We start from the raw sequence: 42970 nt of genomic DNA on the forward strand, positions 1-42970 counted from the left end.
GCGACCCCGAGGGCTCCGTCGACCGAGGCGAGCAGGGTCTTGAACACGAGGTCGGGATCGACGCCGAGCTTCTCGGCGGCCTCGAGCCCGTACGCGGCCGCGCGAGGGCCTGCTCGTAGCCGTGCGCACGGAAGGCGATGCCCGCCCGGGTCAGCGCGACGGTCGCGGGCGTGCCCGCCGAGTCATGGGATCGCCGCGCCATCAGAGGCGTCCGCTGACCGGCTCGGGGGCGTTGCCGGTGGCGTCGCCGAGGGCTCGGTAGAGCAGCATCGCCTGGGCGGGAACCACGATTCGCTCGCCGGGCAGGTGCTCGCTGGACTCGGTGACCGGATGCTCGTCGGACGAGTCCCAGAGCAGCATGTACCCCGTGACCCCGTCGTGCGCGGGCAGCACGATCTCGGTGGGCGCCTCGTGCGCGTGCACGACGAGCAGGATGCGGTTGAACTCCTCGACCTCGGGGGTGGAGGCCGCGAGGTACTGCAGGGTGCGCTCCGCCGGGTCGTTCCAGTCCTCGATGGTCATCGTCTCGCCGTCGGCGGTGTACCAGTCCATCTGCGACGCACTCGGCGTGGTCTCGCCGAAGACGCCGAACCGCACGGGCCGGATGGCCGGATTGTCCCGCCGCAGGTGCACGAGGCGCCTGGTCGTCGCCTCGAGTCCGGGGTCGCGCTCGTCCGCATCCCACGAGAGCCAGGTCAGCTCGGAGTCCTGGCAGTACGCGTTGTTGTTGCCCCGCTGCGTGCGCCCGTATTCGTCGCCGGCGGTGAGCATCGGCACGCCGGCCGAGAGCAGCAGCGTGCCGAGCAGGTTCCGGATGCTGCGCCGACGCGCCGTGAGCACCGCGTCGTCGTCGGTCTCGCCCTCGACGCCGTGGTTGTAGGAGTTGTTGTTGTCGGTGCCGTCGCGGTTGGACTCGCCGTTGCCGAGGTTGTGCTTGACGTCGTACGCGGTCAGGTCGGCGAGCGTGAACCCGTCGTGCGCGGTGATGAAGTTGAGGCTGGCGAGCGGTCCGCGTTCGTGGGAGAACGTGTTCGACGAACCCGCGAGACGCGTCGCGAACCGGCCGATGCCGCTGCCGGCATCGCCCGTCTCGCGCTCGCGTCGCTGGTCGCCCAGCCAGAAGTCGCGCATGCGGTCGCGGTAGCGGTCGTTCCACTCGATGAAGCCGCGCGGGAAGTTGCCGGTCTGCCAGCCGCCCGGGCCGACGTCCCACGGCTCGGCGATGAGCTTGGACTCGGCGAGCACGGGGTCGGCGAGCATCGCCTGGAGCAGGGGGTGCTCGGGCGTGTACGCGCCGTGGTCGTCGCGGCCGAGCGTGGCGGCGAGGTCGAGTCGGAACCCGTCGACCTGCAGTTCGTCGGCGAAGTACCGCATCGAGTCGAGCACGAGGCGCTGCGGCTCGTCGCGCCCGAAGTCGAGGGTGTTGCCGCATCCGGTCGTGTCGACGTAGCGGCCGTGCGCGTCGTGGCGGTAGTACGCGGCGTTGTCGATGCCGCGGAACGAGTACGTGGGGCCCTGCCGGCCCTCCTCGGCGGTGTGGTTGTAGACGACGTCGAGCACGACCTCGAGGCCCGCGCCGTGCAGGCGGCGCACCATGTCGGCGAATTCGCGGCGCACCGCACCGGCGCCCTTCGCGCGAGCCTCGGCGGTCGCGTACGGCGCGTGGGGTGCGAAGAACGCGAGGGTGTTGTAGCCCCAGTAGTTTGCGCGGCCCTGGCGCTTCAGCCGGTGCTCCGAGACGAACGCCTGCACGGGGAGCAGCTCCACGGTCGTGACGCCGAGTCCGGTCAGGTACTCGAGCGAGGCGTCGTGCCCCAGTCCGGCGTAGGTGCCGCGCATCGCCTCCGGCACCGCCGGGTTGAGCTTGGAGAAGCCGCGCACGTGGGCCTCGTAGACGACCGTGTGATCCAACGGCACGCGAGGCTTGACCGCACCGCCCCAGTCGAAGGCCTCGGGTCCCATGCCCCGGGCCCCCGCGAGCCGGTCGAGCGCGACGCCGCGCCAGGACCCGTCGCCGACCGCGGCGAGACCGCGTGCGTACGGGTCGAGCAGCGTCTGCGCCGGGTTGAAGGCGTGCTCGACGCCCGTCGGGCCGTCGACGCGGAGCCCGTAGCGGGCCCCGTCGACCAGCGCCGCGGTCGACCCCTGCCAGACGCCGTGCTCGTCGCGCTCGAGGGCGACGCGATCGCTCGCCCATCCGGCGTCGGCACCGTCGAAGACCTCGAGCTCGACGGAGGTCGCGTGCTCGGACCAGACGCGCACCGTGCCCCCGTCGGGACCCGTGCGGACGCCGAGGTCGTGGAGGGGATCGCTCGAAGACATGCGATCTAGAGTAGTTCGAGGCGAGCGAAGGGAATGCGCATGGCGGTCTACCTCGACCACGCGGCGACCACGCCCATGCGGGCGGAGGCCGTCGAGGCCATGGTCCACGCCATGCGGCTCGTCGGCAATCCCGCGTCGATCCACAGCGCCGGGCAGAACGCCAAGCGCGTCCTCGAGGAGTCCCGCGAACGCATCGCCGCGACGCTCGGCGTCGACGGCATCGAGGTGATCCTCACCGGCAACGGCACCGAGGCGGTGAACCTCGCGATCAAGGGCCTCTGGTGGAGCAGGCAGGCGAGCGCACCCGGCGGTGCCCGCCCGCGCATCCTCGTTCCGGCGGGGGAGCACCACGCGACCGTCGACACCGTCGAGTGGCTCGCCGTGCACGAGGGCGCCGTCGTCGAGGAGGTGCCGCTCGACGCGGTCGGACGTGTGCGGGTCGACGAGTTCGAGCGGATGCTCCGCCGCGACGCGGCATCCGTCGCCCTCGTCACGATGCTCTGGGCCAACAACGAGGTCGGCACGATCCAGCCCGTCGAGGAGATCGCCCGGCTCACCGCCGCCGCGGGCGTGCCGCTGCACGTGGACGCGATCGCGGCCTACGGTCAGGTGCCCATCGACGTGCGCGCCATCCGCCGTGCGACCGCCGCACCTCACGGGGCCGGACTCGTCGCCCTCAGCGTCTCGGCGCACAAGATCGGCGGCCCGGCCGGCATCGGCGCACTCGTGCTCGACCGCTCCGCCGCACTCGAACCCCTCATCCACGGCGGCGGACAGCAGCGCAAGGTGCGCTCCGGCACGCAGGACGTGGCGGCCGCCGCAGCCTTCGCCGCTGCTGCCGACGCCGTGCACGCGGGCCTCGAAGCCGATGCCGCGCGCATGGCGAGCCTCCGCGACCGGCTCATCGCGGGCGCGCTCGCCGCAGTCGACGGGGTGCGGCTCTCGGGCGACCCCGACCCCGCCGGCCGACTGCCCGGCAACGTGCACTTCTCGTTCGACGGTTGCGAAGGCGACTCGCTGCTGTTCCTGCTCGATGCCGCGGGCGTCGCCGTCTCGACGGGCTCGGCGTGCCAGGCCGGCGTGCCCGAACCCTCGCACGTGCTCATGGCCATGGGCCGCAGCGAGGCCGACGCGCGCGGGGCGCTGCGCATCACGCTCGGCCACGACTCCACCGAGGCCGACGTCGACGCATTCCTCACGGCACTCCCGGCCGCGCACGCCCAGGCGTTGAAGGCCGGGCTCGCGGCCCGCGCGACCTCGTTCGACCGCTGACGCGCTCGCCGCGGGGCATCCGCTCAGGTGGTCTGCCTACACTGGAACGGTGAAGGTCCTTGCAGCGATGAGTGGTGGCGTCGACAGCGCCGTCGCGGCCGCGCGCGCGGTCGAGGCCGGGCACGAGGTCGTCGGCGTGCACCTGGCGCTCAGCCGCATGCCCGGCACCCTGCGCACCGGCAGCCGCGGCTGCTGCACCATCGAGGACTCGATGGACGCCCAGCGCGCCGCGAACATGCTCGGCATCCCGTATTACGTGTGGGACTTCTCCGAGCGCTTCAAGGCCGACGTCGTCGACGACTTCGTCGCCGAGTACTCGGCCGGGCGCACCCCGAACCCGTGCATGCGCTGCAACGAGCGCATCAAGTTCGCCGCGCTCCTCGAGAAGGCGCTCGCGCTCGGCTTCGACGCCGTCGCCACGGGCCACTACGCCAAGATCACGACGGATGCCGCGGGCAACCGCGAGTTGCACCGGGCGAGCGCCGAGGCCAAGGACCAGAGCTACGTGCTCGGCGTCCTCACGGCCGAGCAGCTCGCGCACGCCTACTTCCCCCTCGGCGACACGCCCTCCAAGGCGCTCGTGCGCGCCGAGGCCGCCGAGCGCGGGCTGTCGGTCGCGCAGAAGCCCGACTCGTACGACATCTGCTTCATCCCCGACGGCGACACGAAGGGCTGGCTCGCCGAGCGCGTCGGCACCGAGACGGGCGACATCGTCGACCGCACGGGCGCCGTCGTCGGATCGCACGAGGGAGCGCACGCGTTCACGGTCGGCCAGCGCCGCGGCATGCGGCTCGGCACGCCCGCGGCCGACGGCAAGCCGCGCTTCGTGCTCGAGGTGCGCCCCAAGGAGAACACGGTCGTCGTCGGACCCAAGGAGGCGCTCGCGATCGGCGTCATCGCCGGGTCGAGGTTCTCGTGGGCCGGGCTCGCGCCTGCCGACCCGTCGACCGAGTTCGCGTGCGAGGTGCAGATCCGCGCGCACGCCGACCCCGTGCCGGCCGTCGCCGTGCTCGTCGACGACGAGCTCGTCGTGACCCCCGAGACCCCGCTCGACGGGGTCGCCCCCGGGCAGACCGCCGTGATCTACGTCGGCACGCGTGTGCTCGGGCAGTTCACGATCGACCGCACGGTCAGTGCGGTGCCGGTCGACGCCGTGCCCGTTCGGGCCTGACGACCGCTCCGCGATGGTCCGAGGCGCGAACCGCGTCGTCGCACCGGCATCCGATCACCTCGGTTCGCGCGTGAAATACCGGTGCGGCGAGGGTGGTGTCAAGGCCCAGTCCGGAGGTCATCGGGTCCAATAGATTGGCGCGGACGCCGGCACCCGGCCGGCGCCCACCCGAGGAGGACCCCGTGAGCACCCCCCGAGTTCCCGAAGGCCGAGACGCGGAACGTCCGGCATCGACCACCGCCGTCATCGACCACCGCGCAGACGGGCGAAACGACGCGACGACCGACCAGCAGGACACCGTCGTGGTGCCGGCCGTCGAGTCCGACCCGAGCGCACCGGCGCCGGCGACCGAGTCGCGCGACCCCGGTACCGAGGCGCACGCCGGCTCGGCGGAATCCGGCGCACTCGTCGCCGCCGATGACGACGCCCTGCGCGGCGCCGCCGCCCGGCGGATCGTGGTCGGCCGGCAGCGGGAGGCGTTCGGCGGGGTGAAGCTCGGCTCGGCGCTCTTCGGCTGGCTGACCGCGACCGGCACGGCCGCGATCCTCACGGGTGCGGTCGCCGGCATCGGCGCCGTGCTCGGCTTCGACGCGCCCGACCGGGCCGTGGTGGTCACCGGGGTCGCCTCCGAGAGCCTCGGCTGGTTCGCCGTGGCGGTGTTCGCCGTGATCCTGCTCGTGTCGTACTGGTGCGGCGGCTACGTCGCCGCGCGCATGGCGCGCTTCAACGGCGCCGTCCAGGGGCTCGCCGTCTGGGTCTGGGCGCTCGTCATCGCGATCGTCGTCTCGCTCGTGAGCGTGATCATCGGCAGCCAGGTCGACGTGCTCTCGAACGCCGACCTCTACCCGCGCATCAGCATGAGCGCCGAGGAGTTCACGGTCGTCGGACTGATCACCTCGGCCATCGTGCTGGTCTCCAGCCTCGCCGGGGCGGTGCTCGGCGGGATGTCGGGCACCCGCTACCACCGCCGCGTGGACCGGGCCGGGTTCGACGATCGGTCGTGACCGCGCGGCCTGCGATGCGGGAACGGGCGGCGGGTCGTGCCGCCCGTTCCCACGGGCGCGTCCGCGAGCCGCGAGGGTTCCCTCGCGACGTCGGGGGTGCCTCCTAGGATTGCGGTGTGAGCGAGATCCCCGTTGAGTCAGACCTGCCCACCGAGTTCGAGACGGCCCGCGCCGAGGCCGAGGCGCTCACGGCGCGCATCGAGGGGGCCCGGCTCGCCTACTACGGCGACGGCGATTCACCGCTCTCCGACGCCGAGTACGACGAGGCCTTCCACCGCCTCGAGGCGATCGAACGGGCCTTCCCCGAACTCGCCGGGCAGGACAGCCCGACGCAGCAGGTCGGGGCTGCCGTCGTCGCCTCGGGCTTCCCCGAGCACGAGCACGCCGAGCGCATGCTCAGTCTCGACAACGTGTTCTCCATCGACGAGTTCCGCGACTGGGCCGCGAAGGCCGAGGCGTCCGCCGGTCGGCGGGTGCACTGGCTCAGCGAACTGAAGATCGACGGGCTCGCGATCAGCCTCGCGTACCGAGACGGCGTGCTCGAGACGGCGACCACGCGCGGCGACGGTCGCGTCGGCGAGGACATCACCGAGAACGTCGACCTGATCCCGGTGATCCCGCGACGGCTCGAGGGCTCGGGGTACCCCGACTTCTTCGAGGTGCGCGGCGAGGTGTTCCTCCGCACGACCGATTTCGAGGCCCTCAACGTGCGTCAGCATGAACTCCAGGCGGCCTTCGAGACCGAATGGGTCGCGAAGGGGCGCCCGGCCGACGCGATCCCCACGAGGTACGCCGAGTTCGCCAACGCTCGCAACACGGCGGCCGGCAGCCTCCGGCAACGCCGCGAGAACAAGAGCGACGCCGACCTCGCGCTCATGCGCGAACGTCTGGGGCGACTCTCGATGTACCTGCACGGCATCGGCGCATGGGCGCATCCCGACGTGGCGGCGCAGTCCGAGATCTACGCGCTGCTCGCGTCCTGGGGCCTGCCCGTCTCGCCGCACTCCCGCGTCTTCGCGAGCGTCGACGAGGTCGCCGGGTACATCGCCGAGCGCGGCGAGCACCGGCACGACGTCGAGCACGAGATCGACGGCATCGTCGTGAAGATCGACGAACTGGCGCTGCACGACGAGCTCGGTGCCACCAGTCGTGCGCCCCGGTGGGCGATCGCGTACAAGTACCCGCCCGAAGAGGTGCACACCCGGTTGCTCGACATCATCGTCGGGGTCGGGCGCACCGGGCGGGCGACCCCGTACGCGGTCATGGAGCCGGTGAAGGTCGCGGGCAGCACCGTGCGCCAGGCCACCCTGCACAACCAGCAGGTCGTCCGGGCCAAGGGCGTGCTCATCGGCGACACGGTCGTGCTGCGCAAGGCCGGCGACGTCATCCCCGAGATCCTGGGCGCGGTCGAGCAGCTCCGCGACGGCACCGAGGTCGAGTGGCACATGCCCGAGCTCTGCCCCGAGTGCGGCACGGAGCTCCGCGCCATGAAGGAGGGCGACATCGACCTCCGGTGCCCGAACGCCCGTGCCTGCCCGGCCCAGGTGCGGGGCCGCGTCGAGCACATCGGGTCGCGAGGGGCGCTCGACATCGAGGCGCTCGGCGAGGTCACGGCCGCCGCCCTGACGCAGCCGGCCGTACCCGAGCTGCCGCCGTTGGCGACCGAGGCGCGATTGTTCGAGCTGAGCCTCGACGAGCTCGTGCCCATCGAGGTGGTCGTCCGCGATGCCGAGACCGGTGAGCCCAAGATCGACGAGGAGTCCGGACTCCCGGTGCGGCGCGCGCCGTTCCAGAAGCTCGGTCCGGCGACCTACCCGCCGGGCACCGAAGACCTCTCGCCGGCCGAACGGCGGGCGGCCGGCGTTCGGAAGGACTTCCGCGAGGTGCGCCCGTCCGAGGCGGCGACCAAGCTCCTCGCCGAGCTCGAGAAGGCCAAGACCAAGCCCCTGTGGCGGCTCCTGGTCTCGCTGAACATCCGGCACGTCGGGCCGGTCGCCGCGAGGGCGCTGGCCGACTGGTTCGGCTCGCTCGACGCCGTGCGCGCGGCATCCCGCGACGAGCTCGCCGAGGTCGACGGCGTCGGCGGCATCATCGCCGACTCGCTCGTCGAATGGTTCGACGTCGAATGGCACCGTGACATCGTCGAGCGGTGGAGTGCGGCCGGCGTGCAGTTCTCGACCCCGGGGCATCCGGGGCCCGGAGCCGCTGCGGAGGCGGGTGGCGTCCTGGCAGGCCTCACGATCGTCGCGACCGGGTCGCTCGAGGGGTTCACCCGCGAGGGCGCACAGGAGGCCATCATCGCCGCCGGCGGAAAGGCCGCCTCGAGCGTGTCGAAGAAGACCGATTTCGTCGCGGCCGGGCCCGGGGCAGGGTCCAAGCTCGCGAAGGCCGAAGAGCTCGGCGTGCGCGTGCTCGACGCCGCGCAGTTCGCGGTGCTCGTCACCGAGGGGCCGGCAGCGCTCGACGGCTGACCGGGCGAGCACGACCGAACGAGGCGAAGGGGGCGATCGTGGGGGACGATGTGCGCGGGCGATCGGAGACCGGCAGGGGCGGCCGGCAGCCGACGAACGGCGATGACGGCACCTCCCGTCGCGACTTCCTGAAGATCGGGAGCGCCGCGGCCGCGGGCGCGGTGGTCGGCGCCGGCGGAGGTGCGGCGGCCGGACTCGCGGTCGGGCAGGCACGCGGCTTCGCGCAGGGCGCCGACGACTTCGCGGCCCTCGCGCCTCGCGAGAAGGCGGGATTCGACCACGTCGTCGTCGTCATGGGCGAGAACCGTTCCTTCGACAACCTCCTCGGCTGGCTGTACTCGCCCGACGACGTGCCCGAGGGGCAGCGATTCGACGGACTCGCCTTCGGCCACTACGCGAACACCGGCCCCGACGGCACCGCGGTGCCCGTGCACGTGTACGCCGGGACGACCGACGAGATCATGGGCAAGCCGAACCCCGATCCGGGCGAGGAGTACCCGCACGTCAACACCCAGCTCTTCGGCATCGTCGACCCCGCGTCGAACTCCGAGATCGAGGTCGGCGACATGGAGGCGCCGTACAACGCGCCTCCGCCCGGCCGGACGCCCACCATGGAGGGGTTCCTCACCGACTACGTCATCAACTACGAGCGCCTGAAGAAGGGCGCCGAGCCCACCGCCGGCGAGGCGGGCCAGATCATGGGCTCGTTCTCGCCCGAGATGCTCCCGGTGCTGTCCACCCTCGCGAAGAACTTCGCCGTCTACGACGCGTGGCACTGCGGCGTCCCGTCGCAGACCTTCTGCAACCGTTCGTTCTTCCATGCGTCGACGTCGCACGGCTTCGTCACGAACAAGCACGGCGGAGGCTACGAGAAGTGGATCGACGCCGACCCGGCGCCGACCGTCTTCAACCGCCTCGAGGACGCGGGCCTCGACTGGCGCATCTACTTCGACGAGCTCCAGCTCGTCTCGTTCACGGGAGTGCTGCACGCCCCGGTGCTCGAGAAGTACTGGCGTACCGACCACTTCGCCACGATGGACCGGTTCTACGAGGATGTGCGCACGGGCGCCCTCCCCGTCTACGCGTTCATCGAGCCGCGCATGGTCTACAACCACAACGACTTCCATCCGCCGTTCGGCAAGCTGCGGGAATCCGAGGTCGACGGCACCGAGATCGTCGACAGTGCGGTGTCCGACGTGCGCGCGGGGGAGCTGCTCGTCCACCGCATCTACGACGCCGTCAAGTCCAGTGCGAGTCCCACCGGTTCCAACGCGCTGAACACCCTCCTGCTCATCACGTTCGACGAGCACGGCGGCACGTACGACCACGTGCCGCCGCCGGCCGCGATCCCGCCCCACGAGGACGCGGATCCAGGCGAGATGGGCTTCGAGTTCGACCGCCTCGGATGCCGCGTGCCCGCCATCGCGGTCTCGGCCTACACCCGGGCGGGCACGATCGTGCACGACGAGATGCACCACGCCGCGGTGATCGCCACGCTCTCGCGCCTGCACGGACTGAAGCCGCTCACGCGACGCGACGCGGGAGCCAACAACCTGTTCAGCGCGGTCAACCTCGACACGCCGCGGCATCCGTCGACCTGGCCGTCGACCACGCCGCAGTTCCTGCCGCCGAACCCGCAGGCCGAGGCGCCGCACCCCGCCCACGCCCACAAGGACAAGCCGTTGAGCCCGCCGGCGCGGGGCCTGCTCGGCATGCTGCTGGCGCGATTCGGCCAGGCTGACGAGCCCGAGCCCGAGACCTACGCGGACGCGTACCGGCTGCTGCACAAGTACGGTGAGGGGCTCTTCGGCGTGCAGGGATAGGCCGACGCGCTGCACGGCCCGCCGCCGATAGAATCGAACCATCCCCATCACGAGACGACGGAGCAGCATGTCCGAAATCACGGCGGAGCAGGTCGCGCATCTCGCGAACCTCGCACGCATCGCGCTCACCGAAGAAGAGATCGCGCACCTCACGACGGAGCTCGGCCAGATCATGCAGGCGGTCGAGACGGTCGGCGAAGTGGCGACGCCCGACGTGCCGCCCACGAGCCACCCGATCCCGATGCAGAACGTGTTCCGCGCCGACGTGCTCGGCGACGACGTGCTGACGGCCGAGCAGGCCGTCGCCGGAGCGCCCGAGGCCGATGGCTCGCGCTTCGTCGTGTCGGCGATCCTGGGGGAGGAGCAGTGAGCGAGATCATCCGCCTGACCGCCGCCGAACTCGGCCGCAAGATCGCCGCGGGCGAGGTCTCGTCGGTCGAGGCCACCCGTGCTCACCTCGATCGCATCGCCGCGGTCGACGGCGCCGTGCACGCCTTCCTGCACGTGAACGAGGGTGCGCTCGAGGCTGCGGCCGAGGTCGACCGCCGCCGTGCCGCGGGCGAGTCCCTCGGACCGCTCGCGGGCGTTCCGATCGCCATCAAGGACGTGCTCGTCACCGAGGGCATGCCCTCGACGGCCGGCTCGCGCATCCTCGAGGGCTGGATCCCGCCGTACGACGCCACGCCGGTGCGCCTCGTGCGCGAGGCGGGCATGATCCCGCTCGGCAAGACCAACATGGACGAGTTCGCGATGGGCTCCTCCACCGAGCACTCGGCCTACGGACCGACCCACAACCCGTGGGACCTCGAGCGCATCCCCGGTGGTTCGGGCGGCGGCTCGGCGGCATCCGTCGCCGCGTTCGAGGCGCCGCTGGCGCTCGGCAGCGACACGGGCGGTTCGATCCGCCAGCCCGCCCACGTCACCGGCACCGTCGGCGTCAAGCCCACCTACGGTGCGGTGAGCCGGTACGGTTCCATCGCGCTCGCCTCGTCGCTCGACCAGATCGGCCCGGTCACCCGCACGGTGCTCGATGCCGCCCTGCTGCAGGACGTCATCGCCGGGCACGACCCGCACGACTCCACCTCGATCCCCGAGACCTGGCCGTCGATGGCCGACGCGGTGCGCCGAGCGGATGTCTCGGGCGTGCGCATCGGCGTCGTCAAGCAGCTCGACTCCGACGGCGTGCAGGCGGGTGTTCGCTCGCGCTTCCACGAGTCGCTCGCGCTGCTCGAGCGCAACGGCGCCGAGATCGTCGAGATCGACGCCCCGAACTTCGAGTACGCGATCGCGGCGTACTACCTGATCCTCCCCGCCGAGGCGTCCTCGAACCTCGCGAAGTTCGACTCCGTGCGCTTCGGCCTGCGGGTCACGCCCGAGGGCGGCGGCACGGTCGAGCAGGTCATGGCCGCGACGCGTGAGGCGGGCTTCGGCCCCGAGGTGAAGCGACGCATCATCCTCGGCACGTACGCCCTGTCCGCCGGGTACTACGACGCCTACTACGGCAGCGCGCAGAAGGTGCGCACGCTCGTGCAGCGCGACTTCGAGAACGCCTTCGCGAAGGTCGACGTGCTCGCCACGCCCACGGCGCCGACCACGGCGTTCAGGCTCGGCGAGAAGCTCGACGACCCGCTGGCGATGTACCTCAACGACGTCGCCACCATTCCGGCGAACCTCGCCGGCGTCCCGGGCATCTCGCTGCCGTCGGGTCTCGCGCCCGAAGACGGCCTGCCCGTCGGCATCCAGTTCCTCGCGCCCGCGCGGCAGGATGCGCGTCTCTACAACGTCGGCGGTGCACTCGAGCGACTGCTCGAGGCCGAGTGGGGCGGGCCGCTGCTGAACCGCGCTCCCGACCTGTCTTCGCATGAGATGGCTGCGGCCGAGGAAGGTGTGATCTGATGGCCCGCGCGGCACTCATGGACTTCGACAAGGCGCTCGAGCTCTTCGAACCGGTCATCGGGCTCGAGGTGCACGTCGAGCTGAACACCATGACGAAGATGTTCTCGTCGGCGCCGAACCCCGCCAACCCGGCGTTCCACGACGCCGAGCCGAACACGTTGATCACGCCGGTGTGCCTGGGCCTGCCCGGGTCGCTGCCCGTCGTGAACGGCGACGCCGTGCGGTCCTCGATCTCGCTGGGCCTCGCGCTCGGCTGCGAGATCGCGCCCTCGAGCCGGTTCGCCCGCAAGAACTACTTCTACCCCGACCTCGCCAAGAACTACCAGATCTCGCAGTACGACGAGCCGATCGCGTTCGACGGCGAGGTCGAGGTCGAGCTCGAGAACGGCCGGGTCTTCCAGATCCCGATCGAGCGCGCGCACATGGAGGAGGACGCGGGCAAGCTCACCCACATGGGCGGCTCGACCGGCCGCATCCAGGGCGCCGAGTACTCGCTCGTCGACTACAACCGCGCCGGCGTGCCGCTCGTCGAGATCGTCACGCGCCCGATCTTCGGGGCCGAGGCGGATGCGCCCGCGCTCGCGCGCGCCTATGTGTCGACGATCCGGGACATCGCCCTCTCGCTCGGCATCTCCGAGGCCCGCCTCGAGCGCGGCAACCTGCGCTGCGATGCCAACGTGTCGCTCCGTCCGCGCGGCCAGGAGAAGCTCGGCACGCGCACCGAGACGAAGAACGTGAACTCGTTCCGCTCGATCGAGCGGGCCGTGCGCTACGAGATCCAGCGGCAGGCCGCGATCCTCGCCGACGGCGGAACGATCACGCAGGAGACCCGGCACTGGCACGAGGACACGGGGGCCACGAGCGCCGGTCGTCCGAAGTCCGACGCCGACGACTACCGGTACTTCCCCGAGCCCGACCTGCTGCCGGTCGTGCCGTCGGCCGAACTCATCGCGGAGCTGCGTGCGGCGCTGCCCGAGGCACCCGCGGCGCGCCGCCGGCGCCTGAAGGCCGAGTGGGGCTTCAGCGACGACGAGTTCCAGATCGTGGCGAACTCGGGCATGTTGAACGAGCTGGCCGAGACCGTCGCGGCCGGCGCCACGCCCGCCGCCGCGCGCAAGTGGTGGACGGGTGAGATCGCCCGTCTCGCGAACGCCGCAGACCGCGATGCCACGAGCATGGTGTCGCCGGTCCACGTCGCCGAGCTCGCGGCCCTCGTCGAGGCCGGCACGCTCACCGACCGCCTCGCCCGTCAGGTGCTCGAGGGCGTCGTCGCCGGCGAGGGCTCGCCGCAGGAGATCGTCGACGCCCGCGGGCTCGCGGTCGTCTCCGACGACGGGGCGCTCATCGCCGCGATCGACCAGGCGCTGGCCTCGCAGCCCGACGTGCTGGAGAAGATCCGCGACGGCAAGGTGCAGGCCGCCGGTGCTGTCATCGGTGCGGTCATGAAGGCCATGCAGGGCAAGGCGGATGCCGCGCGCGTGCGCGAACTCGTGCTGGAGCGCGCCACGGCCGAGTGAGTCCAGACCACCGCTGAGGGGCGATGTCCGACCGTAGGGTCGGGCATCGCCCCGGTCGTCTCCGGGGTGCCGACCGCGTCGTCGCCGTGGGCGGTTGAACTGGGGGAGTCCGTCGAGCTCCCAGCAGGTTCCGGGCTTGCGACCCTAAGCTGTTGGTCCCCTGAGCGATTGACGAGGCCATCATGGGTTTCCTTGACCGACTGTTCGGCGCACCCGCACCCGCACCCAGCGCGGCTCGGCCCGTGCCGCCGCCGGCTCGTCCGCAGTCCGAGGACGAGCGCGCGATCGAGCGCTACCGCTACCTGCTCCGCACGGCGCCGCCCGAGACGATCGAGGCCGTGCACGCCGAGGCCTTCGCCAAGCTCACTCCCGCGCAGCGCGCGCAGGTGTTCAGCACCCTCGCGGCGCAGGCGCCCGTGGGCGAGCGGCTCGTGTCGGATGAGCCTTCGGCGCTCGCGAGGGCCGCCACTCGCGCCGAGCTGCGCGCCCCGGGCACCATGGAGCGCACGTTCAGGTCGACGGATGCCGCGAACGGACGCGGCGTGCCGTCGTACGGATCCATGATGGGCAGCTCGATGCTCGGCACCATCATCGGCGTCGTGGTCGGCTCGATGCTCGTCCAGGAGTTCCTGCCCGACTTCGGCGGCGACGTCGCCGGCGGTACCGGGGAGACATCCGCGGATGCCTCCGGCGATGCCGGTGCATCCGGTGACTTCGGCGGAGATTTCGGCGGGGACTTCGGGTTCTGAACGCCTCCGGTCTGCGATGACGGTGGCCTGGCGTAGGGTCGCACCGTGAGCAAGCAGGACGGCTCGTCGAGGCAGGTCACCACGGGGCCCGTGGACGATTCGGCGACCCCGATCCTGCACGTCGACATGGACGCCTTCTTCGTGTCCGTCGAGCTGCTCTCTCGCCCCGAGCTCCGCGGCAGGCCCGTCCTCGTCGGCGGAACGGCGGGTCGCGGCGTCGTGGCGGCCGCGAGCTACGAGGCGCGCCGGTACGGGGTCAACTCGGCGATGCCGATGTCCGTCGCCCTGCAGCGCTGTCCGAACGCCGTCGTGCTGCGCGGCAACTACCCGGCGTACTCCGAGTACTCCAAGCGGGTCATGGAGATCTTCGGACAGATCACGCCGCTCGTCGAGCCGCTCTCCATCGACGAGGCATTCCTCGACGTCTCGGGTGCTCGACGCCTGCACGGCACGCCCGCCGAGATCGCCTGGACCATCCGCCAGCGGGTGCAGGCCGAGACGGGACTCACCTGCTCGATCGGGGTCGCGGCGACGAAGTACGTCGCCAAGGTCGCCTCGAGCAGGTCCAAGCCAGACGGGATGCTCGTGGTGCCGGCGCACGAGACGGTCGCGTTCCTGCATCCACTGCCGGTGTCGGCGCTCTGGGGCGTGGGCAAGGTCACCGAGGAGACCCTCGCGCGCATCGGGCTCCGCACGGTCGGCGACGTGGCCGCGATGCCGGCCGACGCGCTCGTGAGGGCCGTCGGCCCCGCGCTCGCGGGGCGCCTCGCGCGACTCGCGGTCGGCGACGACCCGCGCGAGGTGCACACCACCCGCACCGAGCGCAGCATCGGGCACGAGCAGACATTCGGCCACGACCTCACCGACCCGGTCGCGATCCGCCGCGAGCTCCTGCAGCTCTCGGGCAACGTCGCCGTGCGGCTCCGCAAGGCGGGCCTCGTCGCCCGCACCGTGTCGCTGAAGCTCCGCTACGGCGACTTCCGCACGCTCACGCGGTCGCGAACCCTCGCCGAGCCCACCGACGTCGCGCGCCGCATCTACGACGAGGCGTCCGAGGCGCTCGAGGGCCTCGTGGGCGACGGCGCGCGCGTGCGACTCATCGGCGTGCGTGCTGAGAACCTCCGCGAATCGGGCACCGGCGCCATGCTCTGGGATCCCGATGAGGAGTGGCGCGATGCCGAGCGCACGATCGACCAGGTCACCGCCCGGTTCGGCAAGGGCGCGGTGCGGCCCGCCGCGCTCGTGCAACGTGAGCAGGAGCGCGAGCAGCGCCGCGCGGCCAGAGGCGACGAGCCGTTCGACCCGAATGCCGCGGCGTGGGGCTGGTAGGCATGACCGCGCGCCGGTAGCGTGGCCACATGGCTGAACTCGTGCTGGACCTTGCAGAGACCGTCGCCGGCGTCGGCGTGAAGACCGCGTACGGCGAGACGATCGACATCGACGGCGTGAAGGTCGTCCCGGTGGCGCTCGGCTACTACGGCTTCGGCGCCGGCAGTGGCGGAGCGATCGACAACGTGCAGGGCAGCGGTGGTGGCGGCGGGGGGCTCTCCATTCCGCTCGGCGCCTACGTGGGCGAAGAGGGGCGCGTGCGGTTCGAGCCGAACATCATCGGCCTCGTCCTGGTCGCGACGCCGTTCATCTTCGTGGTCGGCCACGCCCTGAAGTCGGTCATCCGCGCACTCAAGCGCTGAGCCGCCCAGCTCGCCGCCCTGCGTTCGGTGAACGTGAGGGATCGTCTGCGTGTACGCTGATCTCGAACACGGGAGTCCGGTGAGCCGGGCTGAGAGGAAGGTTCTCAACCTTCGACCGTCGAACCTGATCTGGGTCATGCCAGCGCAGGGAGGCATTCGCATCTCATTACCCGTGCCGCTTTCATCGAGGGAGAGGGCACGACAGTGCACGCATCATCAACATCATCCGCCGCGACCGCGGCATCCGGTTCCTCCGCACGCCCCGAGCGTCCCAACCTCCGCTGGCGCGTGGTCGACATCGTCGTGGCGAGCGTCGTCGGCGTGGCCGTCGGCGTCGTCTTCTGGGCGTGGGGCGTCGTGTGGGGCCCGATCTCCGCGCCCATCGAAGCCCTGCTGCCCGGCCTGCAGGCCGCGCCGGCGGCGTTGTGGGTGGTCGCCGGCGTGCTCGGCGGGCTGATCATCCGCAAGCCCGGAGCCGCACTCTACACCGAGCTCGTCGCGGCGATCGTCTCCGCCCTCATCGGCAGCCAGTGGGGCGGCCTGCTCACGATCGAGGCCGGCCTCGTCCAGGGCATCGGCGCAGAACTGGTCTTCGCGATCTTCCTGTACCGGTACTGGCGCTTCCCCGTGGCCCTGCTGGCCGGCGCGGCCGCCGGACTCGCCATGGCGATCAACGACCTCGTGCTCTACTACGCCGGCGCAGCTTCGTTGTTCGCCACGATCTACGCGGCGTCGGCGGTCGTCGGAGGGGCGGCGATCGCCGGAGGTCTCTCCTGGCTCGCCGTGCGCGGTCTCGCGCGCGCGGGCGCGCTCGACCGCTTCGCAGCCGGGCGCGAGCTCCGGGCGGTCTGACGTGACGGGCGTCCGCACGCCCGCCGCCCCGGCCTCGGTCACGGCCCGTGGTTGGGGGTGGCGGCATGCCGGTCGGCGGTCGCCGGCGGTGCAGCACCTGGATCTCGACATCCGGCCCGGCGAACGGGTGCTCCTGCTCGGGGCATCCGGGGCCGGCAAGTCGACGCTGCTCCACGGCATCGCCGGTGTGCTCGGCGGCGACGAGGACGGCGAGAACCTCGGCGAGCTGCTCGTCGACGGTCGGCGTCCCTCGGCGGCGCGCGGCCGGTCAGGCCTCGTGCTGCAGGATCCCGATGCCCAGGTCGTCATGGCCCGGGTCGGCGACGACGTCGCGTTCGGGTTGGAGAACCTCGGCGTACCCCGCGAGGAGATCTGGTCGCGCGTCGGCCAGGCGCTCTCCGCGGTCGGACTCGACCTGCCATTCGAGCACTCCACCGCGGAGCTGTCGGGAGGCCAGCGCCAGCGACTCGCCCTCGCGGGCGTGCTCGCGATGCGTCCGGGCCTCATCCTGCTCGACGAGCCGACCGCGAACCTCGACCCCGAGGGCGTCCGCGACGTGCGCGACGCGGTCGCTCGCGTGGCCGAGGAGACCGGCGCGACGCTCATCGTCATCGAGCACCGAGTGCCCGTCTGGCTGCCGATCGTCGATCGGGTGATCGTGCTCGGCGGTGGGAGCGCAGGTGGTGTGCTCGCCGACGGCGTTCCCGACGTCGTGCTCGCCTCGCAGCGTTCCACGCTCCGCGACGGCGGCGTCTGGCTTCCCGACGAACGACCCTGGCTGGCACCCGGGCCGACGCTCCCGGCATCCGGACTGCTGGCCGGAGAGGCACTCGCGATCGGGCGCAGGCCGGATGCCGTGGTTCGCGAGGGCCTCGACGTCCACGTCGACGCAGGCCGGATCCTCGCGATCTCCGGACCGAACGGCGTCGGGAAGTCGACCCTGGCACTGACCCTGGCGGGGCTCCTGCGGCCGCTCGACGGACGGCTCACGGCATCCGGCACGCTGGCGACCGGGCTGCGCGGCGAGCCGTGGCGCTGGCGCTCCCGCGACCTGCTCGCCCGCATCAGCACCGTGTTCCAGAGTCCCGAGCATCAGTTCCTCACCGGTTCGGTGCGGGCCGAGCTCGAGGTCGGCCCTCGCGCGCTCAAGCTCCCCGAGACCGAGCGTCGCACCCGGATCGACGAACTGCTGTCGGTGCTCAGGCTCGAGCACCTCGCGGGCGCGAACCCGTTCACGCTGTCCGGAGGGGAGAAGCGGCGGCTGTCGGTCGCCACGGCCATCGCGACGCGGCCACGCCTGCTCGTGCTGGACGAGCCGACCTTCGGGCAGGACGCCACCACCTGGCGGGAGCTCGCGAAGCTGCTCGTCGGGCTTCGTGACGACGGCGTCGGCATCGTCGCGGTCACGCACGACGACGCGTTCATCGAGGCCGTCGCCGACCGTCGACTCGACCTCGGGCCCGCTGCGCCTGCCGTCTCCGAGGCGACCGGCCGCGGGAGGAACTCATGAGTATCGCGAGCGTCCGTCCCGGACTGCCCCTGGCCGAGGTGAATCCCGTCGCGAAGGTCGCGGCGACGGTGCCGCTCAGCATCGTGCTCATCCTCACGCTCGACATCGTCTCGGCCACCGTCGCGATCGTCTGCGAACTCCTCGTGTTCACGCTCGTCGGGCTGGGCAGCGTGCTCTGGTCGCCGCGCACCCTCCCGGTCTGGATCGCCGCACCGCTCACGGGCATCAGCATGGTGCTCTACGGCGCCCCATCGGGCGAGACGCTCTGGGACTTCGGGGTCATCCACGTGACCGAGGGCTCCGTGCAGATCGGCGTCGCGACGACCGTGCGCGTCATCGCGATCGCCCTCCCGGCGGTCGTGCTCTTCCTCACGATCGACCCCACCGACCTGGCCGACGGGCTCGCGCAGACCCTGAAGCTGCCGTCGAGGTTCGTCCTCGGAGCCCTGGCGGCGTTGCGGCTCGTGGGGTCCGCGATCGACGACTGGCGCACCCTGAACCTCGCCCGTCGAGCCCGCGGCGTCGGCGATTCCGGGGCGATCCGGCGCACCATCGGGCAGGCCTTCTCGCTGCTCGTGCTCTCCATCCGCCGAGGCGGCATCCTCGCCACCGCGATGGAGGCGCGCGGGTTCGGCGCGGAGGTCGAGCGCACCTGGGCGAGGCAAGCCCACTTCGGCCGTGTCGAGTGGCTGGTCATCGTCGTCGGATGCCTCGTGGCGATCGCATCCGCGAGCGTGGCCATCCTCGTCGGGAGCTGGAATGTCATCTGGTCCTGAGGAGTCCGGGGAGCGACGGGCGCGCGTCGCCGGCTTCGACGCGCCGGCTCGGCGGGTGCTCGCCGCGATGCGCGGCATCCGCCGGCCGCTCGTGCTGGTCGACGGTCCCAGCGGCTCCGGCAAGTCGACCTTCGCCGACGTGCTGACGCGCGCGTGGCCGGGTCGCGCCCCCGCTCTGGTGCGGCTCGACGACGTGTACCCGGGCTGGAACGGGCTCGACGCGGCTCGCCACGATCTCTCGCGCACCCTCGTCGCCCCGTGGCGACGTGGTGCTCCCGCTCGGTACGGGCGTTGGGACTGGGTCGCCGACGCCCGCGGCGCGACGGGGTCGGTCGCCCCGGCAACGGGGCTGCTCGTCGAGGGTTGCGGGGCGTTCGGGGTCGCGGACACGGGGCACTCCGCCGTGCGCATCTGGATCGAGGCGCGCGAGGACGTCCGACGCCCTCGGGCCCTCACTCGCGACGCCGGGGCCTTCGACCCGTTCTGGGAGCTCTGGGACGGCCAGTGGCGCGCCTACTTGCGGCGGTGCGATCCGAAACGTCACGCGACCATCAGGGTGCGCTCGAACTGAACGCGCCGCGTCGCACCCGTGCGGAGTCCGGCTCCGACGGATAGCGTTGGTGCATGGCAGCCGAAGAATCCTCAACCGAGTACCTCGTCGAGTACCTCGATGGTCCGCTCGAAGGCCAAGTCGAGCATCGCTCGCTCGTCGATGGCGGGCCCGAGGCCCGGCTGGCCGCCATCGCGGCGATCGACGGCGTCGAATCGGTGTTCTGGTACGACCTGGTCGGGCAGCGCGAGCTCGACGGCGAAGTGCGGGCGAGGTTCGCGTTCGACGCGGGCGACTCGGACCCGGTCGCGTTCGATGAGGACGACAACGACTGACCGACGTCGGTGCGCTGTCGCCGGCGAGCGAGGCCTCAGCCGCCCTGCGCCTGGATGAACGCGCCGATGACCGGGAACGGATGCGTCAGGCGCCAGATCGGGCCGGGGTCGCTGATCGCCTTCGTGAGCCGCAGCGGCGATGAGACCTCGTCGTCGCCGGCCGACACGGTGACGCGACCGACGTCGCGCGAGTCGGACGACGTGCTGAAGGGCTCCACCTTCACCTCGGCCTTGCCCAGTTCGGCGCCCCACGGGGCGTCCTCACGACTGACCGTCGCGATGACGTCCGACGTCTCGCCCCACGCCGCTTCGGCCTCGGCGTAGGCCGTGCCCTCGGCGATGACCGTCACGGGCGCCGACGCGGCCGAAGCGGACGCGACCGTGGCCTCGACCGCCGGGTCGAGGGTCTCGTAGTCGGGCATGGTCAGCATGGCGCCGACGACCCGCTGGGCATCGCCCGACGTGCCGTCGGCCGGCAGTTCGGTCGTGAAGACCAGTGAGAGACCGGCCTCATCGGTGTACCCGCGGGTCATCTCGCGGACGCCGTCGTCGGAGACGCGATCGACGAGGTCGGGGGCGGCGTGCGCACCGAGCGACGCCTGCCCGGGGTTCTCGAGGATCGCGGCGAGGCTCGGGTCGGCAAGGGCCAGTGACGCCAGCGCCGCCACCTCGCTCGCGGTGCTGACGTTCTCGCCCGAGAGACCGGTCGCGTCGGCGACATGCGTCGCGGTGAAGCCGTGCTCCTCGAGCCAGGCGTTGGCGGCGTCGGCGTACGGTGCGACGCCGCCGAACGCCCACCGGGCGAGCGTGTCGGCGTGGTTGTTGCTCGACGTGAGCAGGATGGCGCGGACCACGTCGCGCTCCGACCACGAGTCGCCGGGGGAGACCTGCAGGGTGCGCGTGTCCTCGGCCAGGTACTTCAGGTAGTTGGTGTAGTCCGCGGGCCCGATCTTGATCTTCGGGCCCTCGCCGTCGGCCGCGTCGGGCAGCGGCAGTGAATCGAGCGTCACCAGCAGCGTGACGAGCTTGGCGGCCCCGCCCATGGGCACGACGTCGGTGGCGCCGGACGTCGCGAGCGGCGTGCTGGTGCCATCGGCCGCGGCGAGCACGAGGGCGCTCGCGCCCTGCTCGGGCAGGGTGATCGGCGCGGATTCGGGAAGCGCCGCCGCATCGGGGTCGGTTCGCACCGAGACCGCGGGCAGGGGGCCGAGCAGCATGGCGGGGGCATAGAGGCCGAGGCCGAGGATCACGAAGGAACCGACGATGATGCCGATCATACGGGCGGGGGAACGCATGGGATCAGCGTAACCGCGAGCGCGTCACGCCCAGCCCAACTCGTGGAGTCGGTCGTCGTCGATGCCGTAGAAGTGGGCGATCTCGTGCACGAGCGTCACGTGGATCTCATCCCGGAGCTCGTCCTCGTCTTCGCAGATCGCCAGCAGCGCCTCGCGGTACAGGATGATGCGGTCGGGCATCTCGCCCATGCCGTAGCGGTCGCGCTCGGTGAGCGCGAACCCGTCGTAGAGACCGAGAAGGTCGAGCGAGCCGTCTTCGGCGCGGTCCTCGACGACGAACACGATGTTCTCGAGGCCGTCGATCATCTCGTCGGGCAGTTGGTCGAGTTCGTCCACCACGAGGGCTTCGAAGGCTTCGGCATCGAGTTGCACGGATGACCCCGATCGATGAGCGGACCTTCGTATCGAACTGTCTTGGGGTGAGTAACGGGGCTTGAACCCGCGACCTCCTGGACCACAACCAGGCGCTCTACCAACTGAGCTATACCCACCATGCGCCTGACAACCGTGGTGATCAGGCAACTTGAAGAGCTTACTACACCTTCGCCTCGAACTCGTTCACGACGGTCGCCGCGATCTCCTGGAGTTCGGCGCTCGTGGGTCCGGGGTCGGCCACGAAGACCGCCCGGCGGTAGTACTGCAGCTCTCGGATCGACTCGAGGATGTCGGCGAGGGCCCGGTGTCCGCCGTTCTTGGCGGGCGACTGGAAGTACGCGCGCGGGTACCAGCGACGGGCGAGCTCCTTGATGGAGGACACGTCGACGTTGCGGTAGTGCAGGTGCCCGTCGAGGCGCGGCATGTACTTGGCCAGGAACGCGCGATCGGTTCCGATGGAATTGCCGGCGAGCGGCGCCTTCTGCTCGTCGGGAACGTGCTTCAGCACGTATTCGAGCACCTGGTACTCGGCGTCGGCGACGCTCACGCCGTTGGGGATCTCCTCGATCAGCCCGGACGTCGTGTGCATGCCGCGCACGAACTCGCCCATGTTCTCCAGCGCGCTGGCATCGGGACGAATCACGATGTCCAGACCCTCGTCGATCGGGTTGAGGTCGTAGTCGGTGATCACGACGGCGATCTCCACGAGTTCGTCGACCTCGAGGTCGAGGCCGGTCATCTCACAGTCGATCCAGACCAGTCGGTCGCTCGCGGTTGCCATGCCCGCGAGTCTACCGGTGCGCTCCGACATGGCCTCGATGCCGCGACGCCCGGCACGGGGCATCCGATGCGCTCCGGAGCCGAGGCGGCCCGGGTCGAGCGGTGTCCTGCGATGGTGCCCCCGGCAGGAATCGAACCTGCGACCGTCAGATTAGAAGGCTGCTGCTCTATCCGCTGAGCTACGGGGGCCGGTCCGCCAAGCTTACCGGTTCGCGGCGTCACCCCTCGATCGGGACGTCGGTGGTGTCATCGTGACGCCGGCCCGCGGCATCCGCCCCGCCCTTGCGGATCGCGAGCGCCACCAGCGGGAAGACGAGCACGGTGATCATGCCGGCGCCCACGAGTGCGGCCGCCACTCCGGTGCCGAGCGCGCCGTCGTCGACGCCGATCGCCGTCACCGCGACGATCACCGGCAGGCCCGTGGCGCCGAAGAGTGCGATGGCGAGCTTGGTCCGCCGATCGGCGCCGACCGGTGCGGACAAGAGTGACGGAACGCCGCGCACGAGCAGGAGGAGCAGCACGAACAGCGGAACGAGCGAGAGCGTGGCCGGATCCGCGAGCGCCTTCAGGTCGAACTCGACACCGGTGGTGATGAAGAAGATCGGCACGAGGAATCCGTAGCCGAGGCCCTCGACCTTCGTCTCGAGCATCTCCACGTCCTGCTTCGGTGCACCCGTGAGGATCACCTTGAGCAGCACGCCCGCGGTGAAGGCGCCGAGCAGCATATCGAGGTCGAGCACGAGGCTCAGCGCCACGAGCGAGACGAGCGCGAGCACGACGAGGCGGACGCCGAACTGCCCGCTGGTGTGCATCGTCGCCGTGATCACGACGTGCAGGCGTTTGCCGTGGCCCTTCGCGGCGAGGTAGATGGCGACGCCGGCGATCACGACGAACGCGATCAGCACCACCGCCGCGAGACTCGGATTCCGCCCGCTCAGGAACAGGGAGATCGCGACCAGCGGGCCGAACTCGCCGACGGCGCCGAGGGCGACGACGGCGAGGCCGAACGGCGTTTTGAGGTCGCCGGAGTCGCGGAGGATCGGCATGATGGTCCCGAGCGCGGTCGAGGTCAGCGCGATGCCGATGATCGCCGCAGCGGGGATGTCGGGCGCGAAGACGACGGCGATGCCGAATCCGGCGGCGAGCGAGATCAGCCAGCCGATCACGGCGCGGTTCATCGGGCGCCCGCGGATGGCGCGGAAGTCGACCTCGTTGCCGGCCAGGAAGAAGAGCATCGCGAGGCCGAGCTCGGACAACAGGTCGACGAACGCGTCCGGTGCGATCCAGCCCAGCACATCGGGCCCGAGAAGGATGCCGAGGAGGATCTCGAACACCACCAGCGGCACGGCGACCCAATGTCCGATTCCGCGGACCAGGAGCGGGGCCGCCACCGCGATCAGGGGGATGAGCACCATCGTGCCGATCGAGATCTCCACGTCAACTCCAGACCGTGCGCGTGCGGCGCGCCTGCCCGATGCTATCCAAGGGCGGCAACGGTCGGTCGGTCGACGCGTAGCCGCGACGAAACACGCGAGCGGTATCGTCGTGGCATGCGAGACCTGCAGGCGAGCATCATCGCCGAACTCAACGTCACGTCGGCCATCGATCCCGCCGCCGAGGTGCGATCGCGCGTCGACTTCCTGAAGGACTACCTCCTCGCCACCGGTGCCGCCGGCCTCGTGCTCGGCATCTCCGGCGGACAGGACTCGTCCCTCGCCGGGCGCCTCTGCCGGCTGGCCGTCGCCGAGCTCGAGTCCGAGGGGCATCCGTCGCGGTTCATCGCGGTCCGGTTGCCGTACGGGGTGCAGCACGACGCCGACGACGCCGACCTCGCGCTGGGATTCATCGATCCGCAGGAGCGGGTCGAGTTCAACATCAAGCGCGGCGTCGACGGCCTCAGCGAGGAGTTCGCGGATGCCGCCGGGGTGCCGATCAGCGACTTCGGCAAGGGCAACGTCAAGGCGCGCATGCGCATGGTCGCGCAGTACGCCCTGGCCGGCGAGCACGGCCTGCTCGTGGTCGGCACCGACCACGCCGCCGAGGCGGTGACCGGGTTCTTCACGAAGTTCGGCGACGGCGGCGCCGACGTGCTGCCGTTGACCGGCCTCACGAAGCGCCAGGGCCGGGCGCTGCTGCAGCACCTGGGCGCCCCCGAGCGCCTCTCCCTCAAGGTCCCGACCGCCGACCTGCTCGACGGCGACCCCGGCCAGGCGGACGAGGCGAACCTCGGGCTCTCGTACGCCGACATCGACGCGTTCCTCGAGGGGGAGTCGATCGACGACGCCATCGCGGAGCGCATCGAGGCGAGGTTCCTGCAGACGCGGCACAAGCGCGCGGTGCCCGTGTCGATGTTCGACGACTGGTGGCGCTGACGCGCGTCGCCCCACCCCGCGCACCGAACGTCGAAGCCCCCGTCCGATCGGACGGGGGCTTCGACGTTCGAGGGGTCTCAGCTCAAGCGCGGGCCTCGTCGGACTGCGCGAGGGGCTCGGTGTAGGCCTGCGTGGGCGTCGGCGCGGTGGTCGGCGTCGCGTTCGGTGCGATCTCGGTCGCCGAGCGGTAGCGCTCGTGGTGCTGTTCGGCCACCCAGGCGTCCTGCTCCTCGATGGCGGCCTGCTCGGGCTCCTGGCGCTGGGTGCGCCACCGCACCAGGTCGTTCTGGAACTGCTTGCGCGCCCGCGACGGGTGCCGCTGCCAGTCCAGCATGCGATCGCGGAACTCGACGACGGCCGGGTCGAGCTGGTAGCCGAAGGTGGCCGACGCCCGCTTGAGCTCGTGCAGCTGGTGCGCCGCCCAGTTCGCCGCGACATCCGAACCGCGGATGGGCAGCAGCCGCACCTGGATGTCCGCCTGGCCGACGGTGCGGTCGGCGAGCACCTGCTCCTGCGGCGTGAGGGAATTCCAGACGGATGCCTCGGTCGCGGCGTCGATGAGCGCTGCGATCGCGGCCGTCTTGACCTCGCGGTCGCGCTGGTCGACGACCCGTCGCACGGCGGCGCTCGCGATCCACGCGGCGAGCAATCCCGCGGCGAGCACCGCGACGAAGAGCACCGCGCCCGTGAAGAGGGTCGACTGCGCCTCGTCGGAGGTCAGCCAGGAGATGAGATCGTTCCACCACTGCATGACCCGCACAGTACCCTCCGGATCGCACGCCGCGAGCCAACCCTCGCGGCGTGCCCGAAGACTCAGCCGAGGACGGTGCCGTGCGCGGCGAAGGGCTCGATGCGGGCGATCTCGTCGGTGCTCAGCGGCTCCGCATCGAGTGCGGCGACGTTCTGCTCGAGCTGGGCGACGCTCGACGCGCCGATGATCGCGCTGGCGACGAGGCGCTCTCGGAGCACCCACGACAGCGCGAGCTGGGCGATGCTCTGCCCGCGCGACTCGGCGATCTCGGCGAGCCCGCGGATGCGCGTGAGGTACTCGTCGCTGATGCGGTCGGGGGAGAGGAAGCGGCTGGTCGCCGCCCGGGAGTCGGACGGGATCTCGCCGGTGAGGTAGCGATCGGTGAGCAGGCCCTGCGCGAGCGGGGAGAAGACGATGCTCGCGGCGCCGACCTCCTCGAGTGCCGGGAACAGCCCGTCCTCGATGTGCCGATCGAACATGGAGTACCGGGGCTGGTGGATCAGCAGCGGCACGCCCTCGGCGGCCAGTGCGGCCGCGGCGGCGATCGTCTGCTCGGGCGTGTAGTTGGAGATGCCGACGTAGAGCGCCTTGCCCTGTCGGACGGCGCTCGCCAGCGCGCCCATGGTCTCCTCGATGGGTGTCTCGGGGTCGGGCCGGTGCGAGTAGAAGATGTCGACGTACTCGAGTCCGAGTCGGCCGAGGCTCTGGTCGAGCGACGACAGCAGGTACTTGCGCGAACCGAAGTCGCCGTAGGGGCCCGGCCACATGTCGTATCCGGCCTTGGAGGAGACGATGATCTCGTCGCGGTACGGACGGAGGTCGGCCTCGAGGATGCGCCCGAAGTTCTCCTCGGCGCTGCCGTAGGGCGGACCGTAGTTGTTGGCCAGGTCGAAGTGGGTGATGCCGAGGTCGAAGGCCCGCCGCACGATGGCGCGCTGGGTCTCCCACGGCCGGTCGTGGCCGAAGTTGTGCCAGAGCCCGAGCGAGAGGGCGGGGAGCTTGAGCCCGCTCCGGCCCACTCGGTTGTAACGCATCGTGTCGTATCGTGCCGGGTTCGCCTCGTAGCTCATGCGATCACTCTAGGGCGGTGCGCCGACGCGGTGCATGCCGCGACCGCCGGTGCCACCCGTCCTCAACCGGTGTCGGGCGCGGTCGCGGTTCCACGGATCCCGCCACGACGGTCCGGGCCGGATCCGATCCGACGAGGCTTGGCACACGCGGCATCCGGGCCCGATTCGGCACGACGGTTCCGGATGCCGCGGCCGCCGGGTCTCGGCGGCGATCACACCGAGCATTGGAGTAGACATGACCGACAACATCACGGTGATCGGCGTCGTCGGAGGCGACCCGCGCGTGCACGTGACCAACCAGGGCCTGCCGATCACCTCGTTCCGGCTGGCCTCGACGCGGCGGTTCTTCGACCGGGCGAAGGGCACCTGGGAGAACGGCGAGACCAACTGGTACACCGTCTCGACGTTCCGCCAGCTCGCGAAGAACGCCGCGGTGTCGATCAGGCGCGGCGACCGCGTCGTCGTGCACGGGCGACTTCGCCTTCGCGCGTGGGAGAGCGGTGAGAAGAGCGGCACCGCCATCGAGATCGACGCCGACTCGGTCGGGCACGACCTGAACTGGGCCACGACCTCGCTGACGAAGAACGGTCCGAGCACCCCGGTCGAGGGGCCGTCGGAAGCCACGACGGGCCCGGTCACCGCGGACGCCGTCCCGATGGCATGGGCGACGGCGCTCGGCGTCGACGGCGCGTCCTCCTCGCTCCCGCCGTTCGGCGAGGTCGAGGGCGAGCCGGTCGACGGCTCGACGGGCACCGACCCCGACGACGGCTTCGACCACGACGATTCCGACGCCGAGGCCGAGTTCGGGCGCGAACCCGCCCACGTCCCGTTCTGATCCTCGAGGTCCGCCGGCCTGCGCCTAGACTCGCTTCGAAGCGCATCCGGAGCGCTCGGGCGGGGGTCTCATGGCACGACACAGCTGCACTTCCGCGGCCCTGGCGATCGCCGGGGCCGCGCTGTCCGTCGTGCTGCTGGGCGGTTGCTCGCTGCTGAATCCGTCGCCCGACCCGACGACGCCGGCGACCTCGTCGCGGCCGAAACCGAGCGATCAGGCGACGACCGCCCCGGTGGGCCTGCACCCCGACCTGCCCGCCGCCGACAACCTGGCCTACTTCGACCAGGTCGGCCAGGGCGTCGTCGCGGCGAACGCGAGTGCCGGCGGGCGCGACTTCGTCGATGCGCTCGTCGCTGCCGGATTCGACAAGGCGGCGATGCAGGTCACCGCCGACGAGACGACTCAGGGCGAGCCCGCGGACTCCGTGCAGTTCGCCGTGCTGTTCAACCACGAGTGCCTCGTCGGGCAGTACGGACCGAAGTCCGGGGGCTATCACGGCGAGGTCCAGCCCGCACTCGGAACCGGGGGCTGTCTTCTCGGGCAGACCCGACCCATAGACTGGTAGGCGACATGGCGGATTACATTTACTCGATGGTGCGCGCCCGCAAAGCGGTCGGCGACAAGGTCATTCTCGACGACGTCACGATGGCGTTCCTCCCCGGAGCCAAGATCGGCGTCGTTGGCCCGAACGGGGCCGGAAAATCCACGATCCTGAAGATCATGGCCGGACTCGACCAGCCCTCCAACGGCGACGCGAAGCTCACGCCCGGCTACTCGGTCGGCATCCTGATGCAGGAGCCCGTGCTCGATGAGACCAAGACGGTGCTCGAGAACGTGCAGGAGGGCGTCGGCCCGATCAAGGCGAAGATCGATCGGTTCAACGAGATCTCACTCGCCATGGCCGAGCCCGACGCCGACTTCGACGCACTGCTCGCCGAGATGGGCACGCTGCAGGAGGCCATCGACGCCGCCGACGCGTGGGACCTCGACTCCCAGCTCGAACAAGCGATGGACGCACTGCGATGCCCGCCGGGCGACGAGCAGATCTCCGTACTCTCCGGCGGTGAGAAGCGCCGCGTCGCGCTCTGCAAGCTGCTGCTGCAGAAGCCCGACCTGCTGCTGCTCGACGAGCCCACCAACCACCTCGACGCCGAGAGCGTGCTCTGGCTCGAGCAGCACCTCGCCAAGTACCCCGGCGCCGTGCTCGCGGTCACCCACGACCGGTACTTCCTCGACCACGTCGCCGAATGGATCTGCGAGGTCGACCGCGGTCGTCTCTACCCCTACGAGGGCAACTACTCGACGTACCTCGAGAAGAAGCAGGAGCGCCTCACCGTCCAGGGCAAGAAGGACGCCAAGCTCGCGAAGCGTCTCTCCGAGGAGCTCGACTGGGTCCGCTCCAACGCGAAGGGGCGACAGGCCAAGTCCAAGGCCCGACTCGCACGCTACGAGGAGATGGCGACCGAGGCGGAGCGCACGCGCAAGCTCGACTTCGAGGAGATCCAGATCCCCGCGGGTCCGCGTCTCGGCGACATCGTGCTCGAGGTGAAGAACCTGAAGAAGGGCTTCGGCGACCGCACGCTCATCGACGGGCTCAGCTTCACGCTGCCCCGCAACGGCATCGTCGGCATCATCGGCCCGAACGGCGTCGGCAAGACCACGCTCTTCAAGACCATCGTGGGGCTCGAGCCTCGCGACGGCGGCGACGTCAAGATCGGCGAGACGGTCAAGATCTCCTACGTCGACCAGACGCGTGGCGGCATCGACCCGAACAAGACGCTCTGGGAGGTCGTCTCCGACGGCCTCGACTACATCCAGGTCGGCAAGACCGAGGTGCCGAGCCGCGCCTACGTCTCGACCTTCGGGTTCAAGGGCCCCGACCAGCAGAAGCGCGCCGGCATCCTCTCGGGCGGTGAGCGCAACCGGCTGAACCTCGCGCTCACGCTCAAGCAGGGCGGCAACCTCCTGCTCCTCGACGAACCGACGAACGACCTCGACGTCGAGACGCTGTCGAGCCTCGAGAACGCGCTGCTCGAGTTCCCCGGCTGCGCCGTCGTGATCACCCACGACCGGTGGTTCCTCGACCGCATCGCGACGCACATCCTCGCCTACGAGGGCACCGAGGAGAACCCGTCGTACTGGCACTGGTTCGAAGGCAACTTCGAGTCGTACGAGGCGAACAAGGTCGAGCGGCTCGGACCCGACGCCGCCAAGCCGCATCGTTCGGCGTACCGCAAGCTCACCAGGGACTAGCCGTGCGGCTCCACGTTCCCACACCGCTTCGATGGTCCGACCTCGACGCGTACGGGCACGTCAACAACGCCCGGATGCTGAGCCTGCTCGAAGAGGCTCGCATCCAGGCGTTCTGGATGAGCGACGAGACGGCCGAGCACGCCGTGGGCGCGTCGACCGCCGTGATCGACGCCACGCCCGGGTCGAGCACGCTGACCCTCATCGCGCGGCAGGAGGTCGAGTACCTCGCACCGATCCCGTACCAGCGGCAGCCGCTCGACGTCGAACTCTGGATCGGGCACCTGGGTGGCGCGAGCATCGACGTCTCGTACGAGGTGTTCTCGCCCGACGGCGTCACGCCGCGCGTGCTCCACACGCGCGCGTCGACGACGATCGTGCTCGTCGACGCCGCATCCGGCAAGCCCCGTCGCATCACCGATGTCGAACGCGAGGCATGGACGCCCTACCTGGAGGCGCCGCTCTCGTTCCGCCGTCGCTGAAGGCGGCGGTCGTTCAGCGTTCGAGCGGCGTGTCGCTGAACGAGCCCTCCCAGACGGCCCGGCTGCCCGACTCGCCGATCTGCACCACGGTCCAGATCGATCCCACGGCGACGGCGGCCGCGGCGAGGGTGAGCACCACCCCGACGCCGATCGCGAGCGAGCGGGGCGGCGACACCGTGTCCGGATCCGGCGAACGTCGGCGCAGGATCGAGCACGTCACCTGCCACGCCGCGACCAGGACGCCCATCGACGCCACCGCCCACAGCCACGGCACGATGTCCTCGCCCTTGGCGGTGTGCGCCTGGATGAGCGGCGCGGCCGGCACGCGCGCCTCGAGCCATCGGCCGGCCTCGACGGTGACGAGGCCGAGCGGGACGAGGAGGATCGAGGCGGCGAGTGCCGGAATCCACAGCACGCGTCGCGCCGCAGGCCATGCTGCGAGCACGACGAGGAGCAGGGCGACGACCGGCACGGCGATCAGGACCACATGCACGAGCAGCACGTGCAGCGGCAGCCCCTGGAACGAGTAGTCGACCTCGGACACGTCAGGAAGCCGCGACGATGCGGTCCCCGGAGACGGCGACGGAGATCGGGCTCAACGGATCGATCGCGGGTCCGTTGAGCACGGCACCGGTCGCCGCATCGTACTTGGAACCGTGGCACGGGCAGTCGAACTCGGCTCCCGCGGCCGCCACGACGCACCCCTGATGGGTGCAGATGGCGCTGAACGCGACGACCTGGCCCGCCGTGGGCTGCGCGATGAGGGCCGGTTCGCCGGCGATCTCGGCGTCGATGCTCCCGCCGACGGGGACGTCGGCGAGCGCGCCGAGGTCTTCGCCGGTGGCGGGCTCGTCGGCGCCGCCCGTCTCGGCCGGTGACTCGAGCGTGGGTTCGGGGGCGGAGCTCGACGGCGTCGAGGAACCCGACGATCCGTCCGAGGTGTCTGCGGGTGCGCACCCGGCGAGGAAGAGTGCGCCGCCGACCACCCCCGTCGAACCGAGGGTCAGTACTGCGCGCCTGGTGGGTTCTGCGGCATCCGGCATCGCTCTGCTCGCTTTCGCTCGAGGAACGCGGCGCACTCGCGCCGTTCGGCCATTGTCGAACGGATGCGCCACCGCGCGCGAGCACCACACGGCAAGCACTCAGACTTCAGGGGCGGTTCGACTCACGGAGCGGGGACGCGGACCATGCCCTCTTGGGCGACGCTCGCCACGAGCAGGCCGTCGCGCGTGTAGATGCGCCCGATGGCGAGGCCCCGACCGCCTTGGGCCGCGGGCGACTCCTGGACGTAGAGCAGCCACTCGTCGACACGGGCGTCACGATGCCACCACATCGCGTGATCGAGACTGGCGACGCGCAGGCCGCGAGTCGCCCACGGCACGCCGTGAGCCCGGAGGACGGGCTCGAGGATCGAGTAGTCGCTCGCGTACGCGAGCGCCGCGCGGTGTTGCTTGGGGTCGTCGGGCAGGCGGCCGACCGCCCGCATCCAGACCGCCTGGCGGGGCACGCGATCGCCCTCGACGCTCAGGTAGATGGGCGAGGGGACGTGCCGGACGTCGAATGCCCGCGCGTTCGCCCAGAACTGGGCCATCGCGTGGTCGAGGTGCCCGATGAGGTCGGCCGTCGAGGGCAGCGACTCGGGATCGGGAAGGTCGCTCGGCATGTCGAGCTGGTGCTCGACGCCCTCGTCTGCGGTCTGGAACGAGGCGATGAGCGAGAGGATCGGCTCGCCCTTCTGGTAGGCGTGCGTTCGCCTCGTCGAGAAGGAGCGGCCGTCGTGGAGACGGTCGACCGAGAACGTGATCGGGTGGTCGACGTCGCCCGGGCGCAGGAAGTAGCCGTGCATCGAGTGCAGCACCCGCTCGTCGTCGACCGTGTGCATGGCCGCGATGAGCGACTGCGCCAGCACCTGGCCGCCGAAGACCCGGCCCAACGGCATCCACTGGGAGGGGCCCGTGAAGATGTCCTCGTTCGTGCGAGCGCCGGTGTCGGTCAGCCGCAGCGTGCTCAACAGGCCGTCGATGGGTCCGTTCATGTTCTCTCCGAAATCGCTCGGGGGCGGGCTGCGAGGGCCGGCGAGCGCGATCGAACCGCACGCGGCCGCGCAATTGGTAGTTTAGACAGCAGATGGTCTCTCAAATCACGCTTGCCGACAGCCTTTCGCTCGGCGATCTGCACACCTACCTGCAACGCGCGGGCCGGGTCGAAGACGGGTCGGTACGACTCATCGCCGGCTCGGGCATCCTCGCGGTGTACACGGCGATCCTGTATCCCCGCGGCATCCTCGACGAGAGCCCGACCGTACTCGGGCTGCGCACCTTCGCCCTCGAGGACACCGAGGACTTCGATTCCGTCGTGCCCATGCGCTCGCTCGTCGAGCGCATCGTCCGGGCCCGCGGCGAGGTCGGTGAAGACGACGAGTCGCGCCCGGTCTCCATGTCGCGTCCGCCCGAGGTCAACACCGTCACCTGGGCGGGCATCTCGCCGCCCCGCGGCGGCTGGCGTCCGCTCGGCGAGACCGATGCCGCGACGCTGGAGGCCGCGGCCCGCGCCGGCATCGACGAGGTCGCCGGGGCGATCCCGGCCGGCACCGGCGAGCAGCTCGTGCAGCGGGTGCGCTCGGAGGTGTGGGGGCGCGGCGTCGAAGGCGTCGAGTACGTGCCGACCGGTGCGGCCTTCGCCGCGTTCAGCCTCGGCTTCCTCGGCGACGATCCGGTGCGCCTGTTCGAGACCGGCCCCTGGACGAGGCTCAGCTCCCGCCGCGGGCACGTGCTCGTGCGCCGCAAGCCCTGGACGCTGAAGGCGTAGTCGGCCGCGGCCGAAGCGCGTCGGCCGCGGCCGGGACCGCCGAACGGCCCCGGACCGGCGCGCCCATCGGCCGGCGGAGAGGCTAGCCGGCCGACGCCGTGCGGGCGATCGCCCTTCCGGCCGCGCGGCCGGTGAAGAGGCATCCGCCGAGGAAGGTCCCCTCGAGCGCACGATACCCGTGGACGCCGCCGCCGCCGAAGCCTGCGGCCTCGCCGACCGCGTAGAGGCCGGGCACGGGCGTGCCGTCGGTGCCGAGCGCGCGCGACTCGAGGTCGGTCTGGATGCCGCCGAGGCTCTTGCGCGTGAGGATGTGCAGCTTGACCGCGATGAGCGGCCCGGCCTTCGGGTCGAGGATGCGGTGCGGGGTCGCGACCCGGATGAGCTTGTCGCCGCGGTACTTGCGGGCGCCGCGGACCGCCGTCAGCTGCAGGTCCTTGGAGAACTCATTCTCGACCTCGCGGTCGCGGGCGATGATCTCCCGCTCGATGTTCGCGGTGTCCAGCTCGGCCTCGGGGGAGAGCTCGCGCATGCCGGCGAGCAACTCCTCGAGCGTGTCCGCGACGACGAAGTCGACGCCGTGCTCCTTGAACGCCTCGACGGGCCCGGTCGCACCCGAGCCCAGTCGCTCCGCGAGCAGCTTCAGGTCCTTGCCCGTGAGATCGGGGTTCTGCTCGCTGCCCGAGAGCGCGAACTCCTTCTCGATGATCTTCTGCGTGAGCACGAACCACGTGTGCTCGTGCCCGGTGGTCTGGATGTGCTCGAGCGTGCCGAGCGTGTCGAAGCCGGGGAACAGGGGGACCGGCATCCGTCGCCCCTCGGCGTCGAACCAGAGCGAGGACGGACCGGGGAGGATGCGGATGCCGTGCATGGGCCAGACCGGGTCCCAGTTCGTGATGCCCTCGGTGTAGTGCCACATGCGATCGCCGTTGACCAGCCGCGCTCCGGCGGACTCCGAGATGCCGAGCATGCGGCCGTCGACGTGCGCCGGGACGCCCGAGAGCATGTGCTCTGGAGGGGTGCCGAGCCGCTCGGGCCAGGAGGCGCGAACGAGGTCGTGGTTGCCGCCGATGCCGCCGGAGGAGACGACGACGGCCGGTGCGCGCAGCTCGAAGTCGCCGATGACGTCGCGGTTGCTCGACTCGCCGCGCGCCGCGTCGTCGGGGGCGAGGACCGACCCGCGCACGCCGACGACCGCGCCGTCGTCGACGATGAGCTCGTCGACCCGGTGCCGGTGGCGGAATTCGACGAGGCCCGCGGCCTCGCCCGACTTCACGCGCGCGATGAACGGTGCGAGGACGCCCGGCCCCGTGCCCCACGTGATGTGGAAGCGCGGCACCGAGTTGCCGTGCCCGATGGCGTTGTAGCCGCCTCGTTCGGCCCAGCCGACGATCGGGAAGAACCTGACGCCCTTTTCGTGCAGCCACGCGCGCTTCTCCCCGGCCGCGAAGTCGAGGTACGCCTCGGCCCACCTGCGGCCCCACTCGTCTTCGTCGCGATCGAATCCGGCGGTGCCGTCCCAGTCCTGCCTTGCGAGGTCGAGGGAGTCTTTGACCCCCATGCGGCGCTGTTCGGGCGAGTCGATGAGGAACAGTCCGCCGAACGACCAGTGCGCCTGGCCGCCGAGGCTCGCCGCGGGCTCCTGATCGAGGATCAGGACGCGCTTTCCCGCGTCGACGAGTTCAGCCGCGGCGACGAGACCGGACAAGCCGGCCCCGACGATGATCGCAGCGGGTTCGGGACGCACGCTGGGGGATGCGGGCACGGGGACTCCTTCGTCTCACTCGTGTGCGGATCGGGTCGTCGGGAGCCGGGTCACTCCTCGAACGTGTTCACCATCGCGAACGCCGCACGCTGAAGATAATCCCACAGAGTCTCCTCGGCGAGCGGCGGCAGGTCGAGCGAGTCCACCGCGGTGCGCATGTGCGCGAGCCAGCGGTCGCGGGCGTCGGGGTTGACCTTGAACCCGGCGTGGCGCATGCGCAGTCGCGGGTGGCCGCGCTGCTCGCTGTAGGTGCCGGGGCCGCCCCAGTACTGCTCGAGGAAGAGCAGGAGACGCTCCTCGGCGGGGCCGAGGTCCTCCTCGGGGTACATGGGGCGGAGCACCGGATCATCGGCGACGCCCCGGTAGAACTCGTGCACGAGCCGCTCGAACGTCGGCCGGCCGCCCACGGTCTCGTAGAAGGAGGCACCGAGCGCCGATCCGTGCTCGCTGCCGCGGAGGGGGACGGATGCCGGCGGCACGGCCGAGACGGGGAGCCCCGGCGTCGGCGCGACCGCGTCGGGTGCCGACGGGGCGGGCGTCGTCGTGTCGTCGGTCATCTCGCTCCTCCGGAGTCCGGTCGGTCGGTCGTCGGGTCCACCGGCGACGGTGGGGCGGACTTGGCACGCAGCCCCCGCTTGGCCTTGGCCTTCGCGGTGGCCGCCTTCGCTCCCTCGTTCGAGAGGACGGCGCTCGGGGCGGTCTTGGGCGGCTTCGCGCCGCGCACGCGCGTCGCGCCCTCGAACCCGGCGAGCACGACGGACCCGAGGCTCGGCAGCCGCAGTCCCATGCCGTCGACGGTGTGCTTGAGCCGCACCCGCAGTTCGCGCGCGACGTCGTCCTTCGAGGAGGTGCGCACCTTCATGACGACCCGCAGCACCATGGCGTCGTCGGAGATGGACTCGAGGCCCCAGATCTCGGGGCGCTCCAGCACGCGCGAGCGCCACTTCGTCGAGTGGGCGAGCTCATTGGCCGTCTTCAGCAGTTCGGCCTCGACGGCCTCGACCTCGGCTTCGTACGGCACGGCGAGGTCGACGATGACGCGCGCCCAGCCCTGCGACATGTTGCCGACGCGCAGGATCTCGCCGTTGCGGACGAACCAGAGGGTGCCGTTGACGTCGCGCACCTTGGTGATGCGGATCTGCACCTCCTCGACGATGCCGGTCGCGGGGCCGAGGTCGACGACGTCGCCGACGCCGAGCTGATCCTCGATGACCATGAAGATGCCGTTCAGCGCGTCCTTCACGATGTTCTGCGCGCCGAAGCCGAGGCCGGCGCCGATCGCGGCCGACAGCAGCGCGAACGAGCTGAGGACCTCGGAGTTGATCGCGTTCACGACGAGCAGCGTCGTGATGATGAACAGCGTGACGTTGATGACGTTGCGGAAGACCGAGCCGAGGGTGCGCGTGCGCTGCACCACGCGCACCGCGGCGAGCGGCGAGGCTTGGAGCGCCTGGGTGTCGGTGACGTCCTGCTTGCGCTTCACGCCCGAGACGATCTGGTCGACCACGCGGTCGATGACGCTGAGCAGCACCCAGCGCACGAGCAGCGCGACGCCGACGATCACGACGACGCTGAACATCGTCCCGACGAAGTCGGGCCAGGTGAGGTTCCACCATTCGACGAAGTTCGTCCAGAGATCGGTCATGGGGTCGCCTCCGCTCGGGCGTCGAATCGGGTTCGGGCAGGTGTCGGGTCGAACATCGAAGCGAGTCTACTGAGGCTCGCGTGGGAGTCAGCCGAGCGACTCCGCGTCGCACCGGCGCGCCCGGAGCGAGCGTTCGAGCTCGTCGAGCTGCTCCGAGACGAGCCGGTGCAGCGGGGCCGGCGCCGGGTTCGCCGTGAGCCAGCGCCGCGCAGCATCCGCGAGTTCGGCGGTCACGAGCGGCGCCGGGAACAGCAACTTCACGATGAGCGAGGCCATCGTGAAGCCGCGCGACGCCCAGACCTGCTGCAGGATCGCGAAGTAGTCGTCGACGCTGGAGGCGAGCAGTGCCGGATCGGAGGTGCGGCGCCACCCGTCGGCGACGGCGCGCGCGACGTCGTTCGACAGCGTCGCATCGGTCGCGACGCGCTGCCACGCGGCATCCTTCACGGCCTGGTCGGGCCGGGCGGCACGGGCGGTCTCGGCGAGGCGGCGCCCCTTCGCGGTGTCGTCGACGGCGAGGGCGGCCGCGATCTCGTCGACCACGACCTCGTCGTCGGATGCCGCGAGCAGGGCCGCTCGCGCAACGACGATCTCCCAGCGCAGGTCGAGGTCGATCTCGAGCCCGTCGAGCCGGATCGAGCCGTCGAGGAGGTTGCCGAGCACGTCGGCGTGCGCCTGCGAACTCGCGAGCCGGGTGAACGCCTTCACGAACTGCAGCTGCGTGTCGGACCCGGCCTCGGCGAGCTCGACGAGCGCCCACACGCCGTCGCCGGCCTCGGCCGCGACCCGTTCGCGATGCTCATCGGCGAGGTAGCGTTCGAGCGCCGTCTCGAGGCGCGTGAGGGCGAGGCCGCGGGCGGAGGACGTGCTCTCGCGGCCGATGTTGCCGAGGACCAGCCGCACGAAGGCGCTCGCGGACAGTTCGGCATCGCGCACGGCGTCCCAGGCGGAGCCGAGGACGACGGCGCGGGCGACCGGATCGGCGAGATCGCCGAGGCGCTCCGATGCGGTCGAGAACGACCGCTCGTCGAGGCGCACCTTGGCGTACGTGAGGTCGTCGTCGTTGACGAGCAGCAGGTCGGGGCGGGGGAGGCCGACGAGTTCGGGTACGGCGGTCGAGGCGCCGTCGACGTCGATCTCGATCCGATGCGTGCGCACGAGTGCACCGGATGCATCGCTCGCGTAGGCGCCGATCGCGATGCGGTGCGGTCGCAGCGTCGGATGCGTCGGTGTTGCCGACTGCTCGATGACGGCCGAGGTGATCGTGCCCGCGGCATCCGCCTCGATGACGGCGCGGAGCGTGTTCACGCCCGCGGTCTCGAGCCAGAGGCGCGACCACCCGGTGAGGTCGCGGCCGCTCGCGCGTTCGAGTTCGTCGAGGAGGTCGCGGAGGGTCGCGTTGCCGCCGGCATTCGCGCTGAGGTACGCACCGACGCCGCGCTGGAAGGCGTCGAGCCCGACCCACGCGACGAGCTGCTTCAGCACCGAGGCGCCCTTGTCGTACGTGATGGCGTCGAAGTTGACCTCGACGTCGCCGAGGGACTCGATGGGAGCCACGATGGGGTGGGTCGAGGGGAGCTGGTCCTGTTCGGCTGCGTGGGTCTTCTCATCGCTCGCGAAGGTCGCCCAGACGCCCGTGAACTCGGTGACCTGCGACGTCGCGAGCGTCGAGGCCCAGGTGGCGAACGACTCGTTCAACCAGAGGTCGTTCCACCAGCGCATGGTCACGGAGTCGCCGAACCACATGTGCGAGAGCTCGTGCAGGATGACGATCGCACGCTGCTCGCGGCGCGCGTCCGAGACCCGCGAGCGGAAGACGTAGTTCTCGTTGAACGTGACGGCGCCGACGTTCTCCATGGCGCCCCAGTTGTACTCGGGAACGAAGATCTGGTCGTACTTGCCGAACGGGTACGGCACGCCGAACGCCTGCTCGTAGAACGCGAGACCGGCCTGCACGGTCTCGAACATGACCTCCGGTTCGGCGTACCGGGCGAGCGACGCCCTGGTGAACACCCCGAGCGGGACCTCCCGTCCGTCGGCGCTGGTCGCGGAGCCGTGCCACTGCGCGTAAGCGCCCGCCACGATCGCGACGATGTAGCTGGAGATCTCGGGACCGGTCTCGAACGCCCACACCGCGGCATCCGGGGTCGCCGGCGACGGGACCGCCTCGGGCGTGGGTGCGTTGCTCAGCACGACCCAGTGGGCGGGGGCCGTGATCGTCAGCCGAACGGAGGCCTTCAGGTCGGGCTGGTCGAACACGGCGTACACCCGGTTGGCCTCGGCGACCGCGAACTCCGTGTAGAGGTAGACGGCGTCGTCGACCGGGTCGACGAACCGGTGCAGTCCCTCGCCCGTGTTCGAGTACGCGTTGGTGCTGACGACGCGCAGCTCGTTCTCGTCCTCTAGGCCGTCGAGTCGGATGCGTCGGCCGTCGGATGCCGCGGCCGGATCGAGCGCGCGACCGTTCAACGTGATCTCGTGCACCGCGCTCGTGGTCGCCTCGATGAAGGTGGCTGCGCCCGGGGTCGCGCGGAAGCGCACGAGGCTCGAGGAGGCGAAGGACTCACCGTCGCCCGACAGGTCGAGGTCGACCTCGTACGATACGTCGGCGACGATCGCCGCGCGCTCCTCGGCTTCGATGCGGGTCAGATCGGCAGCGGGCATGTGCAGGGCCTCCGTAGGGTTCTCGACAGGCCAGCCTACTGAGTCAGGATGCGCCGGACGTCGGCAGCAGGCCGTGTTCGTACGCGTAGATCACCAGCTGTACGCGGTCGCGGGCGCCCAGCTTGAGGAGCACCCGGCCGACGTGGGTCTTCACCGTCGATTCGGAGAGGTAGAAGTCCGCGGCGATCTCGGTGTTGCTCCGGCCCTCGGCGACGGCGATGAGGATCTCGCGCTCCCGTGCCGTGAGCGAGGACAGTCCCGGCGCCTCGACGGCACGCGTGCCGGGGAGCTCGTCGGCGAAGAGCTCGATCATGCGGCGGGTGACCCGCGGCGCGAGGGCCGCCTCGCCGGCGTGCACCGTGCGGATCGCGCCGACGAGGTCGGTGGGCCGGGAGTCCTTCAGGAGGAACCCGCTCGCCCCGGCGCGGATGGCCGCGAACGCGTACTCGTCGAGGTCGAACGTCGTCAGCACGAGCACGCGCGTCGGTCGGGCGCCGCGCACGATCGCCTCGGTCGCCGCGATGCCGTCGACCCCGGGCATGCGCACGTCCATGAGGATCACGTCGACCGCGAGCGAGTCGACGAGGGCGACGGCCGCGCGCCCGTCGGCCGCCTCGCCGACCACGTCGAGGTCGGCCTCGGCCTCGAGGACCATCCGGAGGCCCGTCCTGACGAGGGACTGGTCGTCGGCGATCGCGATGCGGATCCGGGCCGGGTCGGAGCTCATGCGGGATCCTCTCCCGAAGGGGTGGGCGTGGTGCCGGGGGATGCCGCGGCAGGGTCGTCGTGCGCGCGGAGTTCGGCGTGCAGGCGCCAGCCGCGCACGGCGCCGGGTCCGGCCTCGAGCGTGCCGCCGTACAGCGCGACCCGCTCGCGCATGCCGACGAGCCCGTGGCCGTCGTCCGAGATCGCGGGCCGGGAACCGGCCGGCGCGTCGTCGACGATGTCGACCCGCACGACGTCGTCGTGGAGTTCGACGCCGACGACGACGCTGTGGGCGCCGGTGGCATGGCGGAGGGCGTTCGTGAGGCCCTCCTGCACGATGCGGTACACGGTCAGCTGGAGGTTCGGGTCCGATATCGTCGAGCCGATCGTCGTCAACTGCACGGGGAGCCCCGCGACGCGGAAGCTCTCCACGAGCGCGGGCAGGGCGGCGGCGTCCGGTTGCGGTGCGAGCGGCTGGGAGTCGGAGGCCGGCTCGGCGAGCACGCCGAGCATCCGCCGCATGTCGACGAGTGCCGAGCGGCCCGTCTCGGCGACGAGGCGCATCGCCTCGGAGGCGCGCTCGGGGTCGCGGCCGGCGGTCGCCGACGAGCCGTCGGCGAGCGTGACCATCACCGTCAGGCTGTGCGAGACGATGTCGTGCATCTCCCGGGCGATCCGCGAACGCTCGAGCGCGGTCGCGAGCTGCGCCTGGCGGTCGCGCTCGCGGGCGAGGTCATGGGCGCGGGCGATGAGGGCGTTGAGGTAGCGGCGCCGGTTGCCGACGGTCACGCCGATGAGGGTCGCGATCAGGAGCAGGACCGTGAACTGGGTCGCCGAGGCCGGGGCGTCGGCGCCGAACGGCGCCACGGTGCCGCCGGCGTGCGCCCAGACCGCGATGTACGACGAGGCAGTGGCCACCGCGACGGAGCCCGCGAAGCCGATCCAGGCCGACCGCGTCGAGCCGTAGACGGCCAGCGCGTAGAGGCCGAGCAGCATCGGGAGCACGTCGGTCGAGCCGAACGGGTAGACGACGAGGCAGACGCTCCACGAGACGATCAGGAGGAGCCAGGGCCGCCGGCGGCGGAGCAGCAGGATCGCGGCGCCCGCGACGGCGATGGCGACGAGCTGCGCGACGGTGATCCAGAGCGGCGGTTGCTCGGGACCGAACCCGAGCACGAGCGACCCGATGAACGTCGGCACGAAGTACAGGCCGGCGATCAGCGAATCCGAGAGCCACGGATGCCGGGCCCAGAACTGGCGCACCACCCCGGGCGGCTTCGGCAGACGCAGTTCTCCCCCGACCACCGAAGCCGGGTAGCCGGGGGAGAGCGGTGCTTCCGTCATGGACGTGACTCTACGCGTCGCGTCGTTTCAGCAGGACCGCGGCGCCGGCGACGGATGCCGTGACCCAGCCGAGCACGATCAGCAGGTTCAGCCAGACGCCGAGGGCGTCGCCCGACGGCCCGGCGGTCGTCGACGTGAACATGTTCATGCCCGAGGTCGAGAGCAGGTACGGGATGAGGTCCTGGGCCCACTCGGCGGGGATCATCGCCAGCACCGTCGGCAGCAGGAGGATGAGCCCGAGCACCGCGGCGATGCCGCCCGCGCTGCTGCGGAGCATCGTGCCGACGCCGAGGGCGAAGACCGACACGAGCGCGAGGTAGAGCGCACCGCCGAGGAGCGGGAGGAAGACCGCGGGGTCGGTGATGCTCGCCGACACGTCGATGCCCGCGAAGATCACGGAGGAGACGAGGAAGGCGAGCAGGTTCGCGACGAGGCCGACGACGAAGGTCGCGACGAACAGCACGACGGCCTTCGCCGCGAGCGCCGGGAGGCGCTTGGGGACAGCCGTGAGCGTCGACCGGATCATGCCCGTCGAGTACTCGCCGCTGATCACCAGCACGCCGAGCACGCCGGCGACGAGTTGGCCGAAGTAGACGCCGAACACTGACGCCTGCAGCACGAACTGCGCCTGCTGATCGGCCGGAGCCGTGCCGACGTCGAGGCCGCCGTCCATGCCGCCGACCATGCTCAGCGACATGACCAACGCCATGCCGAGCGAGATCGCGATCACGATGAGGTACGACCAGGCGGTCGAGCGGAGGCTCCGGAGCTTGATCCACTCGGAACGGAGCACTCCGCCGAAGGTCAGCGACGTCGAGCGTGCGCGCTGGGACGGGTGTGCCAGCTGCGGGGCGAGCGTGGTCATCGGACGGCCTCCGTACGGTATTCGACGGCGTCGGAGGTGAGGGCCATGTAGGCCTCCTCCAGCGACGCGGTCAGCGGGGTGAGTTCGTGGATGGCGAGCCCGTGCTGGGCGGCGAGGTCGCCGATGCCGGCCGCCTGGAGACCGGTCACCTCGAGCACGCCGGCCTCGGAGCGGATCACCGCGACCTCGGGGGCCGCGAGCAGCTCCGCGAGCTGCGAGGCATGAGGGGAACGGACGAGCACGCGGGAACGCGTGCCGCCGGCGATGATGTCGCCGACTGGTGCGTCGGCGATGATCTCGCCGCGACCGAGCACGATGAGGTGGTCGGCGGTGAGCGCCATCTCGCTCATGAGGTGCGAGGAGAGGAAGATCGTGCGGCCCTCGGATGCGAGGTGGCGCACGAACTGCCGAACCCACAGCACCCCTTCGGGGTCGAGCCCGTTGACCGGTTCGTCGAGGATGAGCGTCGCGGGGTCGCCGAGCATCGCGGCGGCGATACCGAGCCGCTGGCCCATGCCGAGAGAGAAGCCGCCGACGCGCTTGCGGGCGACGGATTCGAGGCCCGTGAGCTCGATGACCTCGCGCACGCGGCTCGCCCCGATGCCGTGCGTCGCGGCCATCGCGAGGAGGTGGTTGTAGGCGCTCCGACCGGTGTGCACGGCCTTGGCGTCGAGCAGTGCCCCGACCTCGTGCAGGGGGGCACGGTGTGCGGCGTAGGGCTTGCCGTTGACGGTCACGCTGCCGGCGCTCGGCCGGTCGAGGCCGACGATCATGCGCATCGTGGTGGACTTGCCGGCGCCGTTCGGCCCGAGGAATCCGGTGACCTGCCCTGGGCGGACGGTGAAACTGATGTCGTTGACGGCCGTCTTCGCGCCATAGCGCTTGACGAGCCCTTCTGCGGTGATCATGCTTCCACGCTACGGATGGCGCGGCCCCGGGACATCCGCCGCGGGAATGGTTCGGGGCGGGGGGGGGGGGTGGCCGGGGGCGCCCCCCGGCCCCCACGCACCCGCGGGGGACCCCCCGCT

The 42970-nt window shown here is 71.1% G+C and carries 40 protein-coding genes, 2 tRNA genes, 1 pseudogene and 1 riboswitch (1 of these 44 running past the window's edge); of the genes and pseudogenes, 22 read left to right on the forward strand and 21 right to left on the reverse strand.

What is annotated here, in order from left to right:
* Both ybaK and glgX read right to left on the reverse strand, forming a co-directional pair.
* Positions 1 to 202: pseudogene (gene ybaK / locus ACR3IO_RS12445) on the reverse strand (Cys-tRNA(Pro) deacylase); it reaches 295 nt to the left of the window's first position.
* Positions 202 to 2322, reverse strand: coding sequence for a glycogen debranching protein GlgX (gene glgX / locus ACR3IO_RS12450; RefSeq protein ID WP_434071519.1), 2121 nt, complete (start codon positions 2320 to 2322; stop codon positions 202 to 204). The pseudogene ybaK and the gene glgX overlap by 1 nt, the downstream one beginning before the upstream one ends.
* A gap of 39 nt (positions 2323 to 2361) precedes the next feature.
* Here glgX and ACR3IO_RS12455 point away from each other — a divergent pair, with 39 nt between their 5' ends.
* From ACR3IO_RS12455 to ACR3IO_RS12530, 16 genes are all read left to right on the forward strand, one after another.
* Positions 2362 to 3594, forward strand: coding sequence for a cysteine desulfurase family protein (locus ACR3IO_RS12455; protein ID WP_434071520.1), 1233 nt, complete (start codon positions 2362 to 2364; stop codon positions 3592 to 3594).
* Positions 3595 to 3643: 49 nt separating this feature from the next.
* Positions 3644 to 4765 (forward strand): tRNA 2-thiouridine(34) synthase MnmA, encoded by a 1122-nt coding sequence (gene mnmA, locus ACR3IO_RS12460; RefSeq protein WP_434071521.1) that lies wholly within the window; start codon positions 3644 to 3646, stop codon positions 4763 to 4765.
* A 182-nt stretch (positions 4766 to 4947) separates the two neighbouring features.
* On the forward strand, positions 4948 to 5769 hold the full coding sequence (locus ACR3IO_RS12465) for a TIGR04086 family membrane protein (protein WP_434071522.1): 822 nt from the start codon (positions 4948 to 4950) through the stop codon (positions 5767 to 5769).
* A 125-nt stretch (positions 5770 to 5894) separates the two neighbouring features.
* Complete coding sequence (ligA, locus tag ACR3IO_RS12470; RefSeq protein WP_434071570.1) at positions 5895 to 8240, forward strand: NAD-dependent DNA ligase LigA; 2346 nt, start codon at positions 5895 to 5897, stop codon at positions 8238 to 8240.
* 38 nt (positions 8241 to 8278) lie between these two features.
* On the forward strand, positions 8279 to 10063 hold the full coding sequence (locus tag ACR3IO_RS12475; RefSeq protein WP_434071523.1) for an alkaline phosphatase family protein: 1785 nt from the start codon (positions 8279 to 8281) through the stop codon (positions 10061 to 10063).
* Positions 10064 to 10130: 67 nt separating this feature from the next.
* Positions 10131 to 10433, forward strand: coding sequence for an Asp-tRNA(Asn)/Glu-tRNA(Gln) amidotransferase subunit GatC (gene gatC, locus ACR3IO_RS12480; RefSeq protein ID WP_434071524.1), 303 nt, complete (start codon positions 10131 to 10133; stop codon positions 10431 to 10433).
* Positions 10430 to 11959 carry an Asp-tRNA(Asn)/Glu-tRNA(Gln) amidotransferase subunit GatA gene (gene gatA / locus ACR3IO_RS12485; protein ID WP_434071525.1) on the forward strand — a complete coding sequence of 510 codons (1530 nt, stop codon included), beginning with the start codon at positions 10430 to 10432 and terminating at the stop codon, positions 11957 to 11959. Before gatC ends, gatA begins: the two co-directional genes overlap by 4 nt.
* On the forward strand, positions 11959 to 13476 hold the full coding sequence (gene gatB / locus ACR3IO_RS12490; RefSeq protein ID WP_434071526.1) for an Asp-tRNA(Asn)/Glu-tRNA(Gln) amidotransferase subunit GatB: 1518 nt from the start codon (positions 11959 to 11961) through the stop codon (positions 13474 to 13476). Before gatA ends, gatB begins: the two co-directional genes overlap by 1 nt.
* Positions 13477 to 13658: 182 nt before the next feature.
* Positions 13659 to 14225, forward strand: coding sequence for a hypothetical protein (locus ACR3IO_RS12495; RefSeq protein ID WP_434071527.1), 567 nt, complete (start codon positions 13659 to 13661; stop codon positions 14223 to 14225).
* A 45-nt stretch (positions 14226 to 14270) separates the two neighbouring features.
* Entirely contained in the window at positions 14271 to 15554 is a 1284-nt protein-coding gene (locus ACR3IO_RS12500; protein ID WP_434071528.1) for a DNA polymerase IV, read from the forward strand.
* Positions 15555 to 15583: 29 nt separating this feature from the next.
* Positions 15584 to 15916: a hypothetical protein gene (locus ACR3IO_RS12505; RefSeq protein WP_434071529.1), complete on the forward strand. Its 333-nt coding sequence runs from the start codon at positions 15584 to 15586 to the stop codon at positions 15914 to 15916.
* 67 nt (positions 15917 to 15983) lie between these two features.
* Positions 15984 to 16084: riboswitch (TPP riboswitch) on the forward strand.
* Between the two features lie 36 nt (positions 16085 to 16120).
* Positions 16121 to 16768: an ECF transporter S component gene (locus tag ACR3IO_RS12510; RefSeq protein ID WP_434071530.1), complete on the forward strand. Its 648-nt coding sequence runs from the start codon at positions 16121 to 16123 to the stop codon at positions 16766 to 16768.
* A gap of 88 nt (positions 16769 to 16856) precedes the next feature.
* Complete coding sequence (locus ACR3IO_RS12515) at positions 16857 to 18278, forward strand: ABC transporter ATP-binding protein (RefSeq protein WP_434071531.1); 1422 nt, start codon at positions 16857 to 16859, stop codon at positions 18276 to 18278.
* A complete protein-coding gene (locus ACR3IO_RS12520) occupies positions 18275 to 19054 on the forward strand; it encodes an energy-coupling factor transporter transmembrane component T family protein (protein ID WP_434071532.1) in 780 nt (259 codons plus the stop codon). The genes ACR3IO_RS12515 and ACR3IO_RS12520 overlap by 4 nt, the downstream gene beginning before the upstream one ends.
* Positions 19038 to 19625: an ATP-binding protein gene (locus ACR3IO_RS12525; protein WP_434071533.1), complete on the forward strand. Its 588-nt coding sequence runs from the start codon at positions 19038 to 19040 to the stop codon at positions 19623 to 19625. The genes ACR3IO_RS12520 and ACR3IO_RS12525 overlap by 17 nt, the downstream gene beginning before the upstream one ends.
* A gap of 53 nt (positions 19626 to 19678) precedes the next feature.
* Positions 19679 to 19939 carry a hypothetical protein gene (locus tag ACR3IO_RS12530; RefSeq protein WP_434071534.1) on the forward strand — a complete coding sequence of 87 codons (261 nt, stop codon included), beginning with the start codon at positions 19679 to 19681 and terminating at the stop codon, positions 19937 to 19939.
* 35 nt (positions 19940 to 19974) lie between these two features.
* Here the strand turns inward: ACR3IO_RS12530 and ACR3IO_RS12535 are convergent, their stop codons facing one another.
* The 6 genes from ACR3IO_RS12535 to ACR3IO_RS12560 all read right to left on the reverse strand — a co-directional run bounded on the left by ACR3IO_RS12535 (position 19975) and on the right by ACR3IO_RS12560 (position 23825).
* Positions 19975 to 21234, reverse strand: coding sequence for a hypothetical protein (locus ACR3IO_RS12535; RefSeq protein ID WP_434071535.1), 1260 nt, complete (start codon positions 21232 to 21234; stop codon positions 19975 to 19977).
* Positions 21235 to 21258: 24 nt separating this feature from the next.
* Entirely contained in the window at positions 21259 to 21606 is a 348-nt protein-coding gene (locus tag ACR3IO_RS12540; protein WP_434071536.1) for a metallopeptidase family protein, read from the reverse strand.
* Between the two features lie 43 nt (positions 21607 to 21649).
* Positions 21650 to 21725 (reverse strand) — tRNA-His (locus tag ACR3IO_RS12545).
* Positions 21726 to 21769: 44 nt separating this feature from the next.
* A complete protein-coding gene (gene orn / locus ACR3IO_RS12550; RefSeq protein ID WP_434071537.1) occupies positions 21770 to 22390 on the reverse strand; it encodes an oligoribonuclease in 621 nt (206 codons plus the stop codon).
* A 112-nt stretch (positions 22391 to 22502) separates the two neighbouring features.
* Positions 22503 to 22578, reverse strand: a tRNA-Arg gene (locus tag ACR3IO_RS12555).
* A 29-nt stretch (positions 22579 to 22607) separates the two neighbouring features.
* Positions 22608 to 23825, reverse strand: a complete 1218-nt coding sequence (locus ACR3IO_RS12560; protein WP_434071538.1) for a cation:proton antiporter — start codon at positions 23823 to 23825, stop codon at positions 22608 to 22610.
* 114 nt (positions 23826 to 23939) lie between these two features.
* Between ACR3IO_RS12560 and nadE the strand changes: the two genes are divergently transcribed.
* Positions 23940 to 24761 (forward strand): ammonia-dependent NAD(+) synthetase, encoded by an 822-nt coding sequence (gene nadE, locus ACR3IO_RS12565; protein WP_434071539.1) that lies wholly within the window; start codon positions 23940 to 23942, stop codon positions 24759 to 24761.
* Between the two features lie 82 nt (positions 24762 to 24843).
* On the opposite strand, the gene ACR3IO_RS12570 is transcribed toward nadE, so the two are convergent.
* Together ACR3IO_RS12570 and ACR3IO_RS12575 are read right to left on the reverse strand one after the other, a co-directional pair.
* Positions 24844 to 25512, reverse strand: a complete 669-nt coding sequence (locus tag ACR3IO_RS12570) for a hypothetical protein (protein ID WP_434071540.1) — start codon at positions 25510 to 25512, stop codon at positions 24844 to 24846.
* A gap of 62 nt (positions 25513 to 25574) precedes the next feature.
* The gene (locus tag ACR3IO_RS12575) at positions 25575 to 26582 is read right to left on the reverse strand and encodes an aldo/keto reductase (RefSeq protein ID WP_434071541.1); all 1008 of its coding nucleotides are present in this window, start codon (positions 26580 to 26582) and stop codon (positions 25575 to 25577) included.
* Positions 26583 to 26817: 235 nt separating this feature from the next.
* On the opposite strand from ACR3IO_RS12575, the gene ACR3IO_RS12580 reads away from it, so the two are divergent.
* From ACR3IO_RS12580 to ACR3IO_RS12595, 4 genes are all read left to right on the forward strand, one after another.
* A complete protein-coding gene (locus ACR3IO_RS12580; protein ID WP_434071542.1) occupies positions 26818 to 27417 on the forward strand; it encodes a single-stranded DNA-binding protein in 600 nt (199 codons plus the stop codon).
* Between the two features lie 70 nt (positions 27418 to 27487).
* On the forward strand, positions 27488 to 27982 hold the full coding sequence (locus ACR3IO_RS12585; RefSeq protein ID WP_434071543.1) for a DUF6993 domain-containing protein: 495 nt from the start codon (positions 27488 to 27490) through the stop codon (positions 27980 to 27982).
* Between the two features lie 5 nt (positions 27983 to 27987).
* A complete protein-coding gene (gene ettA / locus ACR3IO_RS12590; RefSeq protein ID WP_434071544.1) occupies positions 27988 to 29670 on the forward strand; it encodes an energy-dependent translational throttle protein EttA in 1683 nt (560 codons plus the stop codon).
* Between the two features lie 2 nt (positions 29671 to 29672).
* Positions 29673 to 30149 carry an acyl-CoA thioesterase gene (locus tag ACR3IO_RS12595; RefSeq protein WP_434071545.1) on the forward strand — a complete coding sequence of 159 codons (477 nt, stop codon included), beginning with the start codon at positions 29673 to 29675 and terminating at the stop codon, positions 30147 to 30149.
* 13 nt (positions 30150 to 30162) lie between these two features.
* Here ACR3IO_RS12595 and ACR3IO_RS12600 read toward each other — a convergent pair whose 3' ends face one another.
* The 3 genes from ACR3IO_RS12600 to ACR3IO_RS12610 all read right to left on the reverse strand — a co-directional run bounded on the left by ACR3IO_RS12600 (position 30163) and on the right by ACR3IO_RS12610 (position 32184).
* Positions 30163 to 30693: a hypothetical protein gene (locus ACR3IO_RS12600; RefSeq protein ID WP_434071546.1), complete on the reverse strand. Its 531-nt coding sequence runs from the start codon at positions 30691 to 30693 to the stop codon at positions 30163 to 30165.
* A gap of 1 nt (position 30694) precedes the next feature.
* Positions 30695 to 31192, reverse strand: coding sequence for a ubiquinol-cytochrome c reductase iron-sulfur subunit (locus tag ACR3IO_RS12605; RefSeq protein ID WP_434071547.1), 498 nt, complete (start codon positions 31190 to 31192; stop codon positions 30695 to 30697).
* 122 nt (positions 31193 to 31314) lie between these two features.
* Complete coding sequence (locus ACR3IO_RS12610; RefSeq protein ID WP_434071548.1) at positions 31315 to 32184, reverse strand: acyl-CoA thioesterase; 870 nt, start codon at positions 32182 to 32184, stop codon at positions 31315 to 31317.
* 92 nt (positions 32185 to 32276) lie between these two features.
* Here ACR3IO_RS12610 and ACR3IO_RS12615 point away from each other — a divergent pair, with 92 nt between their 5' ends.
* Positions 32277 to 32957, forward strand: coding sequence for a hypothetical protein (locus tag ACR3IO_RS12615; protein WP_434071549.1), 681 nt, complete (start codon positions 32277 to 32279; stop codon positions 32955 to 32957).
* Positions 32958 to 33039: 82 nt separating this feature from the next.
* On the opposite strand, the gene ACR3IO_RS12620 is transcribed toward ACR3IO_RS12615, so the two are convergent.
* From ACR3IO_RS12620 to ACR3IO_RS12655, 8 genes are all read right to left on the reverse strand, one after another.
* Positions 33040 to 34701 carry an FAD-binding dehydrogenase gene (locus ACR3IO_RS12620; RefSeq protein WP_434071571.1) on the reverse strand — a complete coding sequence of 554 codons (1662 nt, stop codon included), beginning with the start codon at positions 34699 to 34701 and terminating at the stop codon, positions 33040 to 33042.
* 68 nt (positions 34702 to 34769) lie between these two features.
* On the reverse strand, positions 34770 to 35276 hold the full coding sequence (locus tag ACR3IO_RS12625) for a globin (RefSeq protein ID WP_434071550.1): 507 nt from the start codon (positions 35274 to 35276) through the stop codon (positions 34770 to 34772).
* Positions 35273 to 36364 carry a mechanosensitive ion channel family protein gene (locus ACR3IO_RS12630; RefSeq protein WP_434071551.1) on the reverse strand — a complete coding sequence of 364 codons (1092 nt, stop codon included), beginning with the start codon at positions 36362 to 36364 and terminating at the stop codon, positions 35273 to 35275. Before ACR3IO_RS12630 ends, ACR3IO_RS12625 begins: the two co-directional genes overlap by 4 nt.
* A gap of 87 nt (positions 36365 to 36451) precedes the next feature.
* Entirely contained in the window at positions 36452 to 39028 is a 2577-nt protein-coding gene (pepN, locus tag ACR3IO_RS12635) for an aminopeptidase N (RefSeq protein WP_434071552.1), read from the reverse strand.
* A gap of 43 nt (positions 39029 to 39071) precedes the next feature.
* Positions 39072 to 39755, reverse strand: coding sequence for a response regulator (locus ACR3IO_RS12640; RefSeq protein WP_434071553.1), 684 nt, complete (start codon positions 39753 to 39755; stop codon positions 39072 to 39074).
* The gene (locus tag ACR3IO_RS12645; protein ID WP_434071554.1) at positions 39752 to 41077 is read right to left on the reverse strand and encodes a sensor histidine kinase; all 1326 of its coding nucleotides are present in this window, start codon (positions 41075 to 41077) and stop codon (positions 39752 to 39754) included. The genes ACR3IO_RS12640 and ACR3IO_RS12645 overlap by 4 nt, the downstream gene beginning before the upstream one ends.
* 10 nt (positions 41078 to 41087) lie before the next feature.
* Positions 41088 to 41942, reverse strand: a complete 855-nt coding sequence (locus tag ACR3IO_RS12650; protein ID WP_434071555.1) for an ABC transporter permease subunit — start codon at positions 41940 to 41942, stop codon at positions 41088 to 41090.
* Positions 41939 to 42850, reverse strand: coding sequence for an ABC transporter ATP-binding protein (locus tag ACR3IO_RS12655; protein WP_434071556.1), 912 nt, complete (start codon positions 42848 to 42850; stop codon positions 41939 to 41941). Before ACR3IO_RS12655 ends, ACR3IO_RS12650 begins: the two co-directional genes overlap by 4 nt.
* Positions 42851 to 42970 lie beyond the last annotated feature (120 nt).

The sequence above is a fragment of the Agromyces sp. Marseille-Q5079 genome (assembly GCF_051016555.1).
Classification (GTDB): domain Bacteria; phylum Actinomycetota; class Actinomycetes; order Actinomycetales; family Microbacteriaceae; genus Agromyces.

What these genes read in the sequence shown, in the direction of transcription:
- glgX (WP_434071519.1), bottom strand. Translation starts at nt 2,322, where the DNA reads ATGTCTTCGAGCGATCCCCTCCACGACCTCGGCGTCCGCACGGGTCCC.
- ACR3IO_RS12455 (WP_434071520.1), top strand. Translation starts at nt 2,362, where the DNA reads ATGGCGGTCTACCTCGACCACGCGGCGACCACGCCCATGCGGGCGGAG.
- gatC (WP_434071524.1), top strand. Translation starts at nt 10,131, where the DNA reads ATGTCCGAAATCACGGCGGAGCAGGTCGCGCATCTCGCGAACCTCGCA.
- gatB (WP_434071526.1), top strand. Translation starts at nt 11,959, where the DNA reads ATGGCCCGCGCGGCACTCATGGACTTCGACAAGGCGCTCGAGCTCTTC.
- ACR3IO_RS12495 (WP_434071527.1), top strand. Translation starts at nt 13,659, where the DNA reads ATGGGTTTCCTTGACCGACTGTTCGGCGCACCCGCACCCGCACCCAGC.
- ACR3IO_RS12505 (WP_434071529.1), top strand. Translation starts at nt 15,584, where the DNA reads ATGGCTGAACTCGTGCTGGACCTTGCAGAGACCGTCGCCGGCGTCGGC.
- ACR3IO_RS12520 (WP_434071532.1), top strand. Translation starts at nt 18,275, where the DNA reads ATGAGTATCGCGAGCGTCCGTCCCGGACTGCCCCTGGCCGAGGTGAAT.
- ACR3IO_RS12525 (WP_434071533.1), top strand. Translation starts at nt 19,038, where the DNA reads ATGTCATCTGGTCCTGAGGAGTCCGGGGAGCGACGGGCGCGCGTCGCC.
- ACR3IO_RS12530 (WP_434071534.1), top strand. Translation starts at nt 19,679, where the DNA reads ATGGCAGCCGAAGAATCCTCAACCGAGTACCTCGTCGAGTACCTCGAT.
- ACR3IO_RS12535 (WP_434071535.1), bottom strand. Translation starts at nt 21,234, where the DNA reads ATGCGTTCCCCCGCCCGTATGATCGGCATCATCGTCGGTTCCTTCGTG.
- orn (WP_434071537.1), bottom strand. Translation starts at nt 22,390, where the DNA reads ATGGCAACCGCGAGCGACCGACTGGTCTGGATCGACTGTGAGATGACC.
- nadE (WP_434071539.1), top strand. Translation starts at nt 23,940, where the DNA reads ATGCGAGACCTGCAGGCGAGCATCATCGCCGAACTCAACGTCACGTCG.
- ACR3IO_RS12570 (WP_434071540.1), bottom strand. Translation starts at nt 25,512, where the DNA reads ATGCAGTGGTGGAACGATCTCATCTCCTGGCTGACCTCCGACGAGGCG.
- ACR3IO_RS12575 (WP_434071541.1), bottom strand. Translation starts at nt 26,582, where the DNA reads ATGAGCTACGAGGCGAACCCGGCACGATACGACACGATGCGTTACAAC.
- ACR3IO_RS12580 (WP_434071542.1), top strand. Translation starts at nt 26,818, where the DNA reads ATGACCGACAACATCACGGTGATCGGCGTCGTCGGAGGCGACCCGCGC.
- ACR3IO_RS12585 (WP_434071543.1), top strand. Translation starts at nt 27,488, where the DNA reads ATGGCACGACACAGCTGCACTTCCGCGGCCCTGGCGATCGCCGGGGCC.
- ettA (WP_434071544.1), top strand. Translation starts at nt 27,988, where the DNA reads ATGGCGGATTACATTTACTCGATGGTGCGCGCCCGCAAAGCGGTCGGC.
- ACR3IO_RS12605 (WP_434071547.1), bottom strand. Translation starts at nt 31,192, where the DNA reads ATGCCGGATGCCGCAGAACCCACCAGGCGCGCAGTACTGACCCTCGGT.
- ACR3IO_RS12610 (WP_434071548.1), bottom strand. Translation starts at nt 32,184, where the DNA reads ATGAACGGACCCATCGACGGCCTGTTGAGCACGCTGCGGCTGACCGAC.
- ACR3IO_RS12615 (WP_434071549.1), top strand. Translation starts at nt 32,277, where the DNA reads ATGGTCTCTCAAATCACGCTTGCCGACAGCCTTTCGCTCGGCGATCTG.
- ACR3IO_RS12625 (WP_434071550.1), bottom strand. Translation starts at nt 35,276, where the DNA reads ATGACCGACGACACGACGACGCCCGCCCCGTCGGCACCCGACGCGGTC.
- ACR3IO_RS12630 (WP_434071551.1), bottom strand. Translation starts at nt 36,364, where the DNA reads ATGACCGATCTCTGGACGAACTTCGTCGAATGGTGGAACCTCACCTGG.
- pepN (WP_434071552.1), bottom strand. Translation starts at nt 39,028, where the DNA reads ATGCCCGCTGCCGATCTGACCCGCATCGAAGCCGAGGAGCGCGCGGCG.
- ACR3IO_RS12640 (WP_434071553.1), bottom strand. Translation starts at nt 39,755, where the DNA reads ATGAGCTCCGACCCGGCCCGGATCCGCATCGCGATCGCCGACGACCAG.
- ACR3IO_RS12645 (WP_434071554.1), bottom strand. Translation starts at nt 41,077, where the DNA reads ATGACGGAAGCACCGCTCTCCCCCGGCTACCCGGCTTCGGTGGTCGGG.
- ACR3IO_RS12650 (WP_434071555.1), bottom strand. Translation starts at nt 41,942, where the DNA reads ATGACCACGCTCGCCCCGCAGCTGGCACACCCGTCCCAGCGCGCACGC.
- ACR3IO_RS12655 (WP_434071556.1), bottom strand. Translation starts at nt 42,850, where the DNA reads ATGATCACCGCAGAAGGGCTCGTCAAGCGCTATGGCGCGAAGACGGCC.